Here is a 57,055-nt window from a genome sequence, read left to right as displayed (position 1 = left end):
GGTTGAGGGGTTGGAGCTACCCCGGCCGGGGTGCAGGTGTTCTTACTAGGAAACTAGCCGCCCCGCGTAGCTTCTGAAAGCCCCAACCTACCGGGCTTGCCCTTACTTAAATCTTAGAAAGCGCCGGCCAATGGGTCGGCGCTTTTTTTAGGCGGTTTGTTGGGGTGGCATGAGGATTTCTCATCAGTTTGGCGCTGCCCGGCAGTGGACTCACACTCCATTTGGTACCGGGCAGCTTGAGCATATGCCCCACCGGCGGCGTGTTTGTACCTTGGGGCCGGCTAGGCTCGTCAACCAGGGGCTAGTATCCCCCAACTTAGGGCTAGTGTGGTCGACGCCAGTAAAGCAACTGTAAATCAGTTGCTTTACTGGTGCCAAGGTAGGTGCAGGCCTCCAACAGTAAGCTATCGATATGCTCTTCAGTAGCCTGAAAAGCTACTCAAATAACTAGGTCATCGCCAGCAGTACATTTCTTGTGCGCGCTGTCTTGCCATGCCCCTTCGCGCAAATTCCACTTGGTTGTATCACCTCCGGTTGCCAGAAACTCTGTTGAATGATACGAGCCCGATTGATTCCGTCCTGTTGCCAATCAATTCGTCGCTCTGCAAACCCAAAGCAAAGGCTTGTACCCCTAGGCGCTGAGTTAAAACGGCCTGCTGTTCAACTGCCCACTGCTTCAAGCGTGATGCTATCTGCACAACCACACGCATGAGAGCCCAAAGCAGGTAGTGCGTTACTAAGCGCTCCTTCGCACAAAATAACCCCCTGGCTAGCAAGGGAAAAAGCGCTGGCTCATGAGCCAGCGCTTTCTCAGTAAGATGTGGCTAAAGCGAAGCTAGGGTAGCGGGGCCTTTTTTGTCTTGCTCCAGAAGCTAATCGGGGAATGAATGGTTAGTCGTGAAGCCAGAACCCAAAACGGGCAAACTGCCGGCCCTTCCACCAAGCGTAGCCCCCATAACGGAAATTGCGGGCCCCGGCTTGGCTTTGCAGCGGAATAGTTACCTCCGTTCCGTGGCGGGCGGCAGGGTAACGCGGCAGCTCGGGCACTACAGCGCAGATGTGGCCCGGCTGGTTCAACTCGGTGCGCTGCCCACAAATCAGGGCTACCTGCCCGGCATTGGCCCCCGCTTGTAGTTCCGTCGTCGAGAAGGTGCGCCGCCACCCAAAGATAGATCCACACTCCTCCAGCCAATTATACAAGCTGTTAGCGTTCAACTCCACTACCGTAGTACCGTACTGAGCCGATACGGGCGTACCAGCAAGCAGCTGGGCCAGGGCCGTGGGCCGCCACCATACCCGGGGCAGATAAGCACCGGCCAAGTGACAGTAGTCGTGGGCGTATATATTACAGTAGGTTAGACCTTTACCTGGTCGGTAGCGCACCGAGTGCTCCACGTCTAAAAACTCCAGAATACGGGTGAGTTGCCGCACTTTGTCGGCAGCCGTTGGCCCCGGACGCCCCGGCTGCCCCGCCTCCTGAAGCGAGAATGCCCGCCCCTCCGTCTGAGTCCGCGTAACTGGCCCCGGCGGTATGAGGCGAGCCGGAGGCACGGTCACCGCCGGCAATACGGCAGCGCTGGGGGGAAGCACGCTAGGCGCTTTTTGCAATAGAAAGGCCTTGACGAATCCCTCCACCGGACCGCTGCCACCCATTCCTTCAACTCGCACGTGCAACCAACCACTAGGCTGATTGACGGCTGCCGGTAGGCGCTGTACCAGCTGGCCCTGCTGGAGTTGGGTTAAAACATTAGTCGGAAGCAGGCGCGGAGTAGCACGGAGGTTCGCTTCCAATGGAAGAACCTTGTAGAATGATAGGGTCATAGAATAATGAGAGGTAGTATAGATGAGAATGCCCCGCCAATAGTCAGCGGGGCATTTATTAACCTAATGGAAAGTGAGACTTACCGGAGTACCAGCGCACCTACGAGGAGCCCAGCCACCGCGGCCAGCCCCGTAGCCGGCGTCAGCACCTGCCAGCGCCGCTTGGCTGCCTGCTGCTGCGCCTGGGCATACGCCTTGGACAACGCGTCAATGGTGGCATCCTGGCGGGTGTTTGTGGCCTCCACCGCTTGCAGGCGCTGGGTGGCTTCCGCGTAGAGCCGCTGGCTCAGCTGTAGCTGGTTGTTGAGGGTTCGCAGACGCTCCTCTTTGCTGGTGAGCAGCATCTGCGCTACCTCTGTGTGCTGCTGTAAACGCCGGTACAGCCCCAATTCCAGGGCTACTCCGCTCTGAAACGGAAAGGGCTGCCCGACCACTCGCCGCTGCAGTTGCGTGGAGTCAGGTACGAGTTGGGCGAAAGCGCTACAGCTTAGGCAGCACCACGCGACCAGCGCGATACTGCGTTTCCAGTTGTTGTTCACGACGTTGAAGTTCTTGAGAGCGTTGTTGCTGAAAAAGTAATTGCCGGCGCAGTGCCTGCTCCAGGCTGTCGTAGCGGTGGCGCTCCTGCGCTTGCTGCGCCTGCAGTACGGAGTCGAGCAGGACGAGACGCCACGTGGCGAGTTGGGCCTGCGCCAACCGACGCTGAGTACGCCGTTGGCAGCCGTCGAGCAGCAGTTGCAACAATAGGAGCAGACCGACTACCAGCAGGACGAGCGGTAGTAGCCGGGGGCGCAGCCACGCCTTAAGGATGACGAGCCAGGGCATAAATCATGCGTTTGTGACGGATGTTGCGCCAGACCCCGTTGCCCGTGCGCGAGCCCACCAGGTTGGTATTCCCCTCCACCGTGGTTACGCTCGGACCGCTGCCCCAGTCACTGTCCAGAAAGCCCACGTGGTTGATGGCCACAGAGCCACTAAATCGGTAGCCGACCAAATCGCCGGGTTGGGGCAACAGACGGGGGGCGTGGCGGCGACGGAGGTTCCCATGACCTAGCTCCGCAGGCCGCTGTTCCCAGCCCTGCCGGTAGAGCAGGCGAGCCGGCGTAAACCAACTGCGGGCCATACCGTAGCTGGGAGCCTTAATGCCAGCTTGCCGAAAGCACCACACGCAAAAGGCGGAGCACCATTGGTAGCCTTTTGGCAGCCCGATTTCCCGCAGATACGCTTCTACCCGGGCCCCGTCGTTGCGACCGGTAGCCTCACGCACTCCCACCTGACTTAGGTACACTACCCGCAGCCGCTGGGGAGCCGGCAGAGTGACCACCGTGCGCGATAAAGGGCTTAGCTGATAATCAGGACGGCTATCTCCAGCAGCAGGGTGCCAAAGAAGTAGCAGAACAAGATAGTAAGGGAAGTTTTGAAGAGTCGCCATGCCTGTGCGTTTTTACGGTCGTAGTAATCTTTGTCCAGATGGTAGACCGACGGCTCGGGCAGGTCTAGCAGATCCTTCTCCAGACACCGGATAAAGTCCGAAAACAGATCGGGGAACTGGAGGCGGAACATCGTGTAGGCTACTGCGGAGGCGTACACAAAGTACAGCAGGGAAGTAGGCAGCACATTCAGATAGTCCACGGGAAAGGCCCGGGCCTCGGGGTCCAGATAGCGACGCAGCCAATAGGGCACGGCCAGGAATAGCACTACTGCGCCAAGTACCAAAGGCCAGTCGTTCCAACGCTTCTGAAAAAGCTTAAACCACTCCTGGAAGCGGCGCCATAAAGCCCGCATTTCCCCCGGATGAAAATTGAATTGTCTAAAAAAAGAATGCATAAAAAAACAGGATAAGAGATAAAATAAAGTGGGGTAATAGCTTGGTAATCAGATATGATTAATGATCGAATACAACTCCGTTGTCCATGTTCATTTGACTGGCTTTCAGGCCGTGCTCTTCCCCGAGGGCGCGCAGTCCGTTTTTGAGTTGCATCAGGCCTTGGTTGAACTCCGGGCGCATATTGTTGTGCTTGACTTCAGCCTGTAATTCTTCAAGTTGTCGAATCAGGCCTTCGGTAACCTGACGGGTGGCCACCATTTCGTTTCGGAAGCGCTCATTGAGTTTTTCTAGTTGCTCATCCTTCTGGAGGCTGGCCAAGCGGTGGGCTTCCCGCTCAGCTTTTAGTTCCTTGTACAGGGTCCAGCAGACGGCACATACCAAGGCCGTTACCAGCAGCAGCAGCCCACCTACGGCGGTACTTTCCCATACCTTATCAAATACCTGATCCCCACTGGGGAGGATACTAGTCAGTAGCACCTGCCTGCGGACGACATCAGCGGGGCGCGGCTGCATGAGGCAAAAATGAGGAATGAGATGAGCCCATGAAGTACGATCGTAACTCGGCCAGCTCTTGGGTTAGTTTATCGTTGATATCGGGGAGAGGCGTAAGCTGCTGCAGATAATGCCGCTCCAGGCTTACATCACGAAAGCTGGTTACCCGTACCACATCGTTATTCTGACGGCAGAAATTCGAGCCTACTACTTGCAGGTATACAACGGCGCCCGTCTTAGTCAGGGCCCGTATGACGTAAGGACTCGTATCATTGCGCAATAAGTGCTGATAGGCAATATGATAGTCGTCATCGTGCAACAGCTGCACGGCGCGCATCCCGATCAATTCATGCTTACTCTGATCGTACTGCAGGATTTTGTAAGCGGCTGCGTTCGCCTCCAAGATGGTCGCATCGGCACTGATGAACATGCCTTCCAAACTTAAATTCTCCCGCAGCTGCAACAGGGCCCGGGCTTCTACTAGCTCTTCCGTAGCAGCCTGCAAATCAGCGAGGCGAGGAAGTTGCATGGCGTATTGCTCAGCGGAAAAAGCTAACACAACGGCAACTAACGCTAGTAAACCGGTCACCAAGCTGATTAAGCTCCCCACAGGGGACCACATTCCCGTGAATAGTGTGGTAATATGCAGCATACGCCCGACTGTCAGCAGGGAAAAGAGGATTCCTACCAGCACGAGTGCGGTTCGTACCGGGCGCAAGTCACCGCGTCGATGATAAATTCGCCAAAGTAAGAGATTGAATGTCAGGCAGGCACCTGCCATACTGAGCGTGCCAATAAGATAGCCCCATTCATGCCATAGCACATTAGCATTTGAAAACAGTGTAGCAATGCCCCACACCAGGCAGCTGACTCCGAGGATCCACCAGAGCCTTCGCCGGGGCCAGCGCAGAGCGGCTTCTCCGGGGGGAGGAGTGGTGATTATTTTTCGCACGTTGCGAAGCCCTCGATAAAGCGAGGATAGTCTATTTTTCATAGAATATACAAGTCGTATCGGGGCGGCCTTATTGCACCTGATCAGCTGCCGGCTGAATCAAGACAACCGGGATCAACGTGCTGGCGGGCTGATGGGGTAGCAAAGCAGCACGTTGATGTGAGCAGGCCCGGGCTCTGCTGGGACTTTCGCACGTAGGCACGGGGAGCTTTGCTGGACAGCATTGATTAGTACAATGCCCAGAAATTAATATAACTTTACACATAATATAAATAATTTAATATATGATATAATTATAAGTAAACTATAGAATCAAACCATAGAGGATCTATGGCCTATTAACTTGCAAGGTGCCTATCAAATTCCAGCTATAAGCTCGTTTAGTCGGGTATTGAGGCTTACACATTGTATTTAAGCGATACGCTTGATTTTTATTGGTTCAGTATGAAGTAGCTGGTACCCAAACTTGTTTATCTTCGTGCTACTACTATATCCTTATCCGTAGCTGCTTCTATATCTTACCGTTATCACTATATGAAAATTACCTCTGCCACCAAAAGTCAGATTGCCGGCTGGTATAATTGTGCCCCGGACACGTTACGCCGTTGGCTGTTAGAAGCGGGCCTTCACTTTGGTCGCCGTAAAATATTGAGGGCCAACGAAATTGCACAAATTATCGACGTCTTGGGTCCACCCAGCAAAGAAATTGACGGGTAATGGTATGTTCCGTAGTTGAGAAGCATACGTAAAACCAACAAGGTGCCCTTGCACCAGACATAGGCGCCCCATTGGTTTACGGGTGAGGTGAGAATGGGTACTGAGTACTTAGGGTGCGGGGCTGACTATTATAGCGCTACATACGGTTCATACTTCAATAACAGCTGGCTCAATAAGAACATGACGGCTCCCAGCTCGGGGGTGGCGTCCACTACTGGAATACACCGAAATACGGCTATCATTTCAGCCAAGGATAGGGGTAAGGACAGAGATGCCATGTCTCGGCCCTCCGCCCGCACATGGTGGAGCAATAACTGACGATGCAATCGTCCGGTAAGCTTAGGCAATATCACTTCAGCACTAACCGCTTGGAGAGCAGACAAAGGAGGCCTGTTCCCACTAGGTAGACGTATGTCCTCGAGCCACTGATGCAGTGCCTGTAATAGAAAATGGGCTTGCAAGTACGTTAGTATGAGCGTTTCTTTCATAATGGGAAGGATAGCAAAGAGAAGCGGAAACACAACTGCTCGTTCCTACCTTGTTACCGTTACATAGTCCACCAAGTATATCTGAGCCTGTCCTTTTAGTGGCTGCTGGTAGTGGTCTATCGTAAGTAGCCAGTTCCAAGTAGCTGTCGCCCAAAGTTTGTTCGCATAGCCGAACTAGTGCTTAGTAGCCTGCGGCAGCAGAGGAATAAGCATAAACTGTATCTGGGTTAGGTATGAAGAGACCCGTGTGAAATACGGTCCATAATTCAGGGCGTGCGGTAGTTCGCCGAGGATATTGGGACGATAGGTCACATAGGGGGAACAGTCAAATCGCTAATAATGGGGTCAGAAAGTCATTCACGTCTTTATAGCCTTCTATTGATTATAAAGCCGACCGTACCTGGGCAGATGCTGCTTAAAAGATACTAATGCTTTAAGGCCGGCAACATTAATCTCCAAAAAGCTATACGCTACGGGCTCATGCACTAGCCTGCGCAAAGCGTGTGCCGACATGCTCACGAAATAGAGAGCCGAACGGCCTTGGCATTCATTTTCTAGCTAGCCCAAGCAAGCCTGATCAAACAGCCTAATACAGCAGGCAATATAGTCGGTAGCCTAGAAGACCTAACAGAGTAACGAGTTCAAGTAAAACTACAATGAGAATTCGTGCCGTCGTAAACCAAGCAGGAGGTTGGAACATAGCGATAGGAATATAAAAAGTAGACTTCAATAAATATGTAGGGTGGAAGGCAGCAGCCTGCTTATGCTTCTTATGGCTTGAAGTATTGTTGCTTACAATAAGAGAAGTCTAGTTGGCCCCTGAGATCCTCTTATTTAGCGTAATTCGCCCGCGGACACAGCTACTGTAGGGAGCTTCAGAATTTATAAATGGGATACTTAACCTTATAATACAGTAGTAAGGCACAACTTGAGGTGCAAAAAGTAATAGATAGCGACCTAACCACGTCAGCTCTAAATGGAGAGTTGGTCCTCTAGTAAAATTACATGGTGTGTTAGTAAGCAGGCCGGTAGGGACCAAAAGCGGGAACTAGATACCGAAAGGCACCCAATTCCCGCCCCGGGCCACTTCTCATACCCCAAAGGGCAGAGCAGAAGACAAGTGCCAAAGAGTAAATCGCTGCAAGTTCACAGAAGAATAACCCATAGTTCAGGATGGCTTAAGCCTGATCCAGTTGTTGGATATAGCCGTAGGTCCTGTACTGTGACAATCTAAGTGAAAGTTCTCCGGTAGAGCCTATATAAAGAAGCTACCAGTTTTAGTCAATGCTGCCTGATAGGATAATGGATAGTAACAAATATGGCAACTGGCTGGAACTTTACTTACCTGCTTACTCTAGTGGCATAGCATAAAGGGAATAAAGGAAATAAGAATAAATTAACTAATTATGCAAAATTAACATAAAATATAAGCCTTGTTTTCATTGCAATATGATGCATTTTTAACGCAATGTGCAATGTTTTTGGTATAATTATAAAGAAGATTTTCTATAACTATCTGGTGATCAATTGAATATTTTTCACTTGATGTAGAAACAGACCATGGAACTTTCAGAAAAGCTTCGTTTACTGCGCATTCGGGCTAAGTTATCTCAGTCACAGGTTGGTGAACGGGTAGGAAAAGATTACAGTGCCATTGCCCGATATGAACGAGGTGATGTCAAGCCCAAGATTGATGTCCTTCAACGTATTGCGGGTGTCTTTGGTATGAGCTTAGACCAGTTCTACACGTACAACCTAGATGAGGAGGCACAGGGTACTTTATCTGTTATCCATGCTCAAGAAAACCGAACTGAATTTTCCCCTTCAAGTCATAAGGTTACCGTACTGGTGGAGTTAGATGGCACTGATGAATGTATGGAGCGCTGGATCGCTCGTCTGCGACAATTCAATGCAACCATCGCTACGACCTAAGGGCAAAGCTTTGTTTGTTTCATTAGCGTTTGGTAATAAGATTCTGCATATTTGTGTACTAACATGGTGCAATTATATGCACTTGTAACATATCAATCAAGAATTGGTATGAAAACTTTTAATAAAATAACATGAACCCGAGTATAGTTGAGCGCCTCAAGCAGTGTCGGACACTCTTGGGGCTCAAACAGGTAGAGGCTGCTGAAGCTGCTGGGTTATCTCAGAGTGAAATCAGTCGCCTAGAAGGGGGGAAAACTAGAACTGTTCCTCATGAATACATGCAGTTTCTGCATAGTAGAGGGATCAACCTAAATTTTCTTTTCAGTGAAACGCCGGAAGAACCAGTGCTGGTTACCTCTTTGGGAGATTCTACTACTGCTTTTCCTTCTCCTCCAGTTATCGAGAAACCATGTTTTAAAGGGGAGGAATTTCTCGTAGTTACTCAAAACATGGAAGGATTATCTACCATCCCGTTGATTAACTACAAAGCGGCGGCCAATTACTTGGCGGGCTACCAAAGTCAGGAGTTCTTTGAGCAGTCTAGTTCCATGATCTTACCAGGGGAAATCGTGCGACAAGGGCATATGCGTGGTGTACAGGTAGTTGGAGATAGCATGGAAACCACCTACCATGATGGGGATTGGTTGGTTTGTCGTTATATCGAGCGTTTTAACTGGGAAACCCTCACTGATTTGGAATGCTACGTAGTAGTAACCGAGTCCCGAGGCCTTCAGGTGAAACGCGTAAAGAATCGATTGCGTCGGGATGGGTTTTTGCGCCTTCGTTCTGATAACCGTACGCACCCTCCCTTTAACGTTTACCACGACGATATTCTAGAAATCTGGCACGTAGAAGCACAGATCACCAAGTATATGCCTAACCGGAACGAACAACTATTCTACAAAGTAGATAACGTGGAAGAAGGTCTGCACGATTTGCGCGAGCTGTATGAGCAGATGAAGGAGGAAAACCAAGAATTAAGGCAGTTCCTGCAGACCCTGGCCCGTCAAGTGACTCCTACCCAGCTCACCCCTCCCCCGCCTGAAGCTCCGGCTAGATAAGCTGCCTACAACTGCTCTAATGCCGAACGCCCCGTTTCTGCCATCATTGGTACAGGAACAGGGCGTTCGGCATTAGAGCAGGCCTGAACTTGGATTGGAACGCAGCCTCGGCGGGCCAGCCGCTGCTAGCCGCACTGCTTGCGGTGAACTTTGTGATTACTTTTACGGTAGGATACTACCTCCTCGGCATTTTTGCGCATGAAACTCCGCGACCGTTACCGTCAGCTCCAAGACCCGGCCATTGTTAAGGCAATGGTGGTGCGGTCCGTATTCGCGTCTATGGCCCTGGAAAACCAAACGGTGCCCCTAGCGCGCCTGGAAGCCCTGTATGAGCAAACTGGTCCCGCCGCGCTAGAACAACGGCCGCAGCTGGTCGCTGATTAGCTGCTGCAGCGGCCCTAGCTCGTGAGCATCGGCTTCTCGGATGGCCAAGGTAGCAGATGCGCCCCTGCCCCAATTCGCGCTGATACAGTATTACCTCCTGCTAGCCGTAGGAGTAAGCCAGCAGATTGGTGAATAAACGCGCCGTACGACCATCACCGTTGGTGAAAGGGTGGATGGCGGTGGTGCGCGTACGCTAGCAGGGCCGCTACGGCCTCCTGTGGGGGCTCCTGGAGTAATAGCGTCTGCCGGTGTCGCAACTCATCTACGAACTCGTAGAGCAGCTGCGGTACCTTGTGGGCCGGTGGGGGTAGGTAGGCTCCCACGTTGGGCACCGTGCGGCGCCACTGCCCGGCCCACTCGTACACGTGCCTGAAAGCGCGCCGGTGCAGGTCCCGCAGCAGCTCCACTGACAAGTCCACGGGGTAGTCCATCTCCTCCAGCAGATACCGCTCCGTGCGAGCCACTTCCAAGGCTTACTGCTCATTCAGCAGGTCTTTGTCGGTAAGCCCGAGCAGGTTGTCCTCCGGAGCGTTAGTATAGTGGCCCATACGCGGGGTAACAACAGTGGTGAGCGTGTAAGCAGCCGTAGTGTTGGCTTTGTCCCAACTTAGCAACATCAGTAACTATATTACTGGTGTTGTACAGCAGAGCCTGATTGCCGGCTGCGCTTAAAAAAGTGGTTTTTCAAGTTAGCGCAGGCCCTACATCTTCAAAAACAGCCCGCCGGGGTTACGGCCAGCCTTTACCTTCTTGGTTTTGAGCTTGTACATAAACTTAAACAACTCGTCTACCCGATGGGAGTCGGAGAGGATGGCTTCAACCAACTCCGGCTGGGCAATGCACAGGGTATCTAGGTGCTGGCGCGCCGTTGCCCAGCGCCTAGGACGAGTAAACACCGCATCACGCCTTCTCTCACCGGCTGATTGGCAAGTGGGCGCTAGGTACCCAGCTCGGCTACTAGCGCTGCCACAGCTTCTTCCCTCGGTGGACGACCCTATGCTTCTACTTTTCCCGAGAGCGGTACTGGACTTTAGCCACGCGGATGGCCTTGCCGCTGCCTACGGGTAAGCGTAGGTTTGGCCCTTTTCCCCGACCAGCACGCAGGAGGCAGGCGTCGGGCAGGCTACGTCAAAACAGTAGGGGAGCTGAGGCGGAACCAGCCTCCCCTGTAGGTGCCAAGTGGCCCCCGCATCCACGGTGCGCAAGACCAGCATTTCTCGCTGCACGATCGTAGATTCCGTTGCCGAGGCGTTCCGGCTCGTATAGCCCGGCCGAAGTGATCCTACGTACTGCTTAACCAGTAGATAGCCGGTCGAGCAGGAGCCAAAACAGACGGCCATACTCACGTTGCCGGGCACGTGCTGTTGCGCCCACGTCCGCCCGCCATCGCGGGTGCGATATACGGCCGCCGATCCGTGGTCCAGCCCGTCCGGGTGCTCGGAGCCGCGGGGGCGGCTGCCGCCCAGCAACAGCCCCCGCTTGGCATCTCGAAACAACAACGGCCCGCTCAAGTGCGCCTGCAGGTCGGCCGGCAAGCGCCCCTCGGTCCAGGTGCGGCCCGCATTCCTGGTTTTCAGGTACTGCGCGCTGCCGGCCAGCACCAGGTAGCCCACCCGGCGGGTGGGAAACTGCACGGCACTGAAGGTACGCTCCCCCCCGCTGGGCAGTCGCTGCCAGCTCCGGCCGTGGTTCGTGGTGCGCAGCATCGTGCCGTAGGCGCCCACCGCGTAGCCCGTGGAGGCGGAGGGAAAGTGCACGCCCTGCAGCTGTTGCTTCGCCCCCGACACTAGTTGCCGCCAGCTCAGGCCCTGGTCCCGTGACTGCAGGATCAGGCCGAAGTCCCCCACGGCATACAGGGCTCCCCCGGGCGCCTGGGTTACCTTATGCAGGGTTACGGTGGTGGTACTGTTCACCGCCGCCCAGTGCTGCCCGCCAGTTGTCGTGCGCAGGATCGTACCGTCGGCGCCGACTGCCAGGCCAACCTGTGCGCTTACAAACACAACGCTGTGCAAGTCGGCGCGCGAGTCGGTATGATAAGCCGTGCCTTGGGCTGCGCCCGGTGAACGGGGAGTGAGCAGGCACAGGACAAGGGCGCAACGTAGGGTCTTCGTCATGCCGGCCAAGATAGTGCAGGTCCATATCCATACGCTACCGTAAGGACCGTTTGGCTTAGAAGGGAAGGTCTTCTTCCCGCACCGTTTCCCGCCACGCTTCTACCTCAGGATTGAGGTGGTCTAGCGAGGCTGGACGGAATTGGGTCGTATTTTCCTTCCGCCATGGCAAGGACTCCCCACGAACAGAAGCCGGATAAGCGGCGCAAATACGACGACGCGTTCAAGGCCGAAGCCTTGCGCCTGGCCGGCGAAAGCCGCTCGACACGGGCAGCGGCCCGGCAGTTAGGCATCAGCGAGAAGCTGCTCTACCGCTGGCAGCAGCAGCAAGCCGCCGTTGAGCTGGATCGCTCTGGGGAAGACTAGATTCAGGCCTCTATTTGCTCCCCGATTATGCCGGCTCGGAGCTGGTCCGTCGCGGGAACCCGAAGCTTGACCTGCTTCCAGTGACGGCAAGAGGCTTGAAGCAGGACGCAGTAGTCACACCGTAGCTGGAACTGGTAGCTAGCTTTCAGCTGCCAGCGGATAAGTTAAAGGTGACGGCGGCGCCTACCCGAATTAAGTCTGAACTGCTGGCGGCATCGTGGGCACTGACGGTGATGATCCTGTGCATTTGTAACCCCTTCCGCTTCTTTACCAGCTGATCTCGGCGCGCGAGCACCTCCTGATTGCGATGCTTGCGCTTCCGGTGAATGGTCGCTCTCCACACTAGGTCTTTACTTTCCAATACCCGGCCGTCTTTGAGCTGGAAACTATTGGCCTATCGCTCCATTACTTCGCGGGTGTACCTCTTCCGGGAGGCTTCAGAGTTGCCAAAATGCGCCAGCTCATCCGCGCTCAGGCTAAGCACCAACGAGTAAAACTTCGCCTTGTTGGCCTGCAAGCCCTTCACGTTGGTATCAATCAAATACCCCATTTCCCCCTTCGATACGCTGTCAGCCGTCGCCCCAAAGAACGAAACATCTTGGTCCTAGCCCTTCTTTTCCTGCGCCAGATAGTTCATCAAACGCGCTGCACTACTCGTATTATCATACATCACTTTACCGTGTGCTTTGGGGTTAATCAGCTTCGCGTACAGACAAATGGCACCGTTAATTAGCTCGGAAATCAGCAGATAAAGGCGTATACTATAGGGATTACTCGCCTGGTTTACGCAACTCACTTAACACTTTCTGCACGATAGAATCAATTTCCTGCTGGTCTTCCGCCCGCACCTTGGCCAAGGTTTCGCCGCTTTGCTTACGCATGTTCGCGTCAATTACCTGCAGAATTTGGAGCGTTTTCTCCTGGGTTACCCGGGCCCGTACCAGCTCCTCCAGCATGGGTAGGTGAATGGTATTCTCCTGCTCCACGATGTAAGAAAACACCCGGTCCCCCAGCTTTTTGAAGTCTCCCTGTAGGCGGCCTATCCCGTTCATAATGAGCTGGCCTTCCCGTGCCTGGGTCTCTATCGGGTCCAGGCCTCGCTCGGCAAAGTAGCGCACCGCGGCATCAATATAATCCGTCTGCGTAGCCTTCAATCGCTTACGCTCTTTGGCTACTAAGTGATGGGTAGCGGTTCTGATAGATACATTCACTATCCCTTCTTTCGTGGGCATAACTTAAAGTAAGATTAGGGTACTAAATATACTCTAAATCAGTAGGTTAGATACAAAAAACACAAATATCAGCTCTGCTGATAGGTAAGCCACACACTATCAGCAGCTTAGCGTTGGTGTTGTGTTGCTCTTCTTGCTATAAATTGTTGAACAGCCCACCACCCCCCCTGTGTCCTGCTTATCCGTTGGGGTAATTTCAATATTATCCCGCTTATAGGTTGTTCTCTATATACCTTGGATCAGCATCAATTCTCCAGTAGTCACTGCTATAGCATATAGACGTGGTCGAAGTAAAATACACATACCGTAATTCTAGTCAGCTAGTGCGTATACTCATCTTTTCGCGTTGAGCAGTTCCTCAACCTTTCTTACTAAATGAGCTTGCTTACAGAAAATCGGTTAATCAAAGACTTCTTGCGGCGATAAGGTCTTGGCTACTGTTGTGTATCTCGTCTATTGTCAAATTTTCGAAATATTACAGATAGTGTAAACAACGATAAAATTTTGCCTACGTCATTACTGTATGGGATGGGGCTACCCATAGCCTTCCGTAGATTATTTTACTTTGTTGAGATTACTCCTCGTGCAGCTATTAGCTCATCCATCATATCCTTCTGTATGTTGCTTACATAGCATTGTGATAAAAACTTTCACTCACACATTACTAGCAGAGTCTCATCAAGGCAGCTAACTCGCGTTTGCTGTCAAAGTAGCTCTTTACTACAAAACACGCTTAGCAATAGCTGTTCATATTTTACCTTTTCCTTCTGTGCCTCATTTTCATCAATTTCTTATTTTTCGATAAAATGTATCCTACTCTGTTTTCTCTCAGGTGGATCAACTCTTCATTTGCTCCTTTATTCTATTGTATCTATCTTCCTCAGATTTTTCGAATCCTAGTCTCAGTACCTTCTCCTTAAACGCTGTTGTTTTATCTTTTTCACATTCATTGCATATGAGCATTCCAACCGAAATGGCCTCGGCACCTGCCTCCTCAGAAACACAAGAACAACCTACAACTGCAATTCAACCCAATTTCTCGGCTGCAGACTCACAACCTAATGCACGCGCTGTGGTTAAAAAAGGCAAAAAATCAGCTGGCACCAGTAAACCCGCATTAGGGAAGTTACGCTTTGGCTTGTCCATCCCGACGGAGCGAGCGGTTCGCCTGGCGTGCATTATGCTGGAAGAAATTCCCAATGCACCTAGCACACCGCAACAACTAATTGAAGAAGCAACCATCGCATTTCTGAAGAAGCTACGTGCCAGCAAAGGACTTGAATTTCCGAAGGGGCTGTTGTCTGAATAGCTTCCCTGTATTCCCGCAACAGTAGGTGATTTTCCCTGGGTGGGCTGTTCGTAGCTGCCTTCAAAGTCGGCTTCGGTTAGGCTTAACTTCTCCTGCCTAGCGTAGCACGCTTGGGCTAATGAACCTACTTCTGGTAGCTGGGTGCGGGTAGGTTCTCCGCCAGCTATGGCCTGAGCTTTTCTGCTTTAAGCGAGTGCATAAGTTTTATCCTTTCCGTCAAGCATCTGGCCATGATCAGACTTCAGTACCCAGTGGGTAGCTAGGAGATGAACACGGAGTAGCTACCCAGATAGCCCGCGTACACCATCCCTGTCACGGGTCGCCTGATAGCTGAGAGTCCAGAATATCTAAATGGTCAGCTGGCTAAGCGCACGCCTTACTGCAGCCGCCTAGCTGGTTGACCTTTTATAGGTTTTGCTCCCTCCAAGACCAGGTAGAGTGCTGGTAAAGGGAAATAATTTCTCTGAACAGAAGCCTCCCCTACCCTGACGCCTGGTTCCCCCTCTTCATGTTTTGGCAACCAACCCTATTACCGTCGGTTGAGAAACTTTAGACTCGCGCAGTCCTAACAACAACCTGCTTTGATTCACCACGCTCTTGCGGAACTCAAGAGCATTGCCGCCGCCATCCTCGCAGGGGGTCTGCTTACTACCTTGCTGTCAAGAAAGCCGAGGTCAGTTCGGTGGTGGAAAGAATAATGACGGCTTACAACAACTTACACTAGACCGGGCTGCAGTTAGCTGAAAGTTTAATAGCCAAGAGAGGCGACCGCTTTACGTCTGTGTCTTAGTCTAGTGCAGCAGTACTGCTTCCTAAGTGGTAACTACCCAGTCCTTGTTCACCAGGAGTTAGAGCACATCCACGGCGGTACCGGTATCTGCCCGCCATGACGCTGAGAATTCAACGTGGGAAAGTTGTATGCACCCGTGCCCTAGGACTATGCTACCCTCCTGAACCTGATGGGCAACCGAGAACAGTGCCTCAATGACGACCGCCGTAGCGAAGTGAATCCGCTGGTCAAAATGGCCGTTCGGATCGCCCTATGGCTGAGAGGTCTGCTTGATCTGCCAGTAAGCTACCTGAGCCCCTAGTTGTTTCGTCATAGGTCGCCCTCTTGCCACTACCTGTAAGCCGTACCGGATACGGGTGCCCGGGAGACGTGAATCCCATATCGGGCAGAAGGCATTGAGCACCCCCCCGGGATAGCATTCAGTTGATCGGCGAGATGGACCAACTCATGCAGCAGACCAAGCTACACTTGTAGGCGTGCAAGTTAGTTAGCCAAGACCTGCTGAGTCACCTTTCCGCTCCCTACGCCAGAGTTGAGTTCGTGGCGCAGGAACTGCACCTGAGCCGCCCGCTGCAAATTGCCTCAGGCAGCTCGCCGCCGATGGGGTGCTGGTCAAATACCGTCATTTAACGGCCATCTATTACGTGAACGAGCCCTTGTATGCCTTGCTGGCCCGCGGGAGGAGGCCACCTACTCGGCCTTCACAAGGGACAGATTAACTTACTAAGGAGGACCCTACTATCTATGGAAAACCTGTCGCTGCTCACCTCGGAAACTCCTCCTGGGAAAACCTCCTTCCCGAAGCCCACTGGCCCCTCCCCTACCTAGGGGCCGGAACCTCCGTCCTCTATTCTCCTTACCCGGCCTCCCGAGCGGGATCCACTGGAATACTGACTATCTGCGCTTATTACTCGGCCCTATCCTTCCCTATACGAACGAGACGACGCTCTGGCTCTCCCCGTCTCGTAACCTTGCCTGGCGACCTACTGGGAAGCCGCCGCCATCGGTACTAAAAAAGCTCTTTTACAGAATTACTCTACTTATCTTTTAGGTGTAAAACTAAGTGAAATATTACACCTACATGCACACCTATAATTACTTTAGCTATGGTGCGAATCCGCCATTGCTTTCACACCCACAAATTCACCTGTAAATATAGTATAAAACACACCTGTTATTACACCTACAATTGCTTTACTTTACGTCCAAAAATCACCGAGTTTCTGCACCTTATTTTGCAAGTTGAATTAAACCTATTTTCAAGTTTAGATTTTTACCTAATTCCTAACCTGTTTTTACACCCAGAAATGCATTGCCTTATTAGGCAGAACAACACCTTTTTTCACACCTTAACTACCATTGTAACTACATGATCATCACCGTAGGAGGAATTAAAGGAGGTACGGGCAAGTCCACCATCTCAACCAATTTAGCAGTATGGCTTTCCCGACAAGGTCATGACGTACTGCTGGTGGATGCCGATGAGCAGGAGAGCTCCTCGGACTTCACTGCGTGGCGGGGAGAGACCCGCAGCGGTGAGCTGGGCTACACCTTAGTCCAGCTTACCGGAGCACTCGTTCGCCGGCAGGTGGAGCTGCTTAAGCCCAAGTACACCCACATTATTATTGACACCGGGGGACGGGACACCTCCAGCCAGCGGGCGGCTTTATTTGTATCGGATCGGTATCTGCTGCCGTTCGCGCCCCGCTCCTACGAAATCTGGACGCTCTCCAAAGTGCTGGCCCTGCTCTCCGAAGTGCAGGATGTGCGCACCAGCCCCCTGCAGACCTTCTCGTTTTTAAATAAAGCGGACACTAGGGGAGTAGACAACGCCGAAGCCATGGAGGTGCTGCGGGAAAACGAGGAACTCAACTTCGTAGACTTTCCGATTGTCAACCGTAAGGCCTTCGCTACGGCCGCCAGCAAAGGCTTATCGGTCTTCGAGTATACGCCCGTAGACGAGAAGGCGGTAGCGGAACTCAATCTTCTGTTTAGTCACGTTACGCACTAGTATGGCCATCTCCAAGCCCCCCGTTCGCAAGGCCCCCGGCGCGGTACTACCAGCGCCGACCCCGGATGAAAAAAAGATCGAGGCCGTAATCAATCGCGGCAGCTCGGCCCTGCCTGCTGAGGCGACCGATATCAAACTCAAGAATTTCAACATCAAGCTTCCGGCCGCTACGCTAGCGATTATTGATGAACTGCGCGCCAAACGGCCGCGCAAGCCGACTAGCCCGAAGCTGGGGATCTCCACCCAGGATTGGCTGCTAGAGGCCATTCAGGAGAAGATTCAGCGGGAGCAAAAAAAGTATGGCAAGGGAATATAAGCCCACCTATTATAGGGTGCAAGATTACACCTAAATTCCGGGTCCTGTTTCGCACCTTATACACATGCGAATGGCATAACCTACCGACACCAATATGCACCTAACAATGCACCTATAAATAGGTGCATTGTTAGGTGCATATAATCATTATAATGCCTTGATTGTAATGAAATAAGACTAGACACCTTATCAATTGAGTTAGCAGTTTTATCCTTTATTCAGCACCGTTTGCCGCCGCTAGTTTCCTGTGAAATCCGGAAGTGGGCGAATAATTTTCTTAGTTGCTCATATTCTTCTCTACACAGGCGTATTTACCGAACAGGGCGCGCTGCTACTTCTTACGCTAGTGGCCTTGGTTAAAAGGTTGGACGACAGGTCGCAGAGGGGCTTCCCGTCGTTGTGCCGATAGCTGGGCGGCTGCCTGTTGCAGCAGTTGCTCATTACCCGTTGCCAACGCCCCAGACGGCAGCTGCAAGCCATCCTCCAGCCCAATGCGCACAGACAGATGCTGTTCCAACGCTACTTGAAATAGCGGCCACATGGTCGCGTCCGTGCCGTGCAACAGCCGGGGCACTTGCGGCTGAAAGGCCCGCATGGTTCGCAGAATAGCGTGGGCAGTGTGCAGGGCCTCCTCCAAGGTTTGTTCCGCTATTTCCACCAGTAGGCGACAGCAGGTAGCGGGCGGGACAACTTGTAATAAGCGTTGCGCGTCAGCAACGCTGCTCAGGCCCGCTTCCACGGCGATTCCACGGCAGGCGGCGGCGTGCCAGAGGTCCGGGGCGGCAGCTTCCCCCAGGTTGATCGATACGTAATCGGGCAGCTCGGTCCACGTAGCCAGCAACGCAGCCAGGGGCGTGGGGGAGGGAATGCCCGCGTGAGTGGAAATACCAACCAGTACCCCCGGCACCTGCGCACGAACCGCTCGTAACGTCGCCGCCACCTCGACTGAGCGTAAACTCTCGGTCCCATCATCCGCTCGCGGGTGCAGGTGCAACTCGTGCGCACCAGCCCGCACAACGAGCGCGGCATCGGCCGCCAGCTCAAATGGGGTGTAGGGCACGGCCGCATGCTCGTGCTTGGTGCGATTGCCATTTAGACAGGCTTGTAGCATAAGATGAAAGCGGGAAGTATTTAGGGGAGACAAAGAAACGGCATTGGCCCCGTAGGAGTGTCTCCTAACGTGGCGGCCGTGGGCTGCGCTGACAATTAAGGCTGCTGATGTGGCGCTTGCCCCCGTATTACAATGCCCTAACTTTTGCCCGCTCTGTGGGCAACCAGAGTTATATTCGCCCCATCCCTGGGGAGTATTGGCTAGCGTTTTAGTTATACGCGTTGTCCAGGTACGTGAATTCTGCTATCTACGCTGGTAGTTCATCCGGGGACAGGCCGTTTACTTACCTGACGTTTTCTTCCAAGAAACCCTTGAAGCAGTGCCTTGCCATTTAGTGGCTATCCCCTGATGCCGACATCGCGGCTGAGCGCGGGTGGGAGTTGCCCCGCATTGGCCCGGTAGGGTAGGGGTAGCAGGGCGCCAGAGGGATGCTGGCAGAATAAGTTAGGGTTTGATAAGCCACGGGATTCCCTGCGCGTCTGTCTCCTGTCGAAAGCCTGCCGCAAGCCAGACCCGGGCCAGGTTCTCCTCAAAGGTTTCCTCGGCAATCAAGTGACGCTGGCGCATGGTTTCGTACATGGCGTGCACATCGTCGAGCGTGTGCCGTTCCTGTAGCGAGAGCACCGGGGCGACAGGGCCCCGCTTTGGCGGTTCGGGGGCTTGGTCTTTCCGCACCTGCCGGCGGTAATCCTCCAGCAGGTAGCCTTCGACCAGGGCCTTGTAGATCGCCCCGCCCACTTTTTTTACTTTCCCGGCCGCGGCTTGCCGGCGGACGTAGGCCACGACGAAATACACATACCCTTCGTCGTAGTACCCGGTAGCCAGCTGTGTCTTGATGCCCGCGATGCTTTTGGCGGCAATGCCGGCTTCCAGGAGCGTGGCTTCCCAGCCGGCTTCCGGTACGGCCAGCACGGGCAGGGCGCTGCCCGTGGGCTTGAACAGAAAGCAAATGTGGGTAATGGTGCGGCCCTGCTTTTCCAGTTCGTAGGTAAAGGCCATGTCGGTCTGGGCCAACTCAGCCTGGGCCCGGTCCAGGATGCGGGCTTTGAAATTGGTAAATCGGTCGTACTCTTCCTCCACGCCCAGGATACTCTTCAACTCGGCTACCGCCATGACCCGTTTGCCGAAGGCGGCGTACTCGCGCAGCAGCAGGTAGATGCGGTAGGCGTTGCTGCTCTTGAGCTTCAGCAGCTCGGTTAGCTGCGCCTTGGTGAAATTCTCCCGTAGCTGCAGCAGGTAGGGCATGAGCAAATCATTGAAGCGGGCCTCAACGACGCCCTCCCGGTGCTTGTACTCGGCAAAGGCCAGCAGGGGGAGGATGGAGAAGTCCGGTTTGCTCTGGCGGCGGGCCGAGGTGTCGAGCTTCTCAATCAGCAGTGTGCGCGAGGCAAAATGCTTGAGGGTTTTGCGCACCAGGTCGTAGGTGGAGTTGCTGGAGCTGTGGCCCATCAGCTCTCGCACCGGAATCTGGCACACCTGAAACTGGGTATCATCCCGCCCGATGCGGGTGAGCAGCGCCAGAAACAGGCGCGACTCCGTGGTGTTGAGCTCGAAGCGGGCGTTGATCAAGGCGTTGTGCTGTACAATGAGGGGATGGACCGCGCTATCCCCCTTTCCCAGAGCATCTTGTTTCATGCAGCCAAAATAAGCAAATGCCGCGCATTATGCTACACATTTACCAAGGTGTAGTTGTATAACCCCTTTTTTGTAGCAGTATCGGTTCCCAGCCGCCCCTTTTTTGTAGTTGTATAACCCCTTTTTTGTAGCATCTCACCCCTTTTTTGTAGTTGTATAACCCCTTTTTTGTAGCATTATATAGATGCAAAACTCTGTATTTCATCTAGTTATGAGGCCTGTAAACTAAGTAAACTTTATAAAGTAAGAAAACAACTAGTTTCTTGAGTCGTCTTTTTAGAAAGAGATAGAAAAGCTTGCTCCTATCAGCCCTCCTTTCCGGTAAGTAGTAAAAGGAAAGGAAGGCTGACCCCTTTTTTGTAGTCATATGTCCGGGTCAACCGCATTCAGGAAGCAAAATCGAGGTGTAGGCGGGGTAGGGCAGACTTAAACAGGGCGGAGCGCCACCCCTTTTTTGTAGTCATATGCTTCCAGCACCCGCTAAAGCCGTTTTGCGACTACTAGAGGCTGCTGAATGGCCGAACCCCCCCGCAAGGATATGACTACAAAAAAGGGGTTACTGAGGGCTGAACTCCCCCCGTACCGAGTGGGAAAAGAGGGGAGGGGATAGTACTACAAAAAAGGGGTGAGATCAGGACGGCTTAAGGCAAGGACCGGAGAACTCAGCTAGTTGGAGTATAAAAATTACGGTCGAGGAAGTCGGGTAAAAACTGGAGGAACAGTAGGGGACCTGAGTCCAGCATCACGGGTACATTTTAGCACAACTTCCATTACGCGGTTTATACCAAAACATACTCTCATTTCCGGCCTGTTTGTACTACTACTGAGGGTAATTTGTCATTTATTAAACGCCCGTTTAATAAATGACAAATAGCCGTATCTTGCCGGCATGCACTCCTACATCGCCTACTACCGGGTCAGCACCACCAAGCAGGGCACGTCGGGCTTGGGCCTGGAAGCGCAGCAGTACGCCGTCGCCCAATACGTCCGGGTGCCCGCCCAGGTGCTCGCGCACTATACAGAGGTGGAGAGTGGCAAGAAAGACCAGCGCCCCCAACTGCTCGGGGCCATTGCCCACGCCCGTCAGGCCGGGGCCACCTTGCTCATTGCCAAGCTGGATCGCTTGTCTCGGAATGCGGGGTTCATCTTTGCCCTGCGTGACTCCGGGGTAGACTTCGTCTGCTGCGACATGCCCGACGCCAATACGCTCACGGTCGGCATTTTTGCCGTGCTGGCCCAGCACGAGCGGGAGCTGATTAGCAAACGCACCAAAGAAGCGCTCGCCGCGCTCAAGGCCCGCGGTCAAGCCCTCGGCACCCCGGCTAACCTGACCTTGGACGCTATTCGCCAGGGTCAGCTCGTGCGCGAGCAGAATGCCCGGGAAAACAAGGAAAATCGGCAGGCCACTAGGTTAGCCGTGCTCTTACGCCAGCAGGGGCACACGCTGCAGCAGATTGCCCAGGAGCTCACCCAGGGGGACTACCGGACGCGCCGGGGTAAAGCGTTTGATGCCACGGCCGTACGTCGGCTCCTGCTGCGAGAGCAATTGGCAGCAGGTTGACTTCTGGCGAAGTCGAGGGTAGTTGGCTTAGCCTCATTTATCCCTGTTGTCTCAATTGGCTTTACGCTGCCTATAATGATACGTCAGCCTACATTTATGATGCTTTTCGTCAACTAGCAAGAGGTAATTGACTCACTGAGCGTTATCTACAGGGGTCGAAAAGAGACCGGATGGCCGGGAAGTGATTGTCGTAGAAGATGTAGCCTACTTCTACTCCGATGAGATTGTACTGGACCTGAACGACCCACAAGAGCAGTATTCTTACCTGCGCCTGCCAAGTAAGGGCGGTAAATATGCTCAAGAACCCAAACGACTTACGGTTGCCGCAGAGCACTACAATGCAGTAGATATCGGCTATCAGAAGTGGCGCCTGAACCAGGTCAACGGCCTGGAAGAATTTAACACTCGCCATGAATACGCCTTGTTGCTCACGCAGGTGAAAAATAAGTATACCCAGCTGAGCACCTACCTCACGGCCGGTCACTACATCGGGACGGTACGCCGGGACTGCTACGATAGTACCGCTACGCAGGACCCCTCCTCCGATGAGGAGGGGTTCCTGATTTGCGTGCTGCGCAACAATGAGGTCCTGAAGCCCTTCGTAACGAAGCGCAATCAACCGGCACGAGGGCTGGTTGAGGCATCTTTTCACCCGACACAGTCTACAATCTGCGTCTTAGCCCCAAACGCATGCTGCTACGCCATGCAGTTAGCCTCACTGCAGGGCTAATTCGAAGAGAGGATAAAGGTATAAAATTTACCTTCGGTGAGAGCAACACCTCGCTTAAAAGCCAGCTTCAGGGGGAAGCAATACCGATCAAAGAAAATGTGGGGGTGCCGATGACTCCCGTAATGGGTGGCGCTGGACCATACTCGGAGTATAATTTGAGTATGCCAGAACCACTATGGCTGCCACTGCAGTACAGGTTTGATCACCCCTTGAGATACGACCCAGATGCAGCGCATCTTGGCCAATCCCCGGGACCGAGTACGCTTCCGCAACGAACAAGGAGTAGCCTGCGAAGGCTGGATTATCGATTTGAAGCATGAGGCTGCCGAGAACCGAGCTTCCTTCACCCTACGGGCCTGCGCGCGCCTAGTAGGAGGAAACTAAGCTAGAGTAGAGGTGCCACCGCGGCGGGCGCGACGTCTTGCGCCCATAGCCGCCACCTTCTGCTCAACCTCCTCCTGCTTCGCTTTACTCAGCGCATCTGAGGAGTTGTGCTGTTGCCAGACTAAGATATCACTCAATCGAATGCGCTTACCTCGAGGCGTATCGGTGCACTGTACAAACGGCAACCGGTGAAGATGGCCTACTGGCTTTTTGAGATACGAGTAAATAGTGCTGATGTCAACCGCCAGAAGTTCGGCTACCTCCGATAGTGTGTATTGCGGGTCTGGCTTAGGCCAGTTTGCAAAGTGATCCTGCACCAAACGTTCTACCGTTTGCTCAACAAAAGCCTGAAATGGTCCTTCTATCTTTTCTACCAATGCGCGTAATGGCTCTTCCAAGAGCGAGGGATTAGACTTTGGCATGTGCATCAGGCGTTATCCAGAGCAACGTCTGTATCTGTTGTTATATTGAAGCCTATTTGCAATCTGCCAAATAGAGAAATAGAAGTAGCGACCAGGGCGTAAGTGAGGGGGTACCACTGGCAAGTATACGGAGCGCGAAAGGTAGCCAAGGGACACGTAGCACGTAAACTAGCACGGCAGCAGCAACCCGCGCCTAAGCCTAGCGCCGCTACTACACCGGGGTAGTCGATAGACTTGGGGCCTTAAGCCGTATGATGGCCCCGCGCAGGGCATTGCCTTCGGGGAACCTGCTGATGGGGCTTCTACTCGCTATGCGCACGGGCAACAGCTAGTTGACGCACCCTTCCAAATAATACACCTGCTCTTGCTCGTAATACACCTGCTCTTGCTCGGCAGTGCGGACATCACTACCCTGCCCCGGTATGGAAAGGACCAGCACCTGTATCCGGCTTGCGGGCGCTAGCGGAAGCCGGGGCATCTGTTTCGGTAGCGGCTGCAAAGTTCAGGCAGGCGGAACAGAAACATGTCCCCCACATGTTCAACTCGCTCCGCTGGCTTTAGCCGGTGGTATTGATAAAGTAGTTACCACTTTTTTGAGCACCTCTCGCCTCGTATGGACACGAAAGCGCAGTTGCGTCACGAGTTGACCGAAGCTATAACCAATATCGCTCTTGCCTACCTCAACCAGGAGCTGTTACCCCAGCACGCGGGCATGCGGGTTGATTTTCAGGACTTGCACTAGAAGATGAAGCCCGCCGCATCAGCGTCTCCATGGCCGATAATATTCTGACTACTCTGGACGTGCACTTGCGCCAGCTGCTGTTTCCGGCGCAGCGGGAGCAAACCGAGGAGTGGCTGCGCACCCAAAACTATATGCACCGGCGCGAGCAAGGCAGCCAGCAGCGGTAGCCGGTCGCTAACCCTGAGCTCCAAAATGATCGTTGTGCCAAGCGCAGCGCCCTAATGGGAGCGGGTAGGCCAGTTGGTTAACGGGGCGTCTGGCCTGACCTACGGCGTGGTCAAGACCGAGGTGGGCCTGGGCTTTGGCAGGACCACCGGCGGGCCGCCGTTCCCTGGCCGTTGCCAGCCCAAGCCGGACGTTGGCTGCTCCGGTATTCGCGCGCGCTGTTCCCCTTCTGGCCGGTCAGCAACCCGTACTCGTGACGGATGCAGCAGGACGTGCTGCGCACGCAGGGCCCGCCGTGCGAGGTGGGCTACTTCGTGGGCGTCTGCCTCGCCTAAGCGCGGTAGGCACTTCTGCCTGCTGCGGTTAAGACCCCGCGGGGCAGCCTGCCCGGTCGATGTCGGTTCTAACTTCCAAGGAAAGAATGTCCAAGAGGTAGGGTACCTGACTAGCCAGCGTTACCCCCTGTATGCCGTTTCCACCCGAGGGAGCTTGGCCGCGGGGAGCTTGACTGGTGAGGGTACATCACCAGCTGTACGTGGCGGGCGCGGCAACACGGTGGCCGTTGACGCCCGTGAACTGGACTGCTTACTTCGTGAGGAAAGCTGCTCTCGGTAGCTGGGTCGGCACCGTACGGTAACATGCGGGCTCAACCTGGGCAGCTGCGCCCGGACACGGGCAGCCCCGTGCCTCTGCGCCGCACCCTCCTCCTCTGCCACCATCAGGGTATATGTCCGGCACCAGAGGCCAATACTCCTGCCCATGGCCGGGTGGGTCCGGTGCAAACTCCCGCCTGCTATTCTGCTTACCGGAGGACCGGAATTACGGATTACTACCTGGCCGAGCGCCTGCTGGCGGAAGGGTACAGGAAGATGAGGATGGATAGTTTCGCCCCGTTTCACGCCCAGAGCCTAAGGTATACTACCCTTTGGTGGTAAAGAAGGCTGTACAGAGCTGTCTTGCTTGCGGTCAATTCCCATTTTACGTTCAGCAACGTTTCCCAATGGTAATGCCCCGTCCTGACCAAGCCGCAGTCGGACACAAGTCGGGTATGGCATTTACTTTACTACCGCTGCCAGCTTTTCCAACAAGTCCTGGTCCGTGGGATTGTCACGCAGGGCTTGCCGGTACTCGCGGGCGGCTTGCGGCTTGTCACCGGTAAGGGCGTACCAGTCGCCCCAGCGGGCGGCCACAATGCCGGATTGCGGGTACTGCTGCCGGGCCAGCTCTAGCAGCCCACGCGCCCCGGCTACATCCGCACCACCCGGCCGCCGTGGATTCAGCAGCTCATAAATCCGGTAGGTCAGCGGGTACTCGCCCAGGTGCAGCGTGCGGTAGCCCGCTACGGCTTCCGCCACGCGCCCCTGGCGCAAGAGCTCGTTTGGCAGCAGCTCGTCTTCCGCCAGTCGGGCCAGCACTGAGCCCCCGGCCAGCATCCGCACGCCGAGGACGGGGCCGTCGGGGCGGCGCTCGAACACGGCGCGGAGCGGGAAGTCGGTAAACGCCAGCGTGTCCCCGCCCATGGGGTAACATAAAATGCCGGGGCCGCCGTTAATGCGCTCCACCAGATGATTCCCCGCAACGCGGAAGTCCAGCACCTCGTCGGGCCCGCGCTGGTAGCGCCCGGCGACGGCCGCCAGCCAGTCGGGCGAAACCGTTCGCGGCTCCAGCGCGGGGGGCAGGAAGGCCGGCCACCCGTACACCTGCGCTACGGCCCGGCGCACTTCTTTGCCCAGTTCGCTGGCTCCCCCGTCCTGGTTCATCATGATAACCACGCCTTCGCCCCCTACCACGCTGCCAATGGCGTAGGCCACAAACCCGGCGTTGACGCCCGTGTGCTCAAAGTAGCGGCTCTCGTCGCCTTGCTGATCGGCGCGCTGCAATAAAAAGGGCCCCAGCCCCATTTGCTCGCGGTAGGTACCCGCCGACACCTCGGCCTGGGGCGTGAGCAGCGCGCGGGCCGTGGCCTGGGTTAGTAGCTTGCCTTTGCCCCTGTATGCTTGCTGCACTTCAATCAGCACCCGCGCTATATCCGTCGGGGTGCTGTAGAGCCCCGCCGGGGCCTGCTGGGGGTACACGTAGGGCACGCCCTTAAACCAGGCGTTTTCGGAGTACGCCCACGCGGCACGCCACTGCCAGGCGGCCGGCAGTGGCTGCTCAAAAGTACTATTGCGCAGCTTAAGCGGCCGGAACAGCCGCTGCTCGGTCAGGGTAGAAAAGTCCTGCCCCGTTGCATCCATCATGGCCAGCTGGGCCACCAGATAGCCGCCGCCCGAGTAGGTAAAGCCCGTGCCCGGTTCGCGGTTCACCACGACCGGGCGGGTCTGAGCCGATGGTTGCCCGCTCAGCACATCCACCACCGAAGGCAGCGCCCCCCGGCCCGGCACGAAGCCGAAGTACGCCGATTGACTGGTGCCGGCTTGGTGGCTCAGCAGCTGGCGTAACGTAACGGGCCGGCGGCGCGTCCAGTCATTCTCGGCTAGTTTCCACGAGGTCAGGTACGCATTGATTGGGGCATCCAGGGAAAGCCGGCCGTCCTGCACCAGGTGCATAGCGGCTAGGCCCGTGACCAGTTTGGAGATGGAGCCGGCGGAAAACAAGGTCGTCGGGGTGACCGGCCTCCGGGTGGTCGTGTCGGCCCACCCGTACCCCTTTGCCCACTCCACCCGGTAGTTATGAATGACGGCGATGCTCAGGCCCGGCACCCGGTAATAGCGCATGCGCTCCAGCAAGCTCCAGCCGGCCAGCCCCCGCACCGGCACGTAGGGCAGCAGCCCCTGTTCGACGGCCCTGATGCGGGCGGGTACGGTGGTGGGCAACGCGGGAGCTGGCTGCGCCAGCAGCCGGGCGGGCAGCAGGAGCGCAAGCAGCGGGCAGAGGGAGCAGCAGCGAAGGCGCATGGCAGAAAAGGTAACGTGAGTGGCAAACCGAGCTACTCGTTGCGGCTGATTGGCCCCGTAGTGTAGGCAGGCACCCTTGCTAACACCAGCTACTGATCGATAAGTTACAAGCTTTTTTTGGCGCCACGGGGCGAAAATCTACGCTAAGCCGGTGCCGGTTTCTGGTTACGCAATGTATGGCGAGTTATCGTTTCCGCGGGTGATGCATAACCCAAAGTGACGCTTCCACTCGGCCGCTGGGTAATTTGGGTTAGGAGCTGCCAGGGCGAGCGTGCAGTTGGGTAAGTCAGTATTCTGCTAGTGCGCGCGGCTCTTCTTTTTTGCCCGGCAGCTGCAGGCCAATTAGCATAAGCACGCCGGTGAGCAGGATAACGACAAACAGGATGTTTTCGCTGACTTCGCCGATCAGGTGCCGGGGCGGAATGCTATAAAACAGCAGCACCGTAATCAGGCCCTTGGGGGCAATAAATACTTCCGGCACCAGGCTCGTGCGGGCCACGTAGCGCAGGTACAGGTAGCGAAGCAAGGTAAGGACGGCGACAATCCCCACCCCTTGCAGCAGTAAGGGACCGTTGAGAATGCCCGCCAGCGAAATCGAGAAGCCAAACAGCAAAAAGAAAAACGTGCGGATCAAAAAGGCGCCCTCCCCCGTGATGCTCTGCAGCTGGTGGAGTTCCTCCTGCAGGCGCCCCGGATCAAACCAGCGCCGCAGCGGCCCCCGCAAAAACAGCTCGGCGTTGCGCACGATGACGCCGAACACGAGCACGACCAGCAGGGAGGAAAGGTGTAGCTTCTTGGCCAGGGAGTAAATCAGCACCAGAAACGCCAGAATGAGGATGAACTTAACGTGGTGGCGGATGCGGTCGAGCAAAAAGGCGAGGATGGCCGTGGCCAGCACCGACACGACCAGTACGGCCAGCAGATCCCGGGCAAACGTGAGGGCCGACACGCCCTGGGCAAAGTTGTCCTGGGCCACGAAGTTAAAGAACATGATACCCAGGATGTCGGAAAAGGTGCTTTCGTAGACGATAAACTCTTGCTTTTCCCCACCCAGGGTTGCTACGCTGGGAATGGCCACTGCCGAGCTGACTACGGCCAGCGGCACGGCGTTGAGCAGGCAGGTCTGGAAGGGGACGCCCGGGCCCAGGTACCACTGCAGCAACCCCGCAATGGCAACGGCCTGGCCCACTAGCATTACGGCGGCCGCGGCAAACGCCCGCCGGATGACGGAGCCTTTGCCGGGCAGAATTTTGAGGTGGAGCGACTCCTCCAGCACAATCATGATCAGGCCTACGATGCCGAGCAGTTGCAGCGTCACCGCGGGTAGTGGCAGGGCCAGGCCGGTATACTCCGCTGCTTGTTTAAGGGCAATGCCGGTGAGCAGCAGCATGAGTACCGAGGGAATTTTGGTGGCTCGGGCGGCGATGTCGAACAGGTACGAGACGATCACGGCCATGCTCAGAAAAATAAGAATAGAGTAGGGGCCCATAGCCGGAACATACGCAGGTCAGCCGCCACGGGTCGGCCCGAGGGCAGCTCCTGCTAGCTGGCTTCAATTTCTTTGCGCCGCTGACGGAAGCGAAGCCAGCCGGTACCCATGACCAGGGCCGCGGCCAGGACGGCCCCGTAGCCGAGCATGCCGGCCCGCACCGGGTAGAGTTGAATCAGGGCCAGGCCAAAGCCCAGCATGGCTAAGCTGGTGCGCACATAGGTCAGAAAGGTACGCTCATTGGCCAGGCGGGTGCGCAGCAAAGCCAATCGGTCGGATAAGGAGTGGGGGTCAGGCATGTAAGCAGAAGTAGAAGAGAACAGTGGACTGCGCGGCCCGGCTTTTTCCGCGCCACAGAAACCCGGTCCGCTTGGGGGAGTTACGCGCGAGCCGTTACCTGCCGGAGCACCTGCGCGGCGGCGCGGCGGCCCGATTCCACGGCCCCGTCCAGGCGGCCCCATTCGCTGGCTGAGGTTTCTGCCCCAGCCCAGTGCAGGCAGCCGGCCCACGCCGCCTGCCGCAGCAGCCCGGGCCCCTGCAGGAGCACCGACGCGGGCGGCTGCTCATCGCCGGGTACGCTGGTGAGTGGGTCCCGGGCCCAGTCCCATTCGTGGTAGGCCAGCGGGGTGCTCACCTGCGGCCCGAACAGCTGAGTTAGCTGGGTTAGCACGGCGGCCTGCCGGGCCGGCCGGGACGCGGCACGCAGCGGATGCGCCGCCGCGAAAAACCCAAACAGCGCGCCGAAGTCACCCCTACCCGGTGAGGCATCGTGAATCTCCGTCAGCGGCCCGGTCTGGCTGACGGCATACCCCGACCATCCCAGCGGGCGCCAAAACGGCTCGGCATACACCACTACGCTTTTCATAGCGTGGCTCATCCACGTGGGCACCTGGCGCAGCGCCTCCTCCAGCGCGGGCGGCAGGGCGGGCTCAAAAGCCATCGTGTGGGCAACCAGCCGCGGGGGCAGGGCCAACACCACGGCCGCGGCGTGGTAGGTACGCGTGCTGTTCCCCTGGCGGGCTTGCAGCGCCACCCCCTGGCCGGGGGGCAACTGGCGAAGCTGCGTGACGCGGGTGTTTACTTCCAGGCAGTCGCCCGGCAGCTGCCCGGCCAGGGTGCGGCAGAGCGTCGCCGCGCCGCCGGCAAAGCGCAGGTAGCCGGCCGAGCCCGCCGGATGAGGCAGGCGGTGTACGCCCTGCAAGGTTTGGTAGGCCGTGGCCCCGGCGCTGGGCTGCACAAACGGTTGGATGCCTAGCTCGTCGAGCAACTGCATCAGGTACGGGTGGTGGGACCAGCCCCAGGTTGCGCCCAGATCAAGCAGGCCGCCCTCCCCCTGCTCCGCGGCCAAGGCCGGAAGGGCCCAGGTACGCCCCCCGACGCGGGCGCGGGCTTCCAGCACCCGCACCGGCACCCCGGCAGCCTGCAGCACCCGGGCGGCGGTAAGGCCGGAGAGCCCGGCTCCCACGATGAGAACCGGCAACGGAACGGAAGCTGAAACGGTAGGGGCAGGCGACATAACCAGTTATAAAAGTGGGGTGCATTTAACAAGGGCCGGGGGAGCTAAATACGTCGGGCCGGGCGTAGTGGCCGGTGATGTCCAGGGTCATTTGCTCTTCCAGGATGCGGGCCAGGTTAATTTCGGCAGTTAGATCACCCGGCAGCCACCTCGCGGCGCCCGGCGCGGGGACTGCGAGGTGGCTGCCGGGTGATCTAACTGCCAAGCCGCTTTCTGGAGCGACACCACACCCGGGCCCCGTAAGCAAGCGACTGGAGAAAGCTGCCCTGAAAACCCAGCGAAGGAGCAACTACCTTTTTGATTGGTGCCGGAAGTGGTACTTTCGGCCGGCAGGGGCATACTTCCACCGCCAGGGGAGGGAACGTGGCAGCCCCACCAAAAAGGCACACACCAGTTACCGGAAGCGAGGCTACGCACCGGCTGCGCGCCAGCTGAAAACTATGAGAACCATTCTGATACACTGGCTGGCGCTGCCCGCGGTGCTACTCTCGTGTGGTCACGCCAGTACATCACCTCCCGACGCAGTTAAACCGGGCGCGGAAACCCCTGAGTCAACTGAGGGGGGCGACCGTCAACAACGGGTGGCGGTGCCCAAGACCCCTTATACCGACACGTGGTACGAATACGCGGATTCGACCGGCAAGCGGGTGATTATCGAAAACAGCTTGCCAAAAGGGGGGCTCAGATACACGGCTCCCGATGGCAGAGAGTACGTCTACGCGGTGTTCTGGACGCGCATCGTCAACGAAACCGCGGCGCCTGTCCACGTGTCAATAGCCGTTCCGGCGGATTCGTTTAACTTAGCCGATGCCCCCCCGCCCCCCTTCAAGTGGTCAACAGAAGCCCCGGCCGCGTTGCAACAGCAGCCGGCGCTACCGGACAACTACTTCAAACTGATTCTTCCCGCCGAGGAAATGACCCTGGACAAATTGCCCTTGTTTAATTACGGGCTACGGGACCTGAAGGCGGTGGTGGATAGTCAGCGGCAGCCGTCTTCGCTGCAAAGAACCGTTCAACCGAAGGCCACCCGTTTTTTTTACGTGATTGTCCTCTCCAAACGCGGAGTAGAGGGCGTCATCCGCGCGGGGTTTAGGGTGAAAGATGACAAGCTGTATTACCGCGTGAACGGAACAGATATTTACTGCGGGCACGCAAGCATGAAGCACGTAACGCGGCAGCAATGACCAACGGGCCGGTTTGATTTCAGTTCCGGGACGGGTTCCGTTGTCCCGCCCGCTTCTCAGAGCTTCGATACGGCCCGCCAGCGCTTTTTCCGGTAATATACTTGCTCCTGCATACCAGCACTCCCGAACAGAAGCAAGCCGTGGGTAGGTGGCTCCAAAACTGCCTGCACACCAGTCGCGTCCCGAGGGCTGAACTGCAGGAGTTATAAGCGGAACTGCCTGCGAGTACTACCCTCCTTTTCGAATGAAATCGTTTAGTTATACTCGAAGTAAACGCTGACTTGGCTACAAGCATGATACATGGCCCGTTGCGAAGGCGAATGGGAGTTTCGGGAAAGTTTCATATTGCTCTCCGGCAGCAACCCCGGTTGGAGCGTTAAAATCAACGTGTCCGATACCGCGTTGGAAGAGGCTTCCATCCCCCTGATAAACTTTATCAAGCCCGCAACTGATTGGTATGAGTGTTTTTTGAACGACGCCTTGTTTGTTGGCTCCGAAGACCCGAGTAAGTTGGAAATCATTTTGCAAGTATTCCAAGACCTAATAGAGAATGGTATTCCATCCGCAGCTGCTCATGCAGAGGAGCCATAAACGGGGAGTTAAAAGCGCTAAGGGGACACACGAACCCTTGTTTCAGTTATCGTAACATTACTTCTCAGACCGTTTTCGTGAACGCCTGCTAGGGCAGTTGGGCTAGGCGCTGCGTCAGTTCTTGAAACCCCCGCGCCCCAATTCCACGGTAGAGAACTTTTCCCCTGTACACTAACAGGAAGGTGGGGTATTCGCGAATCTCCCACTGCGTGAGCAAGGAATGCGCCTGGTTCGCCGGCACGACAAGGTTGGGCCACGGGATGGCGTGGGCCGCCACGTAGTGTTTTACCTTCTGCGGCTCGTCCAGGGCGACCCCCACCAGGTCGATGGAAGCCCCGTACTGTCGGTGTAGCGCGTGCAGGGCGGGGGTGAGCGCGACGCAGGGCTTGCACCACGTGCCCCAGAAGTCCAGCACGAGGGGCCGCTCGGTGCCCGTCAACCGAACCCGGTGGCCCCGGACATCGGTCGCTTCCGTGGGCTGAAACAGCAATTGGGGCGTACTCCCATAGGCGGAGGGCGACTTTTCGGGCCCCGTGACGGCCACGTACAAGCTGTCGCCCGCGGGGGTGAGGTGGCTGAGCCGGACCAAGTGTCCCTGCATTAGGAATGATTCGCCCAGGCGGTAGGTGACAGGCGCGTTTTTTTCGTCCAGTACGCGCACCTGTGTACTGGAGTCCGGGTAGACGAGGTCCCGGGGGAGGCCCGGGTAGCCGGGGTGAGTCACGCGCAGAGCGAGGCGGTTCGGGCCCAAGGGCAGGGTTGCCGTGGACCGGTGTCCCCGGAGTTCGAGCCGAAGAAACAAGTCCTGTTCGCGGGCGGAAGCGTACCGCTCCCCCGTGGCATAGACCACCGGCCGAAGTTCGAGCCGCTGGGAGCCGCGCACTCCCTCTAGGGCGATGCGAAAGGTCGCCGGCGGGATATTGCCTGGCGTGGCTGGCAACACTTGCTGGTCACGAGCCCGGAACGATAACGAATTGGGGCCGGCCGCGGGCACGAACACGATGCGCTCGTGGACGTCGCGCCCGATGAGGAAATTCACTCGCTGTGCCGGCAGTGGGCTAAGGCCTCCCCCAAACTCAACGTACTTGAGCAGGTAACGACTGATCCCCTTCGGCACGGAGTTGGGGGTTTGCACCGTGTCGGGCTGCGTGGAGAATACAAACCGACTGCTGCCCGTTTCCCGGACCAACGGGAGTCCGACAACGTCTTGCGCCGCGCCGCGCAGGGCGCAGACGAGCACGAGCAGCACTGAGAGTCCCCACTGGGCCGCTCCTCCCACTAAGGTAAGCCGCGCACCGCGGGCAGGAATACAGGGCATCATCCGTGTGGGTAGAAGGGCTAGGAATACATACCCAAGCTACGACCCAGTTCTCTTTTCTTCCGCATGAGCCCAAGCCCAGGCCGTTGAGAGAAGTCCGCCAGCATTTGGGCCAAACGCCCCTGCCCTTGAATAGCTGCCCTGCACCAACCGCCAGCCCTTCGCTGCAGTGACCGGCGAGTTTCGTAAACTCGAAACTAGATGCCTTCCTTGGCGTGCACTAACAGTACTTTTCCACTCTGTGGACTACTAGGAAATTCCTGTGTTGTCCCGGAATAGTTGCTTAACGTAAGGTGAGCTCTACCCGCCACCTCGGAAAAGTGGCGGTTTTCTCCCCACCGCCCTTGGTTTCGAATCGTGGTACTTTGCGGGGGGGGGGCGGGCTCAGGCGTTTAAGTAACATAGGTATTTTAGGTATGCCGAAAGGTGCTGTTTATTGCGCCCTCTTAAGGAGGCACTTCCATAGGAATTACTTTAAAAAATATCCGCTATCCGATGGAAAGAGAAGTGAGAAAGTGTGCCGAGTGTTGGAGTAACTATTTTGCTGACTCCTCACATATGATGTCGCTTTGCCCAGAGTGCTCACATTACCTCTATGGGTATACTAATTGTGACCACGAGATGAAGGATGGCCGCTGTATATTCTGTTATTGGGACGGTAGCTCGACGCTATTCATTGACGGCATCAAAAGGGAAGCTAATGAGTCCAGCTAAACATTTTTGCATCCTACAAGGCCTGATAAGCCCGGGCTAGCAGTTTTTATGATTGGCTCATTAAGGTACACCTTAACGAGCCCCAGCTGACAGGACGGGTTGGGATAGGCGACATAGGGACCGGAAAGTAGGGCCAACGTCGTACCTTGGGGCCCCACCTCGTTGACCGTTTGCGTGCGCAAGGCGGACCGTACGCTCTCCCTCGACGTCATGCCGCCCGGCTTGGACATTTGCATCGCTACCCGCGAGCGCACCCTGACTTGCATCCACCGCTTCTTGTCGGCCTACGCCGATCTTAGCGAGGACGCCGTGCGGGACGATGTTAAAGTGCGACCCACCGGCTCACCAGAGGGGTTTGTCTCCGGCACGCTGGCCAACACGCTGGCGTACGGGCTGGCCCAAGCAGACCGGGCCTTTACCCTCTACTTTCGCGGCCAGCCCCCGCACTACCGGCCGATGCTCTACTTCAGCCCGCATGGACGACTGCTATTAGGTCTCTCGGTAGAAGCATGCACGCCGGAAGGGGCCTCAAACGATGCGCAGGCCGAGTACAGGTTGCAGCGATTGAAAGCGGAGTTCCACACGGAGTACGGTCTTATCGCCTTGGAACTTCCGCCCGAAGAAGCCGATGCGGAATTTGCGCCTCACCTCTTCTAGAATGCTCCGTTGCCGTTCGCTTCTGCCTGGCAGGGGGAAACAGCAAGAGAGCACTCAGCAGTACCAGCCCCGATCTTGTTTTTATCCAGGGAGGCTGCTGCGGGCCGGCTCCTAGCAGGTGGCTGTTTCTGAGCGGCAACGCCCCAGCCCGGCGTGGCCCCCTGTAAGCGGCACGGAGAGGGGAGACGATCAGGAAACAGGTTGGGGGCCGGTAGCGGTGCCCGCTCCGGAAGGCATCACGCCCAGCGCTAGGGCCGGTTACAGGCCAAGGAGGAACGTCCTAGAGACGGAAACGGGCCTGCCCTCTATACACTCCTCTTCTTTACCCCTACTCCTGTATCTTCGGGTCTATGCCCGACCTGACGTTTCTCTCTTTGGCCGACCGGCTGGATCAGTTGCATACCCTGGCCCAGCGCGCGGCCGTGCAACAAGTCAACTACTGGCTAACGGCTCGCAACTGGCTGGTGGGCTACTATGTGACCGAATATGAGCAAGCTGGCCACGACCGGGCTGCCTATGGCCAGCGCTTGTTAGTGGAACTAGCGCGCAGCTTGCGGGCGCGGGGGGTGAGCGGGCTCTCCCAGACCAACCTCAAGCTCTGTCGTCAGTTGTACCAGGCGTACCCGCGCCTGCTGGTGGCACAGGCTAGCACCTTGCAAGCCGCGGGGCTTTCCTTGCCGGTAATTGGTCAGACAGTGTCTGACCAATTACCAGACGCGACAATCCGGGTGGGCATTGATCCTGTGCTGTTGCTGCAGCGGTTGAGCTTTTCGCATTTCATTGAGTTGCTCACCCTAGATACGCCCTTGCAGCGGGCTTTTTATGAGGTGCAGAGCGTGACCAACCACTGGTCCGTGCGCGAGCTCAAACGCGCCATTCAGTCGGCCTTGTATGAGCGCACGGGACTTTCGACGGATAAAGCCGCGGTGCTCGCCGGTCATGCCGGTACGCAGCCCCTACAGGTAGGGGACGTGGTGAAGAATCCGTATGTCCTGGAATTCCTCGGCCTCGAGCAGCGGCCCAGCTACAGCGAAGGCGAACTGGAGCAGGCCATTATCGACCACCTGCAGACCTTCTTACTCGAACTGGGGCGTGGCTTCTGCTTCGAAGCCCGCCAGAAGCGGTTGACTTTCGACAATGAGCACCTGTACGTAGACCTGGTGTTTTACCACCGCATTCTCAAGTGCCACGTCCTAGTGGATTTGAAGATCGGGGCCTTTAGTCATGCCGATGCCGGGCAGATGAACGTGTACCTGAACTACTACCGTGAGCACGAAATGAGTGCGGGAGATAACCCGCCAGTGGGTCTGATTCTGTGTGCGCAGAAAAATGAGTCGTTGGTGCATTATGCCACGACGGGGCTGTCGGAGCAAGTATTTGTGAGCAAATACCAAATTGGCCTGCCCAGTGAAGCGGAACTGCAGACCTTTCTGCACCAGGAGCAGCAGCGGTTAGATAGTGGTGCAAACCTGGGGTAGTGAGCGCGCGTTTTGCCCGTCGTCAGCGGCGGCTAGTCCAGGCGATCAGTAAGCGTTTGTGAGTCTGGCCTGCCTGTGTCACGTTAGTTGAACGGTCCGTTCAACACATGTGACAAACCCGTATTTTGCCCTACTTTCTCCCTGATCCCAGCTTTTCGATGACACGCTATGTTGCGTACTTCCGCGTGAGTACCGCCCGCCAAGGTCAGTCCGGCCTCGGCCTCGAAGCCCAGCAAGCCGCCGTGCGCACCTTCGTCGGCAGTGGGGCTCACATCGTGGCGGAGTTTGTGGAAATTGAGAGTGGGCGTAAGAACACCCGGCCCCAGCTGCAGGCGGCCATCACCCGGGCCAAGCAGGAGCAAGCAGGAGCAAGCCGTGCTGCTCGTGGCCAAGCTCGACCGGCTGGCCCGCAACGTGGCCTTCCTCGCGGCGCTCATGGAAAGTCACGTGCGCTTTAAGGCCGTCGACCTGCCTGCCGCCGATGAGTTTACCCTCCATATCCTGGCGGCCGTGGCCCAAAAGGAAGCCACGGCCATTTCCACCCGCACGCGGGATGCGCTGGCGGCCAAGAAGGCCCGGGGCTTCCGCCTCGGTACCCCGGCCAACCTGACGCCGGCGGCCCGGGAAAAGGCGCGGGAGTCGTTGCAGCGCAACGCGCAGGTGAACCTGCACAATCGGCAGGCCGCGCAGCTGGCCCAGCTGCTACGGGCCACAGGCGTGACTTTGCGGGAAATTGCCGCCCGCTTAAATGAATCCGGCTACCAGACCCGCCGAGGCAAGATGTTTCATCCGATGAGCGTGAAAAGACTATTGCTCCACCAGAACGCTATTTGATGAAGTCATTATCTGGCAAACCTATTCAATTCTGCCGTCCCTGATCTGATGATCAATAGGTAAAGGTCACCGTATTGGAACCAGACTTGGAAAGTGCCGGATATACTTTTCTCTTCGTCATAGGATCAGTATAGGTATCCGCAAATGTGTTATCGCTGTACGCCCGCATGTGAATCATTTGTCCCGGTAGTAGACCTGCCGCTCGAAGTTGATCAAAGGTGATGACGTCAAAAAATTGATCATCACTAACATTCGTTTCGCCACTTGTCGTGAGTGTATATTCTTGAGGAGATGCGGGTGCGGTATGCAGGAATAGCCGGTGTTTACGCGGAGGAAGTCCTTGTGGAGTCACGTCACCCATAAGCCCCTGGACGTATATGGCGTTGTTACCGGGCTTTATCACAATACTGAGCACTCCGCGGATGGGTTGAGTACCTAATGTGATGAGTGGTTGCGTGACAGCTCCCTGAATGGTTTTGTCTGTTAACCTATACGTACCCAGATAGGGTTTTTCATAGGTGATAGATTGCGTTCCATTGGATGTTCTCAACTCATATTGACCTGTTGAATTGGTTTGAGTGCTACCTGTGGAAGTGCTAATTTTTACCCCATTTCTATCTATAACAGGCTGACCAAATTCATTTAGTATCCGGACTTCTCCTGCAACACTTCCTACTGGCTCAGCTTTGTCTTTCCCACAAGCGGAAGCCAGATAGGCAATTGTGATGAAGTTGAACAGGTGGAGGACAGTTCTCATGGCATTCAGCTGAGTAAGTTAAAGGCTATTCTTGTACGATTACCTCGCAATTATTACCGGGAGGGTTCACGCATTGGGAACGGTCACTGGCTGGCCGGACTTCACGATTCATATAACCGCCGCACCCGTCCGCTTGTACCCAGATGGTATTGCCGGTGTAACAACCAGCGCTATTCGTTTCACAATTTTGCTCCATCCAAGTGCCTTGTGCAGGGTAACCATAATCGATAAAGCTTACCTGCACGGAATGGTTTCCCTTGACATTCGAGACGGCTACATTATTGTTCACCACGTGGAATTGAGTGCCGTCGGAAAGGGTCGCATTGTTCCAATAAGTAACATTATCTACTTGGAAAGACGCAGAGAGAGCCCAGGAGCAAGATGGTGTTGCCCCTTCCAATAGCAGATCATCGCCTACATACAGTGTAGTAGTGCCAGTTGGTGTGACAGACCCACTTCCAGCGGTAACAGATGCTGAAATTGTAAATTTTCGGTCACGCGCGTAATTGCTCGTGTTTTCTGTCAGTAGCCGACGTGGGGCAGTGGGTGACAGGGTTTCCACGTAGGTTTTATACATCTGCCCACGCTCATTGTACTCAAACTGCGTGTAGAAATTTTTACTATCCAACTGGAATGTTGGATTCCAGGTTTGTGAGTCATACACAAAGGCTTCCAGTGAGGCCGTGAGGGGCGCGACGCGGAAATCGTCAAAATAGACCGTGCCTCCTGTTGTCTGACAATTAACTTCCAACCGTTTACCAACTGCTGATGCAGGAACGTTGAAAGTGGATTGCAGTAAGCACCAAGCACCAGCTCGCAATACGGGAGTTGCTGTGGTCAAGGATGTCGAAGCCAAGGTGGTAGTGGCACTTCCATCAACCAACGTTGCAACTAGGCGTCCATCCGGCGAAACGGTTGTTGGGCTATACACCCATACACTGGCTTGGTATGCGCGACCTGGTTTTGCCCCTTCATTTGTAGAGATTGGCGTGTTGAATGAAAATCCCTTTGGGTTTGCGGAATTTACTTTAACACTAAACTGACCGGTGTGGCTAACATCAATGGAAGCTAAGGCGGCTCCTCCCACTTCACCCCCAAAAAAGGTAGTGTTCGGCCGGGCATCTTCCGCACCTGAGTAAGCAATTTCTCCATACCGGGCGTTTTGGGCTCGACAGAGAACCTGACTGTTATTATAGCCATACTTAACGACGGCGGTTGCGTCGCTAAGCGGGGCCCGTGTTTCAAGACCAGCTGAGTACTCGTTTACTTGCCCTATTTCCGCAAGCTTTTGCCAGGCAGGATGTTGCGAAGCACCAGTGGCCCAGTTGTAGTCCGTAAAGCTTCCGACTGCTGTTCCTCCGGTAGGTCGTACCAGTGGCGCACGCCAAGCGTAACTAGCCTGTGGGCGCCAGATAGGTGTGACAGCTGCAATAGAAGTATAGAGGCCATTGTTTTCCACTCGTCTGGTCCACGTATTAGACCAAGTTTGCACCGAGCCGCCCAGTAATTCCTGGGGCGTGTCATTGGCATCCAGTTTATAGGTGTACGACTGAGCTATGGGGCTAAGAATATGCTTATTGGCATTACTCTCTGCTTTAGAGCGCAAACTAGCGTAACGCGTGTAGGCGGGTACATTCACAGATTTAAACCGCGTGCCAAAGGCGTTTTCCTGCATACTTTCCAGCACAGTGCCTGTGATGAAATCCCAGGAGATGTTCTGCTGCGTGGTTATGCCCTGCTTTATTTTTCGCAGCCCTACGTGAGGGTATCGGAGTTGCCTGCCTTTCTGAAATGAGCGTTGATACTTCCTCCCTACGCAAGCGCCGGTTCGTCTTTGCTATGGACGAATTAGAGCAAGTTGTTCACGTAGCCGATGCGCGGAAGGCCCGGAATGTGCAATACTTCTGCCGGGGCTGCCGTCGCCCACTTTCCTTTTGCAAAGGACCTAAGCGCACGCCCTATTTCCGCCACCAGGCTCGGGTATGGGCGCCTGGAGAACACTGCGACTACCAGGATGAGTCCCACGCCCATAAGCAAGCCAAGCGCATGCTGCAGGAGCGTCGCTGGGTATTCGTATCCGACGTGCAGCCGTATCAGGCCCCTGGCTACGAAGGCCAGCTGCCAACCCTTCGGCCAGCAGAACGTTTTGAGTCGGCTCAAGTGCTGGCGGAACGTTCTCTTTTTGCAGCGCCAGATGGTCGAATTTTCTATTTAGCCGAGCACCAGCTACACGAGCCAGCGAACGGCCGCGAGTTGATTTGCCGGCCTGATATTGTCTTTACCGATGCCCAGGGCCAAGCCTTACTGTTGGTAGAAATCCACGTTACCCATGCCGTAGACTATCAGAAGTTGGTGGGCCTGCAGCGGATGCAGCTCAATACCTTAGAAATCACTATTCCCATTTCAGCTTCCGACCGGGAAATTGCACGGTTGCTAGATGGGGTCAGCAGCCGAAAATGGCTTTATCACCGTGAGCGAGAGCAACACCCCCCCTTTGGGTTTGATGCAACCCCAGCAGCGGGCGTGGCTGGAAGCGATTTATACGAGATACCAGCACCGGGCACCGAGTCCTACGAATGCCAACTCTTCGAGCTTCGAGAGGGAATTAGAGCACTTCAACGATTTATGGCAGAGCCTAGCGTACGCGACAACTTTACCCAGCGCGACCGAGAACGAGCAGCAGAGAACCGAAAAGACCGAGCAGCGGATGAAGCAGCGGACCGAGCGGATGCAGCAGCTCAGGCAGACGAGGAGTGCGCGTATCAGGCAGCATATCGAGCAGAAGCAGAACGAGTGCTTGGACCGATTGAGGAGGATGAAATCTGCCTTATCCGAGAGCAATCAGCACTTCGAGGAAAGCAGCAGGACGTTAACACAGCTACAACACGAGTACGACGCGCTTTTACAGCAGCAGCACTTGACCTATCAACAGGCGGTGGACAGGCGCATGCAGAAGCTCGGCGCCGAACTGAGCCAGCTCGCCGACTCCTTGAAGATGCTCTGGGAGAAGAACGAGAGCGAAGCCGCACGCTTAGCCGAGGACGAACAGAGCTGGAGCAACGACGAGACACATTTCATCGAATCCGAAAAACTAACCTTCGACTGGCAGAGGAGGAGCTTGCTGCTGGACGCGAAGAAACAGCACTTGCAAAGCTGGAAGAACAGCTTGCAGCAGAAGAAATCAGCGTTACACAACAGGAGGCTGCTGGCCGGCTCCAGCAAGCCGAGCAGTCCGGGTATGTTCAGCAACTGGAAGCCAGCCAGCGACGAGCAGAGGAGCTACTGGCTGCGGAAGTCGAGGCCCTTACGGGAGCTGTTGCGCAGCTACGTGCAGCTGAGCGTACGCTGTCAGAACTTAAAAGCCGAGCTATCCAGGGGCGGTTTTCTTAGCGAAGATCCATTGCCTGAGGGGCCGGCAAAACTGGTGGATGCTCCCCCCGGTTGGTAAAGCCTACTATATGCCGGGTACTGCTGCTCTCAAATGTTCTCCTTGTAAGATGATTTGGACAAGTAGCCTTCATCCACGATAAAGCGGTAGGGTGGTACAAGCGGGCTTTGCATCCCGAAAAACAGCCATTTTTGGGACGCTTTTCTGTCGAACTATTAGATAAAATAATTTCAGCATTGGTTTAACTTTCTTCTGCGTGAGCCCTTGAGGGAAAAGGTAGATGTGGCTTTCCACTAACAGGTGCTCATTGCATCTCAGCTAGCACGACCAACAACCAGCAGCAGGACAGCCCCGAATCAGCCCTTTCCTATGTACTCTGTTCTGATGAATGATAGATACCCAACTCGACAAACTCTTTGGAGCGCCGCCAACAAGCTACAGAACTCATAACTTAGCAACAATGAAATATTCTTCCTCCGACGACGAAGCCGAAGTGCTACCCAATTTATTGGGGCTGTCATCATTGGAGGAAGTGCAGCAGGTTGAAACCGAAGGCTTCCTCCTTGCCGAGCAGAGCTTGCTTAATGAGTTGCGCGAAGACGAGCTATTTGACGTTGCCTACATTCAGGAAATTCATCGTCGCGCCCTTAGCCGGGTTTACGGCTTCGCGGGACGATATCGCACCGTTAATCTTTCCAAAAGCGGGTTTACGTTTCCGGCTGCCATGCACTTGCCCCAAAGCATGGCAGATTTCGAACGGAGCATGCTACGTTCACTGCCCCACACTTGGCCCGATGCCGCTTCCCTGACACGCGATGTGGCCCACGTCCACGCCGAACTGCTGTTCATCCATCCGTTTCGGGAAGGCAACGGCCGCACTGCCCGCGTGTTGGCTAACCTCATGGCCTACAAAAACGGCTCGACCAGCTTCCAGTGGGAAGCATTGGCCGAGCCAGAAAGATTTAACCAGTATGTGCAAGCAGTGCAAGCAGCTGGGAGACTCGATTATGAGCCAATGCAGGTGGTTATCGCAAGCGTATTACCCCCGACTCCGTAGCTGAAGCGCCCACTACCCTATGCAGACGGCTTTCATCGGCTCTGATGCCTTCTACGCGAGCCGAGCCCACAGCATTACGTACCAACATTTGCTGGCGCTCCTCCCCATCCTGTAGGTGTGGGTAACGGTCTACGATTCTTTTGCCAGTAGCTTTCATAATCTTCAGGTTTTCTACATTTCTATAACAAAGTACGCATAAGTATCATTCCTGGCCACCGTAGGTGAAAGTACGAACTAAACAGTTCGTCATGCGGAGCGAAATCGAAGCACCTCGACTGGGGTAGTCATTCATGCTACTGCAGCGAAGCAGCAGTAGAGACAGCAAAAGCTAATTGTTCTTTTGTCGGCTGCTACTTCACACGTCCCACAACGGGTTCTGTAAGTGCCTCAGAAATAACTTCTCTTGAAATATGGTCTCGCCCCCGGCCTTCTGCAGGGCATCGAGTTGCAGTTCCAAATATTGGCCAAGTGCCGAGTGAATGTGAAGCCGTGACAATAGGACGCCGACCCTACTTACCTCATCGCCTTTTTTGACCGGGTTCGTTGCAAGTCTGGTGCTTCCTCCTTAGCCTGTAACCGGCCTGACGGTACTAGGCGTGGGCAGAGACGAGCTCGCCCCGCGTTGTACGCCCTGTGCTGGTGCAGATGTCTTGCAGTTAGAGAGCCGCTACCGGCACGGATACCGGCCGGTACCCGTGCCGGTATCCGTGCCGCTTCGGCGCCAGTACCGGCACGGGTACCGGCTAGTCGCCCCCCGCCTCCCGATCCTACGTCGCCCCGGCGTGCGGGTCCGTGCGGGAAGCCCGCCCCGCCCAACGCGTTTGCGGCCCCTCGGGCCTGTTTTCTGCCCGCGCACCCGCGCACGGGAGCCGTGTAGGCCACGCACCTCCCTGGCTTGGGCGGCAAGCCGCCGCAGGGCAAGAGCGCTTTCCCTTTTTCCGGCCGGTACCCGCACGGGTACCGGCGCCGGTAGCGGCGCATGAGGTGCTTGCACCCGGGGCAGCCGAATCAGGACGGGATAGGAAAAGGAGCCTTACGTGTAGCAGGAATGTTCCAAGGGCAATATGGAATTCTCCTTATTCACTAGCTCTTCTAGAACGGCCTCTGTTTAGGGGCGACACAGGGGGCCTGCGGTGAGGCGAATACCGTAGGCATGGCTGGACACTTCCATCCTATGGCAGTCCCTTGTCTTCAGAAACACGAGAACGAAGATTCCTTGTGAGCAGCTATTCCAGTCGAAAGGAAAATTCTGTGAAATAACCAGTACCTAAAAATTTAATTATTTCACGATCACACTGCACGATTGCTCTTCTTGTCTCCGCTGTTATGCTGCCGCTAAGGCATCCAAAATACTGCTTCAGGACACGGAAACTATTTAAATGCCATTCCTGCATTGCTCTAAAGCACGAACGAGGCACAACCGGTGAAATATAATTACTAAGTTGCAGCCTAGTAGTGTTTCTTTTCTCTATCACTTCTATGTTTCGTTCTGCTTTTTCCTTTTCTGGTCGTATCCGCCGCACTGAATACGGCCTGAGTTACTTGGCCTATATGTTCGTCCTCTCACTGCTGCAGGTAGTGTTTCCACCAGAAGAGGGAACGGGTAACTCCCTGATTATGCTGGCCGTCTTTATTCCGTGTGCCTGGTTCCTACTTGCTCAAGGCACTAAACGATGCCACGACCGCAACAATAGTGGCTGGTACCAAATGATTCCGTTTTATGCCTTCTGGATGCTGTTTGCGGCTGGCGATAGCGGCCTCAATGCGTATGGCGAGGACCCCAAAGCGGCGGGCGTTTCCGTAGATACGTACTAACCACCCTCCTGAAAAAGCCTCTTTCATTCTGTTGGAGGCTTTTTGGGGTGAACAGCAAGGTCGAGCAACCTAAACTCTATCAGGCCTTAGGTGGACCAATAACACCCACTTATCAGTCCTTAATATGGGGGTTCTGTCTTCTATAAACGGCAGCTGTCCGCTACCTTGGGCATACTATGCCCGCTCATACGCCTCCGTTAGCTGGAACTCCCCTGTTCATCTGTTCTTTCGGGAGCCTTGCTTTATATCTGCAGGGCTGTGAGCACTGGTTAGTTCGTAAAGGCGCTTACCAAGCCGATGCCTTGGCTCTCCAAGCCCAAACTACGTTGGTCTGGCTGCCTTTGCTAGAGCACGCCTACCCTCTTTTCCGCGCCCAAGTCTTGGCGGGGTTGCCGGCCCACTGCCCCGATGCCCTGACGATGTTTCCTGTTTGGGACCTGGTGCGGCTGGCCTTCACCAGTGGGTCCGCCTACTGGGTTGAGCGGGCCCTGCCTTGGGTTGCCTATGTCCCCTAGATACTGAGTTGATAACACACTTAAGCGCCCTGGCCGTAGATGATACCTTGCCCCAACACATTCGACACCAAGCCAAACGCTTACGCTTTACGGCGGGGGCCTAGTGACCAGCAGCAATCACTGCGCCGCAAACAACGTTTCTCAGGAAAGTACCAAGCCGAGCTCTAGAAGGAAAGAGCAATGTGTCTACTATTTTTCCGAGGCGAGTCCGAAAACAAACGTGGCTGTTGCAGAACACTATCGGTAGTGTAGTACAGGTATATAGGAGCCTTAGTGCACCGCGAATAGTAGCGCTACACAGCATGTGTAGCCGGCAGTGTTCGCCGTTGCGAGCATTGCCATTCCCTGCTGACAGTTCTGCAACAGCCACCCTCCTTTTGCTGTACACGCTGAGCACACTGCCAAATAGCCTCGGAAACGCCGGTTTCTGGACAGGTTTTGCCTACCCTTTGTTGGACAGCTGAAGGCACTCAACAAACAGTTGATTTCTATAGCTAGGACATGCAGTGGATGACATGTCAACTGGAGGCGTAACTTGGCCCTACAATCGTATTCGCTCATCAACACTTGTTTTATCTACTTTACCATGCTACAGGTCTTTACACGTCATGTTGCCGTACTCCTTCCTCTCATAGGCTTCGCTTTCACCGGCTGCTCGCGTATGGATGACCCGGGCAACGTGCCGCCCAACCCCGAGGCCAGCTATCGTCGCACGGTCGTGTATCTCGACCAAGCCCGCCCGGCCCGCCACGACACGACGTACCAAAGCCCCATCTTGCAGGTCGCAAGCCGACTCAGCCCTACTGAATTCGTTCTTCTACTGCACTCCGCTTCCCGGCAAGAGCGGCTGGTGATGAGTGTCCCTCGCGCCCAAATGCCCGCTGATTTAGTGGGCAGCTACCGCTTCCAGGCCCCCGTTAACCGCGGCCAAGCCCCCTTTTACGCGTACGGGGTAGACAAGTCGGACAGACCAGGCGGTGGAGAATCCTGGCTCTACGATAGCTGGTGGCTGCCTTCTACGGGCGCTGTCACGGGCAGCCTTACCCTCACAGCCTACAATACTCAGCAGCACATGCTCAGTGGCCAGTTTCAGTTGGCGCTGACGGGCGTGTATGACCCGCGGGCGCGCAGCACGGATTCGCCTTCCCGCCGCTGCGATCTGACGTTAACCGGGACCTTTACCAACGTGCCGGTTACAGATACACCCTAGGCCGCTGCTGTTTGTCAGCCTATCAGGCTTTACGGCACGGCACCGCCCCTGGAGCGGTTAAAGAAAAATTGACCTCCTAGATTATGACTAGCTTCTCGATCCAGGGAAAGATCCAGGGAAAGGATCAAGAAGGTATACCCTAATGGCCCCCATCGAATCTGGTGCGGTGAGAGCCGCTCTTTCGGCGAAAGAGGAGGTGACAAGTAGGATCACGTAAAAAAGTGGGTGGTGCTTTCCTAGCCCGATCTTTCTAACCCGCTTCGCTGCCTGGCTACACTACCGACCGCTCAGGACTTGGTGGGAGACCTAGTGCGCTTTCCCTTGGCACTTTACGCTGAGCACGCAAACCGTTAGCATAAACCGTGTCTCGTGCTATTTCCAGACTAAAGGGGCGTTTCTGAATCGGCATACGAGGTGTCAGCAGCGGAAAAGAGTACCATTTGCTCCGTAAGACGGGCTCTGGTTGCTTTTAGCGCCCCATCGCCCCTGGGCGGTAAAGGGGCCCGGGTCCGTACCCCCATCTTTTGGCTATCGCTGGATACCACCGCCAGGTGCCATAATCCGCCTGTGGCTTGGCCCGCCCGCAGTAACAATTAGGTATTCGAAGCACCTACTTGGAAATGCTTACGCCCCCCTTGTCACGGCCGTACTAAGACTAACAAGATCCCGCTTATTTCTGGGCAACAGTAGACAGCTGCCTGCTATCAAGAGCCAGAAACAAGCGGGAGCAGGGGATTCGTTTACTGGAATGCGCCAGCTCTGGGTATATTTACCGCCATGTTGCAAGGTTATTAGATATATCCAAATACCCTGTAGCCGTATTTCATTTAGGGCTATTACGTCCGATCCAATAAGAGCTTTTCTTTATGACGAAACTACTACCCTACGTGCTGATGGCCACGGGCCTTCTGCTCACTTCCCTCGCCCAGCCAGCTACGGCCCAAGCGCCTGCCAAGCAATGGGACAAGACCTTTGGCGGCAGTGGCTCCGATGACTTACGTTTTCTCGCGCAGACCGCTGATGGCGGCTATATTCTAGGGGGCGAATCGGAATCTGGCCTCAGCGGCGACAAATCGGAAATGAGCCGGGGCAGCAGTGACTACTGGGTCGTCAAGCTCGATGCCAACGGCAGCAAGCAGTGGGATAAAACGGTTGGTGGATCGGACGAGGACCATTTGCAAGTCGTACAGCAAACCCGTGATGGCGGCTACATCCTAGGTGGCTGGTCTACCTCCGGCGTGAGCGGTGATCGAACCGAGGCGAGCCGAGGCCGTAGTGACTACTGGCTGGTGAAGCTGGATGCCACGGGCCAGAAGCAGTGGGACAAGGCGCTCGGCGGAAGCGGCAATGACTACCTCCGCTCCTTACAGCAAACCCCGGATGGGGGTTATATCCTCGGGGGCGATTCCCATTCCACCAGTAGCGGCGAGAAAACCCAGGACTCCGGCGGCTTTTTCGCGGACTACTGGCTGGTTAAAGTCGACGCCACCGGCACGAAACAATGGGATAAGACCTACGGGGGCGCAGAGACCGACCAGCTGACCAGTGTGCAACTGACCCCTAATGGGGGCTACATCTTGGGCGGCATTTCCTATTCCGACACGGGGGGCGATAAGACCGATGCCCGGCGCGGGGTAAGCGATTATTGGCTCGTGAAGGTAGACGCAAACGGGCGCAAACAGTGGGATAAGACCTTCGGCGGCACTGACTATGACTTCCTGTTTGCCGTGCAACCCACCCGGGAGGGGGGCTACTTGCTGGGGGGCAGTTCGCAGTCCGGCCCCGATGGAGACAAAACGCAACCCAGCCAGGGCAAGCTCGATCAATGGCTTGTGAAAGTAGATGCGAACGGCACCAAACTGTGGGACCGCGCTTTTGGCAGCAGTGACGACGATCTTCTGCTCTCCCTGCAGCAAACGGAGGATGGCGGGGCCATCCTCGCCGGGACTTCGTTCTCCGGCCAGGGAGGGGATAAAACCCAGCCTAGCCAAGGGCTCGACGATTATTGGCTAGTGAAAGTAACTGGCGCTGGCACCAAGCTCTGGGATCGAACCTATGGCGGCACGAGGTCCGACTATCTCTTCTCCATGCAGCAGACGCAGGATAAGGGGTACCTTCTGGGAGGCCGCTCTGATTCCGGCCTTGGGGGCGACAAATCCCAAGCCAGCCGGGGCGACCAAGACTTTTGGGTCGTAAAAGTAGAGCCGGCTTCCTTGCCCTTATCTACTCAAGCAGGGGCTTCGCCGACAGGTCTGACAGCGTCTCCTAACCCGATGAGCGCTTTCTTGACCTTACGGGGAACCACTGGCAGCCCCTACCAGCTGCTCAACCAATTGGGCCAAGTCGTCCGGAGCGGCCGCGTTTCTTCGCAGCCCCTGGACGTACAGACGCTACCCGCGGGTCTCTACCTGCTACGCGAACCCATCAGCGGCTACACCACCAAGCTAATCAAGGAGTAGGGCGAACCGGCCGGAAACAGCAGGGAGGAAAGGCCCGTCACTAGGTACTGGTCGCCGCTTCATGGCCGGAGCCAGTACCGGCTGCGCGAGCAGAGTTCTCATGGTCTTGTCCAAGCATGCGGTCATGAGCGGTCATGAGCCGTCCTGTGGGATGCGACCTTTTCTAGTAAAAACGAATAAGCTAAGATAAGCTACCGGTATCGGCACGGCTAGGGGCACCGGATCCCACTCCTACTACCGGGACCGATAACGGCACCGGTAGTAGGAGTGGGATCCGGTGCATCCGGGGAGCCAGCTCGTACCGCGAGGCCGAGGCGAGGGAGACATTGCCTGCAAGCTCCCCTGGTTCGTGCTTTCGGGCAGTAAACAGGCCCTGGGAATAAGAAAGCGAACGGTGGGAATAACCTATTCCCTGGTAAGCAAGTAGCAGCATTGAGTCAGTTGGTCGTGGTGCACGCCGTTAACGGTACCGGTACCGGTCGTTAATGGTGCCGCTACTGATACCGATAACGGGCCGGTAGCGGCAACGCGTTGGTACCGGTATCGTCGGTGCCCGTTCCAGAAGGTCCCACTCCCAGAGCAGAGCATATAGCACGGAGTGCATTGCCCCGCTAATCAAGCACCGCCGGGCTGGTTACATGCTAAGGAGGAACGTTCAGGTTTGTAATAAGGACTGCGTGGCCCTTTTCTAATCGTCCTCAAGTAAAAGGGTACTACCTACTACTTAACCACTGTACCTTGAAGCAGACAATCTACGGTCGTGATCGATTTAGGAACGGACTGTTTCTGTGTACTCTTGACATTCTGATTAGATACCAATGAGATTATAGCCACTCTCCATGCTTCAAATCCTAAAAAATCTACGGCAGAAAATAGCTGATAATGCGGAGCTACTATGGCTGTTGCCGCTATTTTTTGTGTTTCTTATTCTGGCAATACCGACTTTTCCATTCCTCTTTATTTATGCCCATATAAGCGATAAAAAGTTTCAGAAAAACTACACCGCGTATCTGGCTAGAATGAACGGCACCTGTTTCTTTTATTACAATAATCGCAAAAGCAGTCTTGCGTATATCCGCGAAGTTTTGCTGCCGGCGTTATCCCCATCTGTCCAGGTTGTTTTCGTTGAGCGGCGCGAAGTGGACGCTGGCCCTGATGGTAAATACTTGGCAAAGATGCTGGGGGAGGTAAAAGAGCGCAAAGGCTTTCCGTATCTACTAAAGATTATAGACGGACAAGTAATAGAGTGCTCCGTTAACAATCAATTCTACAGCATCATGATTGGCCGCAAGCCCTTGAGCCCACTTTTAGACAGAATAAATGCCTTCTACAAGGCGGCATAGGCCCTTTCTCTTGTTTAGTCAATTCCTCCTTCAACTAAACAGAGAGCGTTTACCTTGCCACCGCTTCTGAACCCTTCGTGCTTAATGCGTAGATAAGCAGCTATCCAGTTCTTGCCCAGCGCGACGGCGCCCCGGAGCTCCACATATTGCAAGAAGGAGAAGAGCAGCCCCAGCAGAGCGGGGACAATGCTGTGGTCGTTGGGGTTGGCCACATAGCGGACCAAGCAGTACGCCAGCGGGGCAGCCAGCCACCCCCAAGGAAACGAAAGCTTGAAGGGCATGGGGCTATGGAGGGAGCACCCAAGTTAATACTGGTCTATGGGGCTTTTGCGCAGCTTGCATCTCTTTTGGGCCGTGGGTCTAGTGCTTGCTTCGAAAAAATGACGATACTTTATCCTGCCGTTGTTCCCGCCCCGCCCACTTTCTTTTTTGCATGAAATCACTCGTTACCACTGCCCTGCTCAGCCTTTACTCATTTTCGCAGGCCCAGGCCCAGACATTCACGGACGTTACCCCCAGTTCCATAGAGAACCTGTGGGTGGGCGCCAATGCTTGGGGCGATTACGACGGCGACGGCGACCTGGACTTTGTTATCAGCGGCGTCAACGCGAGCGGCACGATGACGACGGCGTTGTACGCGAACACCCAGGGCGCCTTTACCCCCGTCCCCACCGCCCAGTTTGCGGGCGTTGGGGTGGGCTCGGTCGAATGGGGGGATTACGACAACGACGGGGACCCGGACTTGCTCCTTTGCGGGGCGACGGTTAATTCCGCCAACGATAAACGACCCATTGCCCGCATCTACACCAACGTCGGGGGCGGGCGTTTTGAAGAGCTGGTCAGTGCGCAGCTGCCGGCCATGTACCACGGCGAAGCGAAATGGGGCGACTACAACAACGACGGCCGCCTGGACGTTGCGCTCGCCGGCAATGGCAAAACGGGCATATTCAAAAACACGGGTAACGGGGTGTTCACCGAAGTGCCTAACCTGAACCTGCAGTTTCTGTTCCAAACGGGCCGGGTATCGTGGAGCGATTACGACCAGGACGGGGACCTGGACCTGTTCGTTTCCGGCTGGACGGGGAACGCGTCGGCCGCCAAGCTGTACCGCAACGACGGCCGGGATGCGTTTGTGGATGCCACCCCCGCGCTCATCCGCGGCCAACACCGGGGCGACGCGGCCTGGGCCGATGCCGACGCCGACGGCGATCCGGATCTGGTGGTCTCCGGCGATTACCGGGTGAACGGAAATGACCAGTACCATTCCGTGCTCTACCTCAACAACCGCGGTACGTTTACGGCCAGCACACAAACCGCTTTCTGGTTCGTGGAAGACGGTTCACTGGCTTGGGGCGATGCCGACAACGACGGCCTATCCGACCTGTTGCTCCTGAGTGGGGTGGTGAGCAGCACGCGCAGCATCGTCTACCATAACAACGGCAACGGCACGTTTCGGGAAGTAACCGAAGCGCAGAGCCGCCTGCGCGGCTTTCGGGACAGCGACGCTTCCTGGGGCGACTATGACAACGACGGGGATTTGGACTTGCTGGTGCTGGGCCTGTACAACGGCGTAACGAAGATTTACCGAAACGAGACCGTCGCCGTCAACCGGCCCCCGGCCCGCCCGGCCGCGACCCAAGCCGCCGCGGTTTCGGGCACCTCGGTGACGCTTTCCTGGTCGGCCGCCTCAGACGATCACACGCCAACGCCGGGCCTGAACTACAACCTCTACGTGGGCAAGCAAGCCAACAAACAGGCGCACTTGTCCGCTTTGGCCAATCCGCTCACCGGCACCCGGGCCATCGCGGCCATGGGCAACGCCGGCTCCGCCCGGTCCCTCACGCTGCAGGGGCTGCCCGGGGGCCGCCATTACTGGGGCGTCCAAGCCATAGACGCGTCCTTTCTGGGGTCGGCTTTTGCCCCCGAGCAGTCGTTCGTTATACCCCTCACGGCGGCCCTGACAGCGGCGCAGTCCATAGCATGTGCTGGCGAACCCGTGCGCATCACCTACACCGGCAACGCGGGGCCCACGGCCCAGCTTAGCTGGGATTTTGGCGGCGGCACGGTGGTGTCCGGCACCGGCCGGGGGCCTTACCTGGTGCAGTGGCCCACGCCGGGCGCAAAAACCGTGCGCTTGGCCGTCAGCGACGACGGGCTGGCGGCTCCCCTGGCAACGACGCAGTTGCTCGTCAACCCGCGGCCCACGGCTACCCTGACGGGTGATTCTATCATTTGCGACGGTCCCGCCCGCATGGCCGTGGCCCTGACTGGGGCCGCCCCCTGGCAGTTACGTTACGAGACCGGGGAAGGCGTGAAGCAACTCAGCGTCGCGACGTCGCCGTTTTCCTTCACGACCGATTCAACGGGGGTCAGCCGGGTTCTGTCCTTGACTGATGCGAGCGGCTGCGCGGCCCTGTCGACCGGTGACTCCATTCGCGTTCAGCGCTGCGTGCAGGCGTTGCGGCCTTTTCCCAACCCCTCGTCCGGCTCGGTTTACCTGGGCCTGAGTGCCCGCCCGGGGCCGGGTGGGATGGTGCGCGTGTGGAACCTGCAGGGGCAACTCGTCTGGGAGCAGGCGCTGACGGGGCCGGCCCTGGGGCAAGCGCTGGAGTTGCCGCTCCCCTCCGGCCTCTACCACCTGCAGCTGGAGACCGCCCTGCAGACCACCCGCACCAAGCTCATGATTAATCGGTGAGTTGGCAGCAAGCAAGGTTCGATGGTAGGCCCGACGATCCGGCAGCACTGCGCATGGTCCCGACAAACTCCTGCTAGCTCCAGTGGGGTGTAATCCAAGGTGACAATAGCCCCTGCTGCACACGTTCGGACGCGATGGCCTGCGCCGATGAGGTGTAGCGGGGCTGATCGGTAGGGACAGCGCCGTGCCCAATTGGAGTTCAGGCGCGAAGGGGTATAGAGATAAGGCAGTGCCTTGGATGAGTTTTGGTTATTCAAAAGCTCGTGGCTGTTGCGGACCGCTCCATTAGGCCTCACAATATGGTTTCCCGCGCTAGCAGCGGCCAAAGTGGCGCTTTCCAAGCGTTTTCAGCTTCTTTGCGGCTCGGGCAGCTTTGTAGAGCCTCAGCTAAGTTCTGCAACAGCCACGGTAGTTATCGTGGGCCGTCCAGTTGACGTTGCATATCCTGCCCAAATACCCATAACTCCTGAATAGGCACCACCCCTCGTTTATCCTTGGCCACGTTCTTGCCCGCTTTCGTGAACAAGCATGGATAGCAGGCTAACCCTTGCGTGCCCGTCAGGGCACCAACTTCTTGCTCCCATCCTTTCCAGCGAAGGTTGCGGTAATACGCCTTTAGGTCTCCGGAGAAGCAAAAAAGCAGAAATTCCGAGTAGGTTTTATTCGTGGCCTCCCAGTGCAAATTGTCCGGAGCGAAATAGAAAATCTTGCCCAAGGACTCTTGGCCAAATGCGCCGCCATTCAGGGCATAAATGTACGCTTCCCCGTTCGGCAAGCCAGTGATTGGTAGAGGTTAAGCCGCTTGTTTAAATTCGAGTGGGGTCATAAAATTTAAGGCCTGGTGCGGCCGCTGCGTGTTGTAGTCATGCATCCACTCGTCCACCAGCTGGCGCACGTGGGCCAGTGAGCGAAACAGATGAGCGTCGAGCAGCTCGCGCCGAAACGAGCCGTTGAAGCGCTCGATATACGCATTTTGGGTCGGCTTGCCCGGCTGAATCCAGTGCAGCGCAATACCCTGCTGCTCGCACCAGTCGCTCAGGCGGGCACTGATAAACTCGGGCCCGTTATCCGTGCGCAGCTGCGTGGGTGGGCCATGACACTCGACCAAGCGCGTCAGCACGTGCACCACGCGGGTAGCTGGTAAGGAGAAGTCGATTTCGACGCCGAGCAGTTGGCGGTTATAATCGTCGAGCACATTCAGCGTCCGAAAGCGACGGCCATCCGTGAGCACATCGCTGGTAAAGTCGAGCTACCAACATACGTTAGCCGCTGCTGGCACGGTCAAAGGCAGTTTCACGCGGGCAGGCACGCGCTTTTTCAAGCGCCGAGGCAGGTTGAGTGCCAGCTCGCGGTAAATGCGCAGGGTGCGTTTGTGATTGATTAGCAGCCCATTCTTGCGCAAGCGGTGATGTAGCTCCCAGAAGCCCCAGCCGGGGTAATGTCCCGTCAAGGCCCGCAAGGCGTGCTGCACCGGCTCGTCGTTGCGCCCCGGTACCAGCAGGTGGTAGCTGCTACGCGCGAGTCCGACCAAGGCACGCGCGCCGCTGGCTCCAGCCTTTACTCACTAAGCCCTGCGCTGCCTGGCGCCGCGCCGCAGGGCTACTTACTTTTTTCGCAGGATCTCCTTAATAGCCTGATTTTCTAGGCTCAAATCGGCGAACATCTGTTTCAGCCGTTTATTCTCCTCTTCCAAGTGCTTGAGCCGGGTTAGCTCGGCCACGCTGGTCCCGGCGTATTTGCTTTTCCAGGCATAAAACGTGGCCTCGCTCAAGCCGGGCTCGCGCACAATTTGGGCTACGGTCTGCCCGCTGGCTTGCTGTTGCAGAATCGCTACGATTTGGGCTTCGCTGAATCGTCCTTTTTTCATTGGTCAGTCGTCAGGTGGTGAAAATACGACTTTCTCTACTGCCAACTGGCCCGCTATCTAGGGAAGCGTACATCCTTACTGTATTCCCTTAGCCGATTCCACCAACCATATTTCGGTGACGCTGGACTACACGTTAATTACCAAAAAGGGCAACCGCGAAGCGCACCGGCTGCAGGTATTGTTGAAAGTGAAACGGGAGAAAGGATTTTCGCCCTTCTCCATGTAGTAACGTTCGATTTAGCATTCCCCCGCAACGCGCTTGGAAGCCATGATTGGTGAAACGATAGCCTGGAAAGTGGGAACGAAATCAGGAAAACCAGCCCAATAAGCCCGTCTTAACTGATCAGTTCTGTAGAAGGAAGTGTCCAGGATGAGTTCGGTTTTTGGCTACATATTCTGCCTACGGTGATGGCCCAGAAAAGGCGTTTTTACGAGATCTTTTTGGATGGTGCTCAAGGGCTCACCAGGGTTAACAAACCGTTTCTTTTCTTATTATCCCCTATCTGCTTGGCTTAACACTCCCAATTGTTTCAGATTGCAGGCGCGCTTTAAAATAATAACGTGTGCCAATGGACACCATGCTGGTCATCCCCACGCTGCTGAGGCCATACCCTAGCGAGCGTAGGGGCAATGTCACCAGTGTCTGCGCTGTCAGGTCTATGTGCGCGCCTACCGCATAGCACAGCCCGGCTCCCCCAGTTAGGCCCAGGCCAAAGCTTCGGTACTGGTCCGTGTCGGAGAAGTAGATGGTACAAGTGCTGTCGGCCAAGGTAGACTTGTTTGTCTGCATATCAACCATCAGCGTGATTCCCACGCCCCCTTGTGCCTGAAGGCGTCCTAGGGCCGGTCGGCCTACATCGGCGCGCAGCAATATCGGCAGCTGCACGGTCCGCAGCCGGGTTTGATAGTGGGCGTAGATGGGGAACGGTTGGGGATAAGAAGCCCGATCTACCCATTGTTCCCGGTGCTCAGAGCGGCGCTGGGATGTGCTAAGACCGAGTTGCAGACTCAGGCCAGGTTGTAGAGTAGTCCCTACGGTCACCGTGGGGGCTACCCCTTGCCCCATCCAGTTAAAGCCCGAGCGGTACGCATGATAGCCTGCCTCCAAGCCCACGTAGACAGTCTTTTCAGGCTTTCCCGGCTGCGACTGGCTGAACACTGGTAAGGGAAGAAGTAACAAGCTTGTCCAATAGAAGGCGAGCATAGACCAAGGGAGAAGATATAATAAGGGGAAATAGGGAGCAGAAAATAGTAGTGCCAGCGTTGCTCATTTGCTGGACAGTAATATAGGGACTTTCGCTGTAGCGGTCATGAGTGCCTTCCGCACTGCTACATTAGTTAAGGTAAGAGTGAGCCGAGGAGGTAGGCCATAAAGGTGTATCAAACTGTTCCCTCGGTACGCGGTGAGCTGGAGGCCTAGTCCTAGGCAAAAGTTGGGACCAAAAAGTAGGTCCACGTACAAAGAAGGCGGCAACTTTCTGGCCCAACCTTTTTGACCTGCCTTATGCATTTTGGTTACGCCCGGGTTTCGGTGAAAGATCAGAACCTCGATACCCAACTGCTGGAATTGACGGCGGCTGGGGCCGAGCGCATCTTCTAAGAAAAAGTTTCGGGAGCCAGCGCGAGCCGGCCTGAACTCGAGAAGATGCTTGGCTTGCTCCGGGCTGGCGACACGGTGACGGTCAACTGCCTCTCACGCCTCGGTCGCAAAACGGCCCACGTGATCCGGTTGGCGGCTTACTTCAGCAAGAAGGGGGTAGGGTTTGTCTCGCTTGATCTAGGCATCGACCCCGACACGCCAGCCGGGCGCATGGTGCTCAGGGTCTTCGCAGCTCTGGCAGAGTTCGAGCGGGAGAGCAACGGCAAGCGGCGCCAAGCAGATATCGAGCTGGCCAAGTTGCAAGGCAAGCACATGGGCCGACCCTCGGGCGTGGGTGGGGAAAAGCTAAGGCAAAGACTTCGTTAGCGGCTGGCTATCCGTACATCAAATTGTGGAAGTAACGGGCATTAGTGAGAGCACGGTGAAGCGCTACAAGCGGCTACTCAAGCACTAGCTACCCCTGCATGGGTAAGGCTATTCCACTCTCTTGTATTCGAGCCGGGGTCCATCACAGGCCTCCCACGTATTCCGAAGCGTGTCTGCGGCTATAAAGGCGAGGTCCTCCCGCAACAAGCGCGAGTAACAAGTGCCCAGCAGGTCGGTAGTCCCATTGTAAGTAAGGATGGTATAGTGCCTACTACCGTAAGGGCGCACGGAAAACGTACCGCTGGCCTGAGTTGTCTGACCACCTGTTTGGCGCGTTTTGGTAAACGTGCTATCGGCTTGAAAGACGTACGTTTCTTGATAGGGAAGCTCGGCGCCTGTTTTGACTTTATTCGTCGAAGACGACGTCGATTTAACTAACTGCCACGTTTGGGGATAACTACCACTATTTACCTCGGGTGAGTCTTCTTTTTGGCAAGAAACGAGGGTAACGAGAGAGAGGAAGGGCACCAATAGATTTCTCATCGCACGTGAAGAGTAAGGGTTTGGGAGGAGGAGCCTTAGCACGAGGAAAAGGTTGCTTTTGCTTCGTTATAGATGCGGGGTTACGCACCAACATCCCGAACCCTGCCGGGTACGCCTACTGCGGGCGTACCCGGCAGTGAGGTGGTCTAGTTAAGCCGGCCAGAGTTGGGACGTTGTTTGAAGCTGGGTTTCGAAGTGGTTG

The 57,055-nt window shown here is 55.9% G+C and carries 54 protein-coding genes and 4 pseudogenes; 29 read left to right on the top strand and 29 right to left on the bottom strand.

What is annotated here, in order from left to right; genetic code table 11:
- Positions 1-891 precede the first annotated feature (891 nt).
- The 7 genes from IEW18_RS20170 to IEW18_RS20140 form a co-directional block, all read right to left on the bottom strand.
- On the bottom strand, positions 892-1,431 hold the full coding sequence (locus IEW18_RS20170; RefSeq protein ID WP_188559691.1) for a hypothetical protein: 540 nt from the start codon (positions 1,429-1,431) through the stop codon (positions 892-894).
- 470 nt (positions 1,432-1,901) lie between these two features.
- Positions 1,902-2,255 (bottom strand): hypothetical protein, encoded by a 354-nt coding sequence (locus IEW18_RS20165; RefSeq protein WP_188559690.1) that lies wholly within the window; start codon positions 2,253-2,255, stop codon positions 1,902-1,904.
- A gap of 46 nt (positions 2,256-2,301) precedes the next feature.
- Entirely contained in the window at positions 2,302-2,646 is a 345-nt protein-coding gene (locus IEW18_RS20160; RefSeq protein ID WP_188559689.1) for a hypothetical protein, read from the bottom strand.
- Entirely contained in the window at positions 2,624-3,145 is a 522-nt protein-coding gene (locus IEW18_RS20155; protein WP_188559688.1) for a CHAP domain-containing protein, read from the bottom strand. Before IEW18_RS20155 ends, IEW18_RS20160 begins: the two co-directional genes overlap by 23 nt.
- Positions 3,146-3,162: 17 nt before the next feature.
- Complete coding sequence (locus IEW18_RS20150) at positions 3,163-3,606, bottom strand: hypothetical protein (protein WP_188559687.1); 444 nt, start codon at positions 3,604-3,606, stop codon at positions 3,163-3,165.
- Between the two features lie 100 nt (positions 3,607-3,706).
- Positions 3,707-4,162 carry a hypothetical protein gene (locus tag IEW18_RS20145; protein WP_188559686.1) on the bottom strand — a complete coding sequence of 152 codons (456 nt, stop codon included), beginning with the start codon at positions 4,160-4,162 and terminating at the stop codon, positions 3,707-3,709.
- Positions 4,143-5,135 (bottom strand): PAS domain-containing protein, encoded by a 993-nt coding sequence (locus IEW18_RS20140; RefSeq protein WP_188559685.1) that lies wholly within the window; start codon positions 5,133-5,135, stop codon positions 4,143-4,145. Before IEW18_RS20140 ends, IEW18_RS20145 begins: the two co-directional genes overlap by 20 nt.
- A 492-nt stretch (positions 5,136-5,627) precedes the next feature.
- On the opposite strand from IEW18_RS20140, the gene IEW18_RS20135 reads away from it, so the two are divergent.
- From IEW18_RS20135 to IEW18_RS20120, 5 genes and pseudogenes are all read left to right on the top strand, one after another.
- Complete coding sequence (locus IEW18_RS20135; RefSeq protein WP_188559684.1) at positions 5,628-5,810, top strand: hypothetical protein; 183 nt, start codon at positions 5,628-5,630, stop codon at positions 5,808-5,810.
- A 2,048-nt stretch (positions 5,811-7,858) separates the two neighbouring features.
- Entirely contained in the window at positions 7,859-8,230 is a 372-nt protein-coding gene (locus IEW18_RS20130; protein ID WP_188559683.1) for a helix-turn-helix domain-containing protein, read from the top strand.
- A 131-nt stretch (positions 8,231-8,361) separates the two neighbouring features.
- Positions 8,362-8,481, top strand: a pseudogene (locus IEW18_RS22060) (helix-turn-helix transcriptional regulator); the annotation flags it as partial.
- Positions 8,482-8,508: 27 nt separating this feature from the next.
- Positions 8,509-9,291, top strand: coding sequence for a S24 family peptidase (locus tag IEW18_RS20125; RefSeq protein ID WP_229728884.1), 783 nt, complete (start codon positions 8,509-8,511; stop codon positions 9,289-9,291).
- A gap of 198 nt (positions 9,292-9,489) precedes the next feature.
- Positions 9,490-9,675 (top strand): hypothetical protein, encoded by a 186-nt coding sequence (locus IEW18_RS20120; RefSeq protein ID WP_188559681.1) that lies wholly within the window; start codon positions 9,490-9,492, stop codon positions 9,673-9,675.
- A 100-nt stretch (positions 9,676-9,775) separates the two neighbouring features.
- Here IEW18_RS20120 and IEW18_RS22055 read toward each other — a convergent pair whose 3' ends face one another.
- The 5 genes from IEW18_RS22055 to IEW18_RS20095 form a co-directional block, all read right to left on the bottom strand.
- Positions 9,776-9,850 (bottom strand): Fic family protein, encoded by a 75-nt coding sequence (locus tag IEW18_RS22055; protein WP_188559700.1) that lies wholly within the window; start codon positions 9,848-9,850, stop codon positions 9,776-9,778.
- Entirely contained in the window at positions 9,828-10,139 is a 312-nt protein-coding gene (locus tag IEW18_RS20110) for a Fic family protein (protein ID WP_188559680.1), read from the bottom strand. The genes IEW18_RS22055 and IEW18_RS20110 overlap by 23 nt, the downstream gene beginning before the upstream one ends.
- 9 nt (positions 10,140-10,148) lie before the next feature.
- Positions 10,149-10,292: a hypothetical protein gene (locus IEW18_RS20105; protein ID WP_188559679.1), complete on the bottom strand. Its 144-nt coding sequence runs from the start codon at positions 10,290-10,292 to the stop codon at positions 10,149-10,151.
- 84 nt (positions 10,293-10,376) lie between these two features.
- On the bottom strand, positions 10,377-10,499 hold the full coding sequence (locus IEW18_RS21925) for a hypothetical protein (RefSeq protein ID WP_262891910.1): 123 nt from the start codon (positions 10,497-10,499) through the stop codon (positions 10,377-10,379).
- Between the two features lie 234 nt (positions 10,500-10,733).
- Positions 10,734-11,789 carry a WD40/YVTN/BNR-like repeat-containing protein gene (locus tag IEW18_RS20095; RefSeq protein WP_188559677.1) on the bottom strand — a complete coding sequence of 352 codons (1,056 nt, stop codon included), beginning with the start codon at positions 11,787-11,789 and terminating at the stop codon, positions 10,734-10,736.
- A 162-nt stretch (positions 11,790-11,951) separates the two neighbouring features.
- On the opposite strand from IEW18_RS20095, the gene IEW18_RS20090 reads away from it, so the two are divergent.
- Complete coding sequence (locus tag IEW18_RS20090; protein WP_188559676.1) at positions 11,952-12,152, top strand: transposase; 201 nt, start codon at positions 11,952-11,954, stop codon at positions 12,150-12,152.
- A gap of 145 nt (positions 12,153-12,297) precedes the next feature.
- Here the strand turns inward: IEW18_RS20090 and IEW18_RS21810 are convergent.
- Together IEW18_RS21810 and IEW18_RS20080 are read right to left on the bottom strand one after the other, a co-directional pair.
- Positions 12,298-12,735, bottom strand: a pseudogene (locus IEW18_RS21810) (DUF5712 family protein); the annotation flags it as partial.
- Positions 12,736-12,922: 187 nt separating this feature from the next.
- Positions 12,923-13,384 carry a BfmA/BtgA family mobilization protein gene (locus tag IEW18_RS20080; protein ID WP_229728882.1) on the bottom strand — a complete coding sequence of 154 codons (462 nt, stop codon included), beginning with the start codon at positions 13,382-13,384 and terminating at the stop codon, positions 12,923-12,925.
- A 955-nt stretch (positions 13,385-14,339) separates the two neighbouring features.
- Here IEW18_RS20080 and IEW18_RS20075 point away from each other — a divergent pair.
- The 3 genes from IEW18_RS20075 to IEW18_RS20065 all read left to right on the top strand — a co-directional run bounded on the left by IEW18_RS20075 (position 14,340) and on the right by IEW18_RS20065 (position 17,810).
- Positions 14,340-14,693, top strand: a complete 354-nt coding sequence (locus IEW18_RS20075) for a hypothetical protein (RefSeq protein ID WP_188559673.1) — start codon at positions 14,340-14,342, stop codon at positions 14,691-14,693.
- A gap of 2,159 nt (positions 14,694-16,852) precedes the next feature.
- On the top strand, positions 16,853-17,494 hold the full coding sequence (locus IEW18_RS20070; RefSeq protein ID WP_188559672.1) for a nucleotide-binding protein: 642 nt from the start codon (positions 16,853-16,855) through the stop codon (positions 17,492-17,494).
- Position 17,495: 1 nt separating this feature from the next.
- On the top strand, positions 17,496-17,810 hold the full coding sequence (locus IEW18_RS20065) for a hypothetical protein (protein WP_188559671.1): 315 nt from the start codon (positions 17,496-17,498) through the stop codon (positions 17,808-17,810).
- A gap of 343 nt (positions 17,811-18,153) precedes the next feature.
- Here IEW18_RS20065 and IEW18_RS20060 read toward each other — a convergent pair whose 3' ends face one another.
- Entirely contained in the window at positions 18,154-18,921 is a 768-nt protein-coding gene (locus IEW18_RS20060; protein ID WP_188559670.1) for a 3-keto-5-aminohexanoate cleavage protein, read from the bottom strand.
- A gap of 444 nt (positions 18,922-19,365) precedes the next feature.
- Positions 19,366-20,556 (bottom strand): replication initiation protein, encoded by a 1,191-nt coding sequence (locus IEW18_RS20055; RefSeq protein WP_188559669.1) that lies wholly within the window; start codon positions 20,554-20,556, stop codon positions 19,366-19,368.
- Between the two features lie 889 nt (positions 20,557-21,445).
- On the opposite strand from IEW18_RS20055, the gene IEW18_RS20050 reads away from it, so the two are divergent.
- Both IEW18_RS20050 and IEW18_RS20045 read left to right on the top strand, forming a co-directional pair.
- Positions 21,446-22,117, top strand: coding sequence for a recombinase family protein (locus tag IEW18_RS20050; protein ID WP_188559668.1), 672 nt, complete (start codon positions 21,446-21,448; stop codon positions 22,115-22,117).
- Between the two features lie 181 nt (positions 22,118-22,298).
- Positions 22,299-22,847, top strand: a complete 549-nt coding sequence (locus IEW18_RS20045; RefSeq protein WP_188559667.1) for a hypothetical protein — start codon at positions 22,299-22,301, stop codon at positions 22,845-22,847.
- 380 nt (positions 22,848-23,227) lie between these two features.
- Here the strand turns inward: IEW18_RS20045 and IEW18_RS20040 are convergent, their stop codons facing one another.
- Positions 23,228-23,629: a helix-turn-helix domain-containing protein gene (locus IEW18_RS20040; protein WP_188559666.1), complete on the bottom strand. Its 402-nt coding sequence runs from the start codon at positions 23,627-23,629 to the stop codon at positions 23,228-23,230.
- Between the two features lie 637 nt (positions 23,630-24,266).
- Between IEW18_RS20040 and IEW18_RS21920 the strand changes: the two genes are divergently transcribed.
- Positions 24,267-24,395, top strand: a complete 129-nt coding sequence (locus IEW18_RS21920) for a hypothetical protein (RefSeq protein ID WP_262891909.1) — start codon at positions 24,267-24,269, stop codon at positions 24,393-24,395.
- Positions 24,396-24,424: 29 nt separating this feature from the next.
- Positions 24,425-24,562, top strand: coding sequence for a hypothetical protein (locus IEW18_RS20035; RefSeq protein ID WP_188559665.1), 138 nt, complete (start codon positions 24,425-24,427; stop codon positions 24,560-24,562).
- 1,053 nt (positions 24,563-25,615) lie between these two features.
- On the opposite strand, the gene IEW18_RS20030 is transcribed toward IEW18_RS20035, so the two are convergent.
- From IEW18_RS20030 to IEW18_RS20010, 5 genes are all read right to left on the bottom strand, one after another.
- The gene (locus IEW18_RS20030) at positions 25,616-27,457 is read right to left on the bottom strand and encodes a serine hydrolase domain-containing protein (RefSeq protein ID WP_188559664.1); all 1,842 of its coding nucleotides are present in this window, start codon (positions 27,455-27,457) and stop codon (positions 25,616-25,618) included.
- Between the two features lie 286 nt (positions 27,458-27,743).
- Positions 27,744-28,913: a cation:proton antiporter domain-containing protein gene (locus tag IEW18_RS20025; protein WP_188559663.1), complete on the bottom strand. Its 1,170-nt coding sequence runs from the start codon at positions 28,911-28,913 to the stop codon at positions 27,744-27,746.
- 86 nt (positions 28,914-28,999) lie between these two features.
- Complete coding sequence (locus IEW18_RS20020) at positions 29,000-29,245, bottom strand: DUF202 domain-containing protein (protein WP_188559662.1); 246 nt, start codon at positions 29,243-29,245, stop codon at positions 29,000-29,002.
- Positions 29,246-29,325: 80 nt separating this feature from the next.
- Positions 29,326-30,462 (bottom strand): flavin monoamine oxidase family protein, encoded by a 1,137-nt coding sequence (locus IEW18_RS20015; RefSeq protein WP_188559661.1) that lies wholly within the window; start codon positions 30,460-30,462, stop codon positions 29,326-29,328.
- A gap of 25 nt (positions 30,463-30,487) precedes the next feature.
- Positions 30,488-30,667 (bottom strand): hypothetical protein, encoded by a 180-nt coding sequence (locus IEW18_RS20010; protein WP_188559660.1) that lies wholly within the window; start codon positions 30,665-30,667, stop codon positions 30,488-30,490.
- 235 nt (positions 30,668-30,902) lie between these two features.
- On the opposite strand from IEW18_RS20010, the gene IEW18_RS20005 reads away from it, so the two are divergent.
- Both IEW18_RS20005 and IEW18_RS20000 read left to right on the top strand, forming a co-directional pair.
- The gene (locus tag IEW18_RS20005; RefSeq protein WP_188559659.1) at positions 30,903-31,646 is read left to right on the top strand and encodes a hypothetical protein; all 744 of its coding nucleotides are present in this window, start codon (positions 30,903-30,905) and stop codon (positions 31,644-31,646) included.
- A gap of 300 nt (positions 31,647-31,946) precedes the next feature.
- Positions 31,947-32,237, top strand: coding sequence for an Imm53 family immunity protein (locus IEW18_RS20000; protein WP_188559658.1), 291 nt, complete (start codon positions 31,947-31,949; stop codon positions 32,235-32,237).
- An 88-nt stretch (positions 32,238-32,325) separates the two neighbouring features.
- Here IEW18_RS20000 and IEW18_RS19995 read toward each other — a convergent pair whose 3' ends face one another.
- The gene (locus tag IEW18_RS19995; protein ID WP_188559657.1) at positions 32,326-33,087 is read right to left on the bottom strand and encodes a TlpA family protein disulfide reductase; all 762 of its coding nucleotides are present in this window, start codon (positions 33,085-33,087) and stop codon (positions 32,326-32,328) included.
- Between the two features lie 1,356 nt (positions 33,088-34,443).
- Between IEW18_RS19995 and IEW18_RS19990 the strand changes: the two genes are divergently transcribed.
- From IEW18_RS19990 to IEW18_RS19980, 4 genes are all read left to right on the top strand, one after another.
- A complete protein-coding gene (locus IEW18_RS19990; protein ID WP_188559656.1) occupies positions 34,444-34,926 on the top strand; it encodes a hypothetical protein in 483 nt (160 codons plus the stop codon).
- A 350-nt stretch (positions 34,927-35,276) separates the two neighbouring features.
- Positions 35,277-36,404 (top strand): PDDEXK nuclease domain-containing protein, encoded by a 1,128-nt coding sequence (locus tag IEW18_RS19985; RefSeq protein WP_188559655.1) that lies wholly within the window; start codon positions 35,277-35,279, stop codon positions 36,402-36,404.
- A 158-nt stretch (positions 36,405-36,562) separates the two neighbouring features.
- The gene (locus IEW18_RS21800) at positions 36,563-36,862 is read left to right on the top strand and encodes a recombinase family protein (protein ID WP_229728881.1); all 300 of its coding nucleotides are present in this window, start codon (positions 36,563-36,565) and stop codon (positions 36,860-36,862) included.
- On the top strand, positions 36,789-37,238 hold the full coding sequence (locus IEW18_RS19980) for a recombinase family protein (protein WP_229728880.1): 450 nt from the start codon (positions 36,789-36,791) through the stop codon (positions 37,236-37,238). Before IEW18_RS21800 ends, IEW18_RS19980 begins: the two co-directional genes overlap by 74 nt.
- Before the next feature lie 52 nt (positions 37,239-37,290).
- Here the strand turns inward: IEW18_RS19980 and IEW18_RS19975 are convergent, their stop codons facing one another.
- Both IEW18_RS19975 and IEW18_RS19970 read right to left on the bottom strand, forming a co-directional pair.
- Positions 37,291-37,995, bottom strand: coding sequence for a hypothetical protein (locus IEW18_RS19975; RefSeq protein ID WP_188559654.1), 705 nt, complete (start codon positions 37,993-37,995; stop codon positions 37,291-37,293).
- Positions 37,996-38,020: 25 nt separating this feature from the next.
- Positions 38,021-39,670 carry a hypothetical protein gene (locus IEW18_RS19970; protein ID WP_188559653.1) on the bottom strand — a complete coding sequence of 550 codons (1,650 nt, stop codon included), beginning with the start codon at positions 39,668-39,670 and terminating at the stop codon, positions 38,021-38,023.
- Positions 39,671-39,786: 116 nt separating this feature from the next.
- On the opposite strand from IEW18_RS19970, the pseudogene IEW18_RS22085 reads away from it, so the two are divergent.
- From IEW18_RS22085 to IEW18_RS19935, 8 genes and pseudogenes are all read left to right on the top strand, one after another.
- Positions 39,787-40,032 (top strand): annotated as a pseudogene (locus IEW18_RS22085) (DUF7828 domain-containing protein); the annotation flags it as partial.
- Between the two features lie 466 nt (positions 40,033-40,498).
- Positions 40,499-41,443 (top strand): hypothetical protein, encoded by a 945-nt coding sequence (locus IEW18_RS19965; protein ID WP_188559652.1) that lies wholly within the window; start codon positions 40,499-40,501, stop codon positions 41,441-41,443.
- Positions 41,444-41,843: 400 nt separating this feature from the next.
- Positions 41,844-42,440: a Fic/DOC family protein gene (locus IEW18_RS19960; protein WP_188559651.1), complete on the top strand. Its 597-nt coding sequence runs from the start codon at positions 41,844-41,846 to the stop codon at positions 42,438-42,440.
- Positions 42,441-43,919: 1,479 nt separating this feature from the next.
- On the top strand, positions 43,920-44,255 hold the full coding sequence (locus IEW18_RS19955; protein WP_188559650.1) for a DUF805 domain-containing protein: 336 nt from the start codon (positions 43,920-43,922) through the stop codon (positions 44,253-44,255).
- Between the two features lie 176 nt (positions 44,256-44,431).
- Positions 44,432-44,770 carry a hypothetical protein gene (locus tag IEW18_RS19950; RefSeq protein ID WP_188559649.1) on the top strand — a complete coding sequence of 113 codons (339 nt, stop codon included), beginning with the start codon at positions 44,432-44,434 and terminating at the stop codon, positions 44,768-44,770.
- Positions 44,771-45,431: 661 nt separating this feature from the next.
- A complete protein-coding gene (locus IEW18_RS19945) occupies positions 45,432-45,980 on the top strand; it encodes a hypothetical protein (RefSeq protein WP_188559648.1) in 549 nt (182 codons plus the stop codon).
- Between the two features lie 866 nt (positions 45,981-46,846).
- Positions 46,847-48,439, top strand: a complete 1,593-nt coding sequence (locus IEW18_RS19940) for a T9SS type A sorting domain-containing protein (protein ID WP_188559647.1) — start codon at positions 46,847-46,849, stop codon at positions 48,437-48,439.
- Between the two features lie 839 nt (positions 48,440-49,278).
- Positions 49,279-49,782 carry a hypothetical protein gene (locus tag IEW18_RS19935; protein WP_188559646.1) on the top strand — a complete coding sequence of 168 codons (504 nt, stop codon included), beginning with the start codon at positions 49,279-49,281 and terminating at the stop codon, positions 49,780-49,782.
- Positions 49,783-49,796: 14 nt separating this feature from the next.
- Here IEW18_RS19935 and IEW18_RS19930 read toward each other — a convergent pair whose 3' ends face one another.
- A complete protein-coding gene (locus tag IEW18_RS19930; RefSeq protein WP_188559645.1) occupies positions 49,797-50,063 on the bottom strand; it encodes a hypothetical protein in 267 nt (88 codons plus the stop codon).
- A 152-nt stretch (positions 50,064-50,215) separates the two neighbouring features.
- Between IEW18_RS19930 and IEW18_RS19925 the strand changes: the two genes are divergently transcribed.
- Positions 50,216-52,477, top strand: a complete 2,262-nt coding sequence (locus IEW18_RS19925) for an FG-GAP-like repeat-containing protein (protein WP_188559644.1) — start codon at positions 50,216-50,218, stop codon at positions 52,475-52,477.
- Between the two features lie 412 nt (positions 52,478-52,889).
- Here IEW18_RS19925 and IEW18_RS19920 read toward each other — a convergent pair whose 3' ends face one another.
- The 3 genes and pseudogenes from IEW18_RS19920 to IEW18_RS22050 all read right to left on the bottom strand — a co-directional run bounded on the left by IEW18_RS19920 (position 52,890) and on the right by IEW18_RS22050 (position 55,548).
- The gene (locus tag IEW18_RS19920) at positions 52,890-53,252 is read right to left on the bottom strand and encodes a DUF2625 family protein (protein WP_188559643.1); all 363 of its coding nucleotides are present in this window, start codon (positions 53,250-53,252) and stop codon (positions 52,890-52,892) included.
- A gap of 18 nt (positions 53,253-53,270) precedes the next feature.
- Positions 53,271-54,344 (bottom strand): annotated as a pseudogene (locus IEW18_RS19915) (IS3 family transposase).
- Between the two features lie 499 nt (positions 54,345-54,843).
- Positions 54,844-55,548 carry an outer membrane beta-barrel protein gene (locus IEW18_RS22050; RefSeq protein ID WP_188559642.1) on the bottom strand — a complete coding sequence of 235 codons (705 nt, stop codon included), beginning with the start codon at positions 55,546-55,548 and terminating at the stop codon, positions 54,844-54,846.
- Positions 55,549-55,989: 441 nt separating this feature from the next.
- Between IEW18_RS22050 and IEW18_RS21795 the strand changes: the two genes are divergently transcribed.
- Entirely contained in the window at positions 55,990-56,310 is a 321-nt protein-coding gene (locus IEW18_RS21795; RefSeq protein ID WP_229728879.1) for a recombinase family protein, read from the top strand.
- The last annotated feature ends 745 nt before the right edge of the window (positions 56,311-57,055 follow it).

The organism is Hymenobacter glacieicola, assembly GCF_014640315.1.
Classification (GTDB): Bacteria; Bacteroidota; Bacteroidia; order Cytophagales; family Hymenobacteraceae; genus Hymenobacter; species Hymenobacter glacieicola.
Note: the sequence above shows the minus strand (reverse complement) of the source record. Positions and strands in the feature narration are given on the sequence as shown.

Bases quoted from the DNA above. Each gene is read 5' to 3' on its own strand.
- IEW18_RS19935 (WP_188559646.1), top strand. From the start codon at position 49,279: ATGCTTCAAATCCTAAAAAATCTACGGCAGAAAATAGCTGATAATGCG.
- IEW18_RS20070 (WP_188559672.1), top strand. From the start codon at position 16,853: ATGATCATCACCGTAGGAGGAATTAAAGGAGGTACGGGCAAGTCCACC.
- IEW18_RS20035 (WP_188559665.1), top strand. From the start codon at position 24,425: ATGGCCGATAATATTCTGACTACTCTGGACGTGCACTTGCGCCAGCTG.
- IEW18_RS19960 (WP_188559651.1), top strand. From the start codon at position 41,844: ATGAAATATTCTTCCTCCGACGACGAAGCCGAAGTGCTACCCAATTTA.
- IEW18_RS20120 (WP_188559681.1), top strand. From the start codon at position 9,490: ATGAAACTCCGCGACCGTTACCGTCAGCTCCAAGACCCGGCCATTGTT.
- IEW18_RS20025 (WP_188559663.1), bottom strand. From the start codon at position 28,913: ATGGCCGTGATCGTCTCGTACCTGTTCGACATCGCCGCCCGAGCCACC.
- IEW18_RS20075 (WP_188559673.1), top strand. From the start codon at position 14,340: ATGAGCATTCCAACCGAAATGGCCTCGGCACCTGCCTCCTCAGAAACA.
- IEW18_RS20150 (WP_188559687.1), bottom strand. From the start codon at position 3,606: ATGCGGGCTTTATGGCGCCGCTTCCAGGAGTGGTTTAAGCTTTTTCAG.
- IEW18_RS19985 (WP_188559655.1), top strand. From the start codon at position 35,277: ATGCCCGACCTGACGTTTCTCTCTTTGGCCGACCGGCTGGATCAGTTG.
- IEW18_RS20015 (WP_188559661.1), bottom strand. From the start codon at position 30,462: ATGTCGCCTGCCCCTACCGTTTCAGCTTCCGTTCCGTTGCCGGTTCTC.
- IEW18_RS20135 (WP_188559684.1), top strand. From the start codon at position 5,628: ATGAAAATTACCTCTGCCACCAAAAGTCAGATTGCCGGCTGGTATAAT.
- IEW18_RS20020 (WP_188559662.1), bottom strand. From the start codon at position 29,245: ATGCCTGACCCCCACTCCTTATCCGACCGATTGGCTTTGCTGCGCACC.
- IEW18_RS19930 (WP_188559645.1), bottom strand. From the start codon at position 50,063: ATGCCCTTCAAGCTTTCGTTTCCTTGGGGGTGGCTGGCTGCCCCGCTG.
- IEW18_RS19965 (WP_188559652.1), top strand. From the start codon at position 40,499: ATGCAACCCCAGCAGCGGGCGTGGCTGGAAGCGATTTATACGAGATAC.
- IEW18_RS19975 (WP_188559654.1), bottom strand. From the start codon at position 37,995: ATGAGAACTGTCCTCCACCTGTTCAACTTCATCACAATTGCCTATCTG.
- IEW18_RS22050 (WP_188559642.1), bottom strand. From the start codon at position 55,548: ATGCTCGCCTTCTATTGGACAAGCTTGTTACTTCTTCCCTTACCAGTG.
- IEW18_RS20000 (WP_188559658.1), top strand. From the start codon at position 31,947: ATGGCCCGTTGCGAAGGCGAATGGGAGTTTCGGGAAAGTTTCATATTG.
- IEW18_RS21795 (WP_229728879.1), top strand. From the start codon at position 55,990: ATGCTTGGCTTGCTCCGGGCTGGCGACACGGTGACGGTCAACTGCCTC.
- IEW18_RS20095 (WP_188559677.1), bottom strand. From the start codon at position 11,789: ATGACGAAGACCCTACGTTGCGCCCTTGTCCTGTGCCTGCTCACTCCC.
- IEW18_RS20145 (WP_188559686.1), bottom strand. From the start codon at position 4,162: ATGCAGCCGCGCCCCGCTGATGTCGTCCGCAGGCAGGTGCTACTGACT.
- IEW18_RS19970 (WP_188559653.1), bottom strand. From the start codon at position 39,670: ATGCAGGAAAACGCCTTTGGCACGCGGTTTAAATCTGTGAATGTACCC.
- IEW18_RS20105 (WP_188559679.1), bottom strand. From the start codon at position 10,292: ATGTTGCTAAGTTGGGACAAAGCCAACACTACGGCTGCTTACACGCTC.
- IEW18_RS19945 (WP_188559648.1), top strand. From the start codon at position 45,432: ATGGATGACCCGGGCAACGTGCCGCCCAACCCCGAGGCCAGCTATCGT.
- IEW18_RS20005 (WP_188559659.1), top strand. From the start codon at position 30,903: ATGAGAACCATTCTGATACACTGGCTGGCGCTGCCCGCGGTGCTACTC.
- IEW18_RS20080 (WP_229728882.1), bottom strand. From the start codon at position 13,384: ATGCCCACGAAAGAAGGGATAGTGAATGTATCTATCAGAACCGCTACC.
- IEW18_RS19940 (WP_188559647.1), top strand. From the start codon at position 46,847: ATGACGAAACTACTACCCTACGTGCTGATGGCCACGGGCCTTCTGCTC.
- IEW18_RS20055 (WP_188559669.1), bottom strand. From the start codon at position 20,556: ATGAAACAAGATGCTCTGGGAAAGGGGGATAGCGCGGTCCATCCCCTC.
- IEW18_RS20125 (WP_229728884.1), top strand. From the start codon at position 8,509: ATGCAGTTTCTGCATAGTAGAGGGATCAACCTAAATTTTCTTTTCAGT.
- IEW18_RS19955 (WP_188559650.1), top strand. From the start codon at position 43,920: ATGTTTCGTTCTGCTTTTTCCTTTTCTGGTCGTATCCGCCGCACTGAA.
- IEW18_RS20065 (WP_188559671.1), top strand. From the start codon at position 17,496: ATGGCCATCTCCAAGCCCCCCGTTCGCAAGGCCCCCGGCGCGGTACTA.
- IEW18_RS20140 (WP_188559685.1), bottom strand. From the start codon at position 5,135: ATGAAAAATAGACTATCCTCGCTTTATCGAGGGCTTCGCAACGTGCGA.
- IEW18_RS20050 (WP_188559668.1), top strand. From the start codon at position 21,446: ATGCACTCCTACATCGCCTACTACCGGGTCAGCACCACCAAGCAGGGC.
- IEW18_RS19925 (WP_188559644.1), top strand. From the start codon at position 50,216: ATGAAATCACTCGTTACCACTGCCCTGCTCAGCCTTTACTCATTTTCG.
- IEW18_RS20090 (WP_188559676.1), top strand. From the start codon at position 11,952: ATGGCAAGGACTCCCCACGAACAGAAGCCGGATAAGCGGCGCAAATAC.
- IEW18_RS19950 (WP_188559649.1), top strand. From the start codon at position 44,432: ATGCCCGCTCATACGCCTCCGTTAGCTGGAACTCCCCTGTTCATCTGT.
- IEW18_RS20030 (WP_188559664.1), bottom strand. From the start codon at position 27,457: ATGCGCCTTCGCTGCTGCTCCCTCTGCCCGCTGCTTGCGCTCCTGCTG.
- IEW18_RS21920 (WP_262891909.1), top strand. From the start codon at position 24,267: ATGGACACGAAAGCGCAGTTGCGTCACGAGTTGACCGAAGCTATAACC.
- IEW18_RS20160 (WP_188559689.1), bottom strand. From the start codon at position 2,646: ATGCCCTGGCTCGTCATCCTTAAGGCGTGGCTGCGCCCCCGGCTACTA.
- IEW18_RS21800 (WP_229728881.1), top strand. From the start codon at position 36,563: ATGACACGCTATGTTGCGTACTTCCGCGTGAGTACCGCCCGCCAAGGT.
- IEW18_RS20060 (WP_188559670.1), bottom strand. From the start codon at position 18,921: ATGCTACAAGCCTGTCTAAATGGCAATCGCACCAAGCACGAGCATGCG.
- IEW18_RS20130 (WP_188559683.1), top strand. From the start codon at position 7,859: ATGGAACTTTCAGAAAAGCTTCGTTTACTGCGCATTCGGGCTAAGTTA.